The 57,414-nt window shown below is 42.0% G+C and carries 58 protein-coding genes and 3 pseudogenes (1 of these 61 cut by a window edge); 30 read left to right on the top strand and 31 right to left on the bottom strand.

Going from position 1 to position 57,414, the window contains the following annotated elements; genetic code table 11:
• The 3 genes from HWQ40_RS02570 to HWQ40_RS02560 all read right to left on the bottom strand — a co-directional run.
• Positions 1-318, bottom strand: partial view of a sugar transferase gene (locus HWQ40_RS02570; protein ID WP_292774932.1) — the start only. Its footprint begins 438 nt before the window's first position; only the first 318 of its 756 coding nucleotides appear in the window; it begins with the start codon at positions 316-318; the stop codon falls past the left edge of the window.
• Between the two features lie 111 nt (positions 319-429).
• Entirely contained in the window at positions 430-1,572 is a 1,143-nt protein-coding gene (locus tag HWQ40_RS02565; protein ID WP_292774930.1) for a glycosyltransferase, read from the bottom strand.
• Positions 1,573-1,654: 82 nt separating this feature from the next.
• A complete protein-coding gene (locus HWQ40_RS02560; RefSeq protein ID WP_292774790.1) occupies positions 1,655-1,777 on the bottom strand; it encodes a hypothetical protein in 123 nt (40 codons plus the stop codon).
• A gap of 83 nt (positions 1,778-1,860) precedes the next feature.
• On the opposite strand from HWQ40_RS02560, the gene HWQ40_RS02555 reads away from it, so the two are divergent.
• Positions 1,861-2,799, top strand: a complete 939-nt coding sequence (locus HWQ40_RS02555) for an NAD-dependent epimerase/dehydratase family protein (RefSeq protein WP_292774789.1) — start codon at positions 1,861-1,863, stop codon at positions 2,797-2,799.
• Positions 2,800-2,954: 155 nt separating this feature from the next.
• Here HWQ40_RS02555 and HWQ40_RS02550 read toward each other — a convergent pair whose 3' ends face one another.
• Positions 2,955-3,722, bottom strand: a complete 768-nt coding sequence (locus HWQ40_RS02550) for a Uma2 family endonuclease (RefSeq protein WP_292774788.1) — start codon at positions 3,720-3,722, stop codon at positions 2,955-2,957.
• Positions 3,723-4,154: 432 nt separating this feature from the next.
• Between HWQ40_RS02550 and HWQ40_RS02545 the strand changes: the two genes are divergently transcribed.
• Positions 4,155-5,033: an SMP-30/gluconolactonase/LRE family protein gene (locus HWQ40_RS02545; RefSeq protein ID WP_292774787.1), complete on the top strand. Its 879-nt coding sequence runs from the start codon at positions 4,155-4,157 to the stop codon at positions 5,031-5,033.
• Positions 5,034-5,117: 84 nt separating this feature from the next.
• Here the strand turns inward: HWQ40_RS02545 and HWQ40_RS02540 are convergent, their stop codons facing one another.
• The 3 genes from HWQ40_RS02540 to pgsA form a co-directional block, all read right to left on the bottom strand.
• Positions 5,118-5,375, bottom strand: a complete 258-nt coding sequence (locus HWQ40_RS02540; protein ID WP_292774786.1) for a hypothetical protein — start codon at positions 5,373-5,375, stop codon at positions 5,118-5,120.
• Positions 5,376-5,553: 178 nt separating this feature from the next.
• Positions 5,554-5,778 carry a type II toxin-antitoxin system HicB family antitoxin gene (locus HWQ40_RS02535; RefSeq protein WP_292774785.1) on the bottom strand — a complete coding sequence of 75 codons (225 nt, stop codon included), beginning with the start codon at positions 5,776-5,778 and terminating at the stop codon, positions 5,554-5,556.
• A complete protein-coding gene (pgsA, locus tag HWQ40_RS02530; protein WP_292774784.1) occupies positions 5,762-6,289 on the bottom strand; it encodes a CDP-diacylglycerol--glycerol-3-phosphate 3-phosphatidyltransferase in 528 nt (175 codons plus the stop codon). The genes HWQ40_RS02535 and pgsA overlap by 17 nt, the downstream gene beginning before the upstream one ends.
• A gap of 187 nt (positions 6,290-6,476) precedes the next feature.
• Between pgsA and HWQ40_RS02525 the strand changes: the two genes are divergently transcribed.
• From HWQ40_RS02525 to HWQ40_RS02500, 6 genes are all read left to right on the top strand, one after another.
• Positions 6,477-7,898 carry an aspartate ammonia-lyase gene (locus HWQ40_RS02525; RefSeq protein ID WP_292774782.1) on the top strand — a complete coding sequence of 474 codons (1,422 nt, stop codon included), beginning with the start codon at positions 6,477-6,479 and terminating at the stop codon, positions 7,896-7,898.
• A gap of 120 nt (positions 7,899-8,018) precedes the next feature.
• Positions 8,019-8,990 carry a DUF362 domain-containing protein gene (locus HWQ40_RS02520; RefSeq protein WP_292774929.1) on the top strand — a complete coding sequence of 324 codons (972 nt, stop codon included), beginning with the start codon at positions 8,019-8,021 and terminating at the stop codon, positions 8,988-8,990.
• Positions 8,991-9,991: 1,001 nt separating this feature from the next.
• Positions 9,992-10,177, top strand: a complete 186-nt coding sequence (locus HWQ40_RS02515) for a hypothetical protein (RefSeq protein WP_094349221.1) — start codon at positions 9,992-9,994, stop codon at positions 10,175-10,177.
• A gap of 430 nt (positions 10,178-10,607) precedes the next feature.
• A complete protein-coding gene (locus HWQ40_RS02510; protein ID WP_292774781.1) occupies positions 10,608-11,120 on the top strand; it encodes an inorganic diphosphatase in 513 nt (170 codons plus the stop codon).
• A 127-nt stretch (positions 11,121-11,247) separates the two neighbouring features.
• Complete coding sequence (gene panD / locus HWQ40_RS02505; protein ID WP_292723737.1) at positions 11,248-11,631, top strand: aspartate 1-decarboxylase; 384 nt, start codon at positions 11,248-11,250, stop codon at positions 11,629-11,631.
• A 12-nt stretch (positions 11,632-11,643) separates the two neighbouring features.
• Positions 11,644-12,546, top strand: coding sequence for an MBL fold metallo-hydrolase (locus HWQ40_RS02500; RefSeq protein ID WP_292774780.1), 903 nt, complete (start codon positions 11,644-11,646; stop codon positions 12,544-12,546).
• A 719-nt stretch (positions 12,547-13,265) separates the two neighbouring features.
• Here HWQ40_RS02500 and HWQ40_RS02495 read toward each other — a convergent pair.
• From HWQ40_RS02495 to HWQ40_RS02480, 4 genes are read right to left on the bottom strand one after another with little or no spacing between them, the layout of a single operon-like run.
• On the bottom strand, positions 13,266-14,177 hold the full coding sequence (locus HWQ40_RS02495; protein WP_292774779.1) for a metallophosphoesterase: 912 nt from the start codon (positions 14,175-14,177) through the stop codon (positions 13,266-13,268).
• Positions 14,178-14,191: 14 nt separating this feature from the next.
• Complete coding sequence (locus tag HWQ40_RS02490) at positions 14,192-14,599, bottom strand: cupredoxin family copper-binding protein (protein WP_292774778.1); 408 nt, start codon at positions 14,597-14,599, stop codon at positions 14,192-14,194.
• Positions 14,596-14,889 (bottom strand): peptidase, encoded by a 294-nt coding sequence (locus HWQ40_RS02485; protein WP_366933891.1) that lies wholly within the window; start codon positions 14,887-14,889, stop codon positions 14,596-14,598. The genes HWQ40_RS02490 and HWQ40_RS02485 overlap by 4 nt, the downstream gene beginning before the upstream one ends.
• 8 nt (positions 14,890-14,897) lie before the next feature.
• Positions 14,898-15,254 (bottom strand): hypothetical protein, encoded by a 357-nt coding sequence (locus HWQ40_RS02480; protein WP_292774777.1) that lies wholly within the window; start codon positions 15,252-15,254, stop codon positions 14,898-14,900.
• A gap of 479 nt (positions 15,255-15,733) precedes the next feature.
• On the opposite strand from HWQ40_RS02480, the gene HWQ40_RS02475 reads away from it, so the two are divergent.
• Both HWQ40_RS02475 and HWQ40_RS02470 read left to right on the top strand, forming a co-directional pair.
• The gene (locus HWQ40_RS02475) at positions 15,734-16,408 is read left to right on the top strand and encodes a sigma-70 family RNA polymerase sigma factor (RefSeq protein ID WP_292774776.1); all 675 of its coding nucleotides are present in this window, start codon (positions 15,734-15,736) and stop codon (positions 16,406-16,408) included.
• 4 nt (positions 16,409-16,412) lie between these two features.
• Entirely contained in the window at positions 16,413-17,147 is a 735-nt protein-coding gene (locus tag HWQ40_RS02470) for an anti-sigma factor (protein WP_292774775.1), read from the top strand.
• A gap of 714 nt (positions 17,148-17,861) precedes the next feature.
• Here HWQ40_RS02470 and HWQ40_RS02465 read toward each other — a convergent pair.
• The 3 genes from HWQ40_RS02465 to HWQ40_RS02455 all read right to left on the bottom strand — a co-directional run bounded on the left by HWQ40_RS02465 (position 17,862) and on the right by HWQ40_RS02455 (position 22,529).
• Positions 17,862-19,076, bottom strand: coding sequence for an HhoA/HhoB/HtrA family serine endopeptidase (locus HWQ40_RS02465; protein WP_292774774.1), 1,215 nt, complete (start codon positions 19,074-19,076; stop codon positions 17,862-17,864).
• A 267-nt stretch (positions 19,077-19,343) separates the two neighbouring features.
• Positions 19,344-20,666, bottom strand: coding sequence for a D-alanyl-D-alanine carboxypeptidase (locus tag HWQ40_RS02460; protein ID WP_292774773.1), 1,323 nt, complete (start codon positions 20,664-20,666; stop codon positions 19,344-19,346).
• 792 nt (positions 20,667-21,458) lie between these two features.
• Positions 21,459-22,529 (bottom strand): LOG family protein, encoded by a 1,071-nt coding sequence (locus HWQ40_RS02455; RefSeq protein WP_292774772.1) that lies wholly within the window; start codon positions 22,527-22,529, stop codon positions 21,459-21,461.
• A gap of 677 nt (positions 22,530-23,206) precedes the next feature.
• Here HWQ40_RS02455 and HWQ40_RS02450 point away from each other — a divergent pair.
• The 4 genes and pseudogenes from HWQ40_RS02450 to HWQ40_RS02435 all read left to right on the top strand — a co-directional run bounded on the left by HWQ40_RS02450 (position 23,207) and on the right by HWQ40_RS02435 (position 27,221).
• Complete coding sequence (locus HWQ40_RS02450) at positions 23,207-23,998, top strand: GNAT family N-acyltransferase (RefSeq protein WP_292774771.1); 792 nt, start codon at positions 23,207-23,209, stop codon at positions 23,996-23,998.
• 491 nt (positions 23,999-24,489) lie between these two features.
• Positions 24,490-26,169: a glycosyltransferase family 39 protein gene (locus HWQ40_RS02445; RefSeq protein ID WP_292774769.1), complete on the top strand. Its 1,680-nt coding sequence runs from the start codon at positions 24,490-24,492 to the stop codon at positions 26,167-26,169.
• A gap of 152 nt (positions 26,170-26,321) precedes the next feature.
• Positions 26,322-26,516, top strand: a pseudogene (locus HWQ40_RS02440) (hypothetical protein); the annotation flags it as partial.
• A 279-nt stretch (positions 26,517-26,795) separates the two neighbouring features.
• On the top strand, positions 26,796-27,221 hold the full coding sequence (locus HWQ40_RS02435) for a glycosyltransferase family 39 protein (protein WP_366933890.1): 426 nt from the start codon (positions 26,796-26,798) through the stop codon (positions 27,219-27,221).
• 650 nt (positions 27,222-27,871) lie between these two features.
• On the opposite strand, the gene HWQ40_RS02430 is transcribed toward HWQ40_RS02435, so the two are convergent.
• Positions 27,872-28,891: an aldo/keto reductase gene (locus tag HWQ40_RS02430; protein WP_292774768.1), complete on the bottom strand. Its 1,020-nt coding sequence runs from the start codon at positions 28,889-28,891 to the stop codon at positions 27,872-27,874.
• A gap of 405 nt (positions 28,892-29,296) precedes the next feature.
• On the opposite strand from HWQ40_RS02430, the gene HWQ40_RS02425 reads away from it, so the two are divergent.
• From HWQ40_RS02425 to HWQ40_RS02415, 3 genes are all read left to right on the top strand, one after another.
• Positions 29,297-30,286, top strand: a complete 990-nt coding sequence (locus tag HWQ40_RS02425) for an adenosine kinase (protein ID WP_292774767.1) — start codon at positions 29,297-29,299, stop codon at positions 30,284-30,286.
• Between the two features lie 7 nt (positions 30,287-30,293).
• Complete coding sequence (locus HWQ40_RS02420) at positions 30,294-30,491, top strand: hypothetical protein (RefSeq protein ID WP_292774766.1); 198 nt, start codon at positions 30,294-30,296, stop codon at positions 30,489-30,491.
• A 422-nt stretch (positions 30,492-30,913) separates the two neighbouring features.
• Positions 30,914-31,633 (top strand): DUF4079 domain-containing protein, encoded by a 720-nt coding sequence (locus HWQ40_RS02415; protein WP_292774765.1) that lies wholly within the window; start codon positions 30,914-30,916, stop codon positions 31,631-31,633.
• Positions 31,634-31,693: 60 nt separating this feature from the next.
• Here the strand turns inward: HWQ40_RS02415 and HWQ40_RS02410 are convergent, their stop codons facing one another.
• Complete coding sequence (locus tag HWQ40_RS02410) at positions 31,694-32,872, bottom strand: hybrid sensor histidine kinase/response regulator (RefSeq protein ID WP_292774764.1); 1,179 nt, start codon at positions 32,870-32,872, stop codon at positions 31,694-31,696.
• Between the two features lie 652 nt (positions 32,873-33,524).
• On the bottom strand, positions 33,525-33,725 hold the full coding sequence (locus HWQ40_RS02405) for a hypothetical protein (protein ID WP_292774763.1): 201 nt from the start codon (positions 33,723-33,725) through the stop codon (positions 33,525-33,527).
• Between the two features lie 332 nt (positions 33,726-34,057).
• Here HWQ40_RS02405 and HWQ40_RS02400 point away from each other — a divergent pair, with 332 nt between their 5' ends.
• The 3 genes from HWQ40_RS02400 to HWQ40_RS02390 all read left to right on the top strand — a co-directional run bounded on the left by HWQ40_RS02400 (position 34,058) and on the right by HWQ40_RS02390 (position 35,311).
• Positions 34,058-34,555, top strand: coding sequence for a GNAT family N-acetyltransferase (locus tag HWQ40_RS02400; protein ID WP_292774762.1), 498 nt, complete (start codon positions 34,058-34,060; stop codon positions 34,553-34,555).
• A gap of 139 nt (positions 34,556-34,694) precedes the next feature.
• Positions 34,695-34,934: a hypothetical protein gene (locus HWQ40_RS02395; RefSeq protein WP_292774761.1), complete on the top strand. Its 240-nt coding sequence runs from the start codon at positions 34,695-34,697 to the stop codon at positions 34,932-34,934.
• Positions 34,931-35,311 carry a PIN domain-containing protein gene (locus HWQ40_RS02390; RefSeq protein WP_292774759.1) on the top strand — a complete coding sequence of 127 codons (381 nt, stop codon included), beginning with the start codon at positions 34,931-34,933 and terminating at the stop codon, positions 35,309-35,311. Before HWQ40_RS02395 ends, HWQ40_RS02390 begins: the two co-directional genes overlap by 4 nt.
• A gap of 255 nt (positions 35,312-35,566) precedes the next feature.
• Here HWQ40_RS02390 and HWQ40_RS02385 read toward each other — a convergent pair whose 3' ends face one another.
• From HWQ40_RS02385 to HWQ40_RS02365, 5 genes are all read right to left on the bottom strand, one after another.
• Entirely contained in the window at positions 35,567-36,184 is a 618-nt protein-coding gene (locus HWQ40_RS02385; RefSeq protein ID WP_292774757.1) for a class I SAM-dependent methyltransferase, read from the bottom strand.
• 156 nt (positions 36,185-36,340) lie between these two features.
• Entirely contained in the window at positions 36,341-38,812 is a 2,472-nt protein-coding gene (locus HWQ40_RS02380) for an EAL domain-containing protein (RefSeq protein ID WP_292774756.1), read from the bottom strand.
• Between the two features lie 21 nt (positions 38,813-38,833).
• The gene (locus tag HWQ40_RS02375) at positions 38,834-39,871 is read right to left on the bottom strand and encodes a histidine kinase dimerization/phosphoacceptor domain -containing protein (protein WP_292774755.1); all 1,038 of its coding nucleotides are present in this window, start codon (positions 39,869-39,871) and stop codon (positions 38,834-38,836) included.
• 70 nt (positions 39,872-39,941) lie between these two features.
• Entirely contained in the window at positions 39,942-40,370 is a 429-nt protein-coding gene (locus tag HWQ40_RS02370; RefSeq protein WP_292774754.1) for a response regulator, read from the bottom strand.
• A 15-nt stretch (positions 40,371-40,385) separates the two neighbouring features.
• Positions 40,386-41,822 (bottom strand): sensor histidine kinase, encoded by a 1,437-nt coding sequence (locus HWQ40_RS02365; RefSeq protein ID WP_292774926.1) that lies wholly within the window; start codon positions 41,820-41,822, stop codon positions 40,386-40,388.
• A gap of 1,075 nt (positions 41,823-42,897) precedes the next feature.
• Between HWQ40_RS02365 and HWQ40_RS02360 the strand changes: the two genes are divergently transcribed.
• The 4 genes from HWQ40_RS02360 (at position 42,898) to HWQ40_RS02350 (ending at position 45,608) form a co-directional block, all read left to right on the top strand.
• Complete coding sequence (locus HWQ40_RS02360; RefSeq protein WP_292774753.1) at positions 42,898-43,185, top strand: Mo-dependent nitrogenase C-terminal domain-containing protein; 288 nt, start codon at positions 42,898-42,900, stop codon at positions 43,183-43,185.
• A 169-nt stretch (positions 43,186-43,354) separates the two neighbouring features.
• Entirely contained in the window at positions 43,355-44,029 is a 675-nt protein-coding gene (locus HWQ40_RS02355) for a response regulator transcription factor (protein ID WP_292774752.1), read from the top strand.
• A 764-nt stretch (positions 44,030-44,793) separates the two neighbouring features.
• Positions 44,794-44,985, top strand: coding sequence for a reverse transcriptase N-terminal domain-containing protein (locus HWQ40_RS35540; RefSeq protein WP_366933888.1), 192 nt, complete (start codon positions 44,794-44,796; stop codon positions 44,983-44,985).
• Positions 44,931-45,608 (top strand): group II intron maturase-specific domain-containing protein, encoded by a 678-nt coding sequence (locus HWQ40_RS02350; RefSeq protein ID WP_366933898.1) that lies wholly within the window; start codon positions 44,931-44,933, stop codon positions 45,606-45,608. The genes HWQ40_RS35540 and HWQ40_RS02350 overlap by 55 nt, the downstream gene beginning before the upstream one ends.
• A gap of 78 nt (positions 45,609-45,686) precedes the next feature.
• Here HWQ40_RS02350 and HWQ40_RS02345 read toward each other — a convergent pair.
• From HWQ40_RS02345 to HWQ40_RS02305, 9 genes and pseudogenes are all read right to left on the bottom strand, one after another.
• Positions 45,687-45,869 (bottom strand): annotated as a pseudogene (locus HWQ40_RS02345) (reverse transcriptase N-terminal domain-containing protein); the annotation flags it as partial.
• Positions 45,870-46,872: 1,003 nt separating this feature from the next.
• Positions 46,873-47,265 (bottom strand): alpha-ketoglutarate-dependent dioxygenase AlkB, encoded by a 393-nt coding sequence (locus HWQ40_RS02340; RefSeq protein ID WP_292774751.1) that lies wholly within the window; start codon positions 47,263-47,265, stop codon positions 46,873-46,875.
• A 104-nt stretch (positions 47,266-47,369) separates the two neighbouring features.
• A complete protein-coding gene (locus tag HWQ40_RS02335) occupies positions 47,370-48,107 on the bottom strand; it encodes an SDR family oxidoreductase (RefSeq protein ID WP_292774750.1) in 738 nt (245 codons plus the stop codon).
• Positions 48,108-48,201: 94 nt separating this feature from the next.
• Positions 48,202-49,113, bottom strand: coding sequence for a helix-turn-helix transcriptional regulator (locus HWQ40_RS02330; RefSeq protein ID WP_292774749.1), 912 nt, complete (start codon positions 49,111-49,113; stop codon positions 48,202-48,204).
• 25 nt (positions 49,114-49,138) lie between these two features.
• Complete coding sequence (locus tag HWQ40_RS02325) at positions 49,139-49,375, bottom strand: FAD-dependent monooxygenase (RefSeq protein WP_292774747.1); 237 nt, start codon at positions 49,373-49,375, stop codon at positions 49,139-49,141.
• 26 nt (positions 49,376-49,401) lie between these two features.
• The gene (locus HWQ40_RS02320; RefSeq protein WP_292774746.1) at positions 49,402-50,331 is read right to left on the bottom strand and encodes an NADP-dependent oxidoreductase; all 930 of its coding nucleotides are present in this window, start codon (positions 50,329-50,331) and stop codon (positions 49,402-49,404) included.
• A gap of 104 nt (positions 50,332-50,435) precedes the next feature.
• Complete coding sequence (locus HWQ40_RS02315; RefSeq protein WP_292774924.1) at positions 50,436-51,203, bottom strand: SDR family oxidoreductase; 768 nt, start codon at positions 51,201-51,203, stop codon at positions 50,436-50,438.
• Between the two features lie 13 nt (positions 51,204-51,216).
• Positions 51,217-51,540 carry a hypothetical protein gene (locus tag HWQ40_RS02310; RefSeq protein WP_292774745.1) on the bottom strand — a complete coding sequence of 108 codons (324 nt, stop codon included), beginning with the start codon at positions 51,538-51,540 and terminating at the stop codon, positions 51,217-51,219.
• 37 nt (positions 51,541-51,577) lie between these two features.
• Positions 51,578-51,961 (bottom strand): annotated as a pseudogene (locus tag HWQ40_RS02305) (transposase); the annotation flags it as partial.
• 406 nt (positions 51,962-52,367) lie between these two features.
• On the opposite strand from HWQ40_RS02305, the gene arsM reads away from it, so the two are divergent.
• From arsM to HWQ40_RS02275, 6 genes are all read left to right on the top strand, one after another.
• Positions 52,368-53,336, top strand: coding sequence for an arsenosugar biosynthesis arsenite methyltransferase ArsM (arsM, locus tag HWQ40_RS02300; protein ID WP_292774744.1), 969 nt, complete (start codon positions 52,368-52,370; stop codon positions 53,334-53,336).
• A gap of 149 nt (positions 53,337-53,485) precedes the next feature.
• Positions 53,486-54,451, top strand: a complete 966-nt coding sequence (locus HWQ40_RS02295; RefSeq protein WP_292774743.1) for an inorganic phosphate transporter — start codon at positions 53,486-53,488, stop codon at positions 54,449-54,451.
• Positions 54,452-54,494: 43 nt separating this feature from the next.
• Positions 54,495-55,502 (top strand): arsenosugar biosynthesis radical SAM (seleno)protein ArsS, encoded by a 1,008-nt coding sequence (arsS, locus tag HWQ40_RS02290; protein WP_292774742.1) that lies wholly within the window; start codon positions 54,495-54,497, stop codon positions 55,500-55,502.
• A gap of 271 nt (positions 55,503-55,773) precedes the next feature.
• On the top strand, positions 55,774-56,544 hold the full coding sequence (locus HWQ40_RS02285; protein ID WP_292774741.1) for an SDR family NAD(P)-dependent oxidoreductase: 771 nt from the start codon (positions 55,774-55,776) through the stop codon (positions 56,542-56,544).
• Positions 56,545-56,606: 62 nt separating this feature from the next.
• Positions 56,607-56,924 (top strand): hypothetical protein, encoded by a 318-nt coding sequence (locus HWQ40_RS02280; protein ID WP_292774740.1) that lies wholly within the window; start codon positions 56,607-56,609, stop codon positions 56,922-56,924.
• Between the two features lie 97 nt (positions 56,925-57,021).
• The gene (locus HWQ40_RS02275) at positions 57,022-57,354 is read left to right on the top strand and encodes a hypothetical protein (RefSeq protein WP_292774739.1); all 333 of its coding nucleotides are present in this window, start codon (positions 57,022-57,024) and stop codon (positions 57,352-57,354) included.
• Positions 57,355-57,414 lie beyond the last annotated feature (60 nt).

Here is a 57,414-nt window from a genome sequence, read left to right as displayed (position 1 = left end):
TCGGAATTTAATACAATTAAACGGTTTGTAATTTTTCCCTACCCGTTCCTGGACATAAAAAATTGGGCCTTCTGAGCTAAAGGCAATCAGCAAGGTCAAAATTAAGTAGACGGGGAAGAACAAAATTAATACCGACAGCGAAAACACTATATCGAACAGTCGTTTGGCAAACTCTCCGTTTAAACCCTGAAAAGATAAACCTTTGGGCTTAACTTTTGGCGTCTTTGTTTTTTGACCGCGTTTTAAGAAACGCGTAGACGCTCTAGTGTCTTGCCGTACGCCTCGCTTGCCGGAGAGGAGTGAGCTCTGGGCAGTCATCATACTCCTTAATAATCCACACCACACATAGTCCCAATATTAAAGCCAAAATGAGGTGCTTCTGGGGGAAATTGCCAAAAGCCTAAAAAAATAAGACGTTAATCAAGACCATCATTGCAAAAACGGTCTTTTTTCGTTGCACTTGTTTACAAAATCTAGATAACGATCTGCAAAAATTTGCGGTGAGAACTGCGCAGCGTGCGATCGCATATACTCGGAATTGAACGAACCCTCATACATTTCAAACTTTTCTACTGCCTCCACCAAAGCCGCCTCTGTTTGAGTCCTGAAAAATATACCTGTCCCTGTATCCGCACCAGAACGGATATCTCGCACTGTTTCTAGAGCACCCCCTGCACCATAAGCAATCACTGGCGTGCCGCAAGCTTGTGCTTCCACTAGGGCAATACCAAAATCTTCACAAGCTGCATACACAAACGCCTTAGCCCTAGACATATATTTTTTTACCACATTATCGGGTTGCCAACCGAGTATTTGGATATTTGAGTTTGCCATCTCGCGAATCTTGTTCATTTCATCTCCTGTACCAATGACCACTAATGGTCGTTTTAGTTGATTAAAAGCCTTGACAATCAACGATATTTGCTTGTAACTCACTAACCGGGAAACTGTCAGGTAAAAGTCCTCTTTCTCAGACAGAAATGGAAATTCCGCAATATTCACTGGTGGATAAATGACTGTTGCTTCACGCCGATAGCAACGCCAAATCCGCCGAGCTGTATGCTGTGAGTTGGCAATGAAATAATCAACGCGATTGGCACTCAATACATCCCACTGGCGCAAACGATGTAATAAATATCGCGTCACCCATCCAGGTAAACCACTACCCAGTTTGCTGTGGTGCAGATAATCAAAGGTCAAGTCCCAGGCATACCGCATAGGGCTGTGACAATAGCAAATATGCATCTGTTCGGGAGTGGTAAGGATTCCTTTAGCAACAGCATGGGATGAAGACAGAATGACATCATAATGCCGCAAATCAAGTTGTTCAATTGCCAAGGGCCACAAAGGCAAGTATTTTTGTATACCGTTGCGGGCATAGGGAAAGTTCTGGAGAAACGTCTTGCCAATTTGACGCTTGTATAAATAACTTTCTCTATTGCTGGATTCAAAATCTATGAGAGCATACAAATCAGCATCAATGTGATTCAAAATTTCTCGGACAACGAGTTCTGAACCACCGGTAGCTTTGGGTGTCAGCCACTCATGAACCAGAGCATATTTCAAGGGCACAGCTAAACAATTCAAAATTCAAAATTCAAAATTCAAAATAGTTTTCTTAGACTCCGACTGAAAAGTTTCCCTTTGTGATTAATTAACGGGAAGCGCCCCAGATTAGCAAATGGGACGGAATCTTTTGCTCAGAGGTTCCAGATGGATGCTGCAACCTGATAATCTCAGATTGGGCATTGGGGATTGGGCATGGGGCATTGGGCATGGGTTGTTCTCCTTGTCCTTTTTGTTTCCCTAGTCCCCAGTCCCTACTCCCTTGATGACAACTGATATAGAAAGGGTGAATTTATGCGAATTCTGATTATGGGTGGTACTCGGTTCATTGGTGTCTATTTGACTCAACTACTAGTGGAACAAGGACACGAGGTGGTGCTGTTCAATCGTGGGAATCGGCCAGCACCTTCTTTACAGGGAGTAGGACAAATTATAGGCGATCGCACAGATGCTACTCAATTAAAAGCAAAGTTATCACAAGAAAACTTTGATGTCATTTTTGACAATAACGGGCGGGAACTTACTGATACTCAACCACTAGCAGAAATTTTTCAAGACCGAGTGCAACATTTTGTGTATATGAGTTCTGCGGGGGTTTATCTCAAATCCGATCAATTACCCCACATAGAAGGCGATGCAGTAGATCCCAAAAGTCGCCATAAGGGTAAACATGAAACAGAAGCTTACCTGACTCAATTGGGATTACCCTTTACTTCTATTCGTCCTACTTATATTTACGGGCCTCGTAATTATAATGAGTTGGAAGGCTGGTTTTTTGACAGAATTGTGCACGATCGCCCCATTCCTATCCCCGGAAATGGCTTGCATATCACACAGTTAGGTCATGTAAAAGATTTGGCACTAGCAATGACTCAAGTTTTGGGCAATAAACAAGCCATAGGACAGATTTATAATATCTCTGGCGATCGCTTTGTCACTTTTGATGGTTTAGCCCGTGCTAGCGCTGTAGCAGCTGGCAAATCACCCGATGCTGTTAAAATCGTCCATTACGACCCGAAGAAGTTTGATTTTGGCAAACGCAAAGCTTTTCCGATGCGGGTGCAGCATTTCTTTGCTTCGGTGAATAAAGCGCAAACAGAATTAAACTGGCATCCTGAATATGATTTGATTTCTGGTTTACAAGATTCTCTGGAAAATGATTATCTCGCTTCTGGCCGGGATAAAGCCGATGTTGATTTCTCTGTAGATGAGGAGATTTTACAAGCTGTTTAAAAAGCAAGGTTATCTTAGAAATCACTGATGATCGAGACGTTTGTTGGTTGTTGACAGTTGAGAGTCAACAGTCAACAACCAACACGATCATAAAGGTAGGCAAACTCCACCACAGCTTACTCAGTCATGGGTAATGGGAATAAACCAATTATCTACTACTCCTCATCAGGGTTAATGCCTAATTGTCGCAACTTCGCCGCTAATTTATCAGCACGTTGTTTTTCTCGTTCGGCTCGTCGCGTTTCTCGTTCGGCTCGTCGCCTTTCTTGTTCTAGCTGCGTAGAAATCCAATTTCCTGTTTCATCGTACCAACGTAACCACAAACGTTCGATACCTTCGTAAACGCCTTGCCAAAGTCCCAAACCTAATTGTATTCCTGGCATCCAGACTCTAGAAGTAGTTACATCTATTTCGTGGTAACTATCTGCAACTAATTGGAATGCTTGGAGTTTGTCAATGTACCGATCAAACACGATGTAGTAAGGAACTCGCAAAATCCGCTCATAAACTTCCCATTTGGTTGGCGGTTGGTTAATTTCCCGCAGAGTTTGTCCCAAGTCTTCTTTTTCAGTGCCAGGAGAAAGCAATTCTACCACTACAAAAGGAGCAACCCCTTCTTGCCAGATGACATAACTCATACGCAAGTTTTGCTGTTCGTAGAGACGCGAAACTGCTACAGCAGCAAACCAATCCGGGCGTTTGTACCACAGTGTATGCCGGAGGTCATAGTAAAGGTTTAAATCAGTGCCAACAAATACCTCATCTACTGGATAGTTGGGTGGAAAGAATGTTTCGCGCAGAAGTTGGGGTTGAAAAATGTGAAATTCGTCAGGCAAACCAGAGTCCTCAGGGTATTCACTGGGAAGATCATACATGGTAGGTAGGACTTCTTTGGGGGAGAGAGGCGGGTCTGTTTGGTACATAAGGGAAATCTTGACCGACTAACTTTAAGTTAACGGATCAGGGCAAAGGTTTGGCGAAAGTCAAAAGAAAGAATCTTTTCTTTTACCTGGGAAAGACGCGATTAATTATGTCTTTAGTTTTTACTGGAATAGGAATGAAAATTTTCTCTATTAGTAATACCAATTCTGTATGAAGATGCGCTAAACCATATTTAAGTACAAGAAAGAAAAACGAACCGCATTCGCGTTAGCGTCTCCCCTTGGGAGAAGGACACATTCGCGCAGCGTCTCGTAAGAGTTGGACACAAAGAAAGAAAGAAAGAAAGAAAGAAAGAAAGAAGTTAAAAGGGTTTGGCGCAGCCTCACAAAGAAATGGTATAAGGCAAACCTTTTTTAGAATTACCTCAAGGTTACTGAAATTACTTTCTGTAAATACTATTGTTGGTTGATAAAATGAGCCAAGTTTTGCAATATCCACTCCACAATGTTCTAGAAGCCCGTGCCCGCTTGGGTGAAGCCCCCATCTGGGATTCTACCCAAAACCTAATTTACTGGGTCGATATTTACAACCATCGGGTACATCAGTTCAATCCTGCTACGGGGAAAGACTTTTTTTTTGATGTGGGAGATGTAGTAGGCGCGATCGCAACCGCAGGTAAAGATAAATTAATTATGGCACTGCGTCATCACCTAGCATTCCTCAACACCCAGACAGGTGAAGTTACTCCCATTTTGGAAATTGAAGGAAATCTGCCAGATAACCGTCTCAATGATGGCAAATGTGACTCTCAAGGTCGTTTTTGGATCGGCTCAATGTGTTCTTTAGAAAAACCCCAGGCTAGCCTCTATCGTTATGATCCTGATGGTTCATTGCATGTGATGGAAACGGGATTGACTCTCTCTAATGGTCTGGGGTGGAGTCCCGATCAAAAGACGTTTTACTTGACTGATTCTCCTCAGCAAAAGATATATGCTTACGACTTTGATTCAGTAACAGGTAGCATTACTAATCGCCGGATTTTTGTTGATTTAACTCATGAATCTTTCTACCCAGATGGGTTGACGATAGATAGTCAAGGAAATATTTGGTCAGCTATGTGGGATGGATGGTGTGTGATTCGTTTCAACCCCAAGGGTGAAGAAATATTGCGGATTAATCTACCCGTTCCACTCGTAACGAGTTGCACCTTTGGCAGCGAAGATTTGCAAACACTCTACATCACCACTGCTTCAGTTGGACTCAGCCAAGCCGAGATTGATAAAAGTTTCTACTCAGGTGATTTGTTTGCTCTCCAAACTGATGTTACCGGATTACCTGGGAATGATTTTTAGAAATCAAGTAGTAGCTGTGTCAAGGTGAGGCGCTAAATTGCCTCTCACATTCCTTCAACTCGACTCTTTACTTGTTTGCGAATTCTAAAAATTCCGAGTTTTGAACTTTTGATCTCGAAATTCCGAGTTCAAAGGTGCAACTTCCGAGTTCAAAGGTGCAACTTCCAGGCTCAAAGGTGCAACTTCCAGGCTCAGAGGTGCAAGTGTCGAGTTCAGAGGCTCAACTTTCGAGTTCAGAGGCTCAATTTTCGAGTTCAGAGGCTCAATTTTCGAGTTCAGAGGCTCAACTTTCGAGTTCAGAGGCTCAACTTTCGAGTTCAGAGGCTCAACTTTCGAGTTCAAAGGCTCAACTTCCGATTTCTAAGGGACTTTCAAACCAAAAAACATCAGTCCCATGTAGCTTTTTTGATTTCACTTTGTACTTAAAGGTGTATTTTCCCTAGTTAGATTTTGTGGTGTGGGGTAAATTGCTCCAGATATTAACGTCAAGGCAACAGACTGCTAATGATTAGGGTGAGGATTACACAAACCGAAAGTAAGCGTTTGCAGTCAAAGGCTCTGGTAGTGGTTTTCCTTGTGCTTGGTAATCTTCAATCAAAAGTTCCAGCACTTCCTCACCATTATTGAGAGCATCCGCGTAGGTATTTCCATGAGTGTGTGCATAGGGGCCAAACTCAGGTAGGCTGACAATGTACTTTTTATCTTCATCAGACCACTGAGTTACAATACTATATTGTCGTTTCATTAGTGCTAGCTTTTTGCGGCAAAAGATAAATACCCCCAGAGATTAAAGTCAGGGCGACAGAAACCCAAAAAGCGATCAGAGATGGGGTTTGCCAGACTTCAGGTAGGGGTGCAATCAGAAGTGCGATCGCAACTATTTGACCGACAGTTTTGAGTTTACCCCAAATATTCGCCCCGGTAATCGTCGTTTGATTCACTCGCCAACCAGCGATCGCTAATTCCCGCGCTAAAATCAAAAACACTCCCCAAGTTGGCACTTTTCCTAGTTCAATAAAAACCATCAACGGCGCAAGTACCAGAAACTTATCCACTAAAGGATCAAGAAATTTACCTAAGTCACTAATTTGGTTGAGTTTTCGCGCCAAATAGCCATCTAGCCAATCAGTTAATGCCGCAATGATAAAAATCGCCAAACATATCCATCTAGCTTGTGGTGTGGGATTGTACAAGCCATAAAGCAGAAATGGTACACCCAGAAGGCGAGAGAAGGTAATCCAGTTGGGTAGAGTCACGTCGCTTCGCTCCGAATTCAAAATTCAAAATTCAAAATTAATTTAATAATCCCCATAAATACATTTAGTTGCCCTGTTATCAGGAAGAGGGCGGAGGGGACAAACTTACTACAACTTCTCTTTGTCTCCCCACTTTCTCCCTAAGCGTGGGAAAATCTGTTTTCTGTAGCTCTCCTAAAACAATACTATGACTGAACACCCAGACTCCCAATTCCGCATCGAACGCGATTCGATGGGCGATCGCCAAATTGCTAGTAGCGTTTATTACGGCATTCAAACACTACGGGCAATCGAAAATTTCCCTATTAGCGGCATCAAGCCTTTAGGTACTTACGTAGATGCTGGATTGATAATTAAAAAAGCTACAGCAATAGTGAATGGAGAACTAAATTGCATTCCCCAAGATATTAGTCAGGCGATTGTGCAAGCAACTGATGAAATCTTAGCTGGGAAGTTCCGCGAGCAATTTGTTGTGGATGTTTATCAGGCGGGTGCTGGAACATCCCACCACATGAATCTCAACGAAGTTCTCGCAAATCGCGCCTTAGAAATTCTTGGTGAAGAAAAGGGCAATTACAAACGTGTTAGTCCTAATGACCATGTTAATTATGGGCAGTCTACCAATGATGTGATTCCTACAGCAATTCGCATTGGTGGTTTATTGGCATTATCTAAGACATTACACCCAGCAATAGATGGTGCGATCGCATCCTTAGAAAACAAAGCTGTAGAATTTCAAGATATCGTCAAATCTGGCAGAACCCACTTACAAGACGCAGTACCTGTGCGTTTGGGTGAAAATTTTCGGGCTTGGGCGCAAATTCTTACAGAACATCAAAACCGGATTTATACCGCTTCTGGAGATTTGATGGTGCTGGGTTTGGGAGGTAGTGCAGCCGGAACCGGGTTAAATACTCATCCTCTTTATCGCGCCCGTGTGGTAGAAGTTCTCTCAGAATTGATTGATACTCCTTTAGAACCTGCACCCCATCTCATGGCAGCCATGCAAAGTATGGCGCCATTTGTGAATGTTTCTGGTGCTTTACGGAACTTAGCCCAAGATTTAGTCAAAATATCTCACGATTTACGGTTGATGGATTCAGGGCCAAAAACAGGCTTGAAAGAAATTCAACTGCCTCCAGTGCAACCCGGTTCCTCAATTATGCCAGGGAAATATAACCCAGTCATGGCAGAGATGACATCAATGGTGTGTTTTCAGGTGATGGGTTACGATAGTGCGATCGCTTTAGCCGCACAAGCCGGACAATTAGAACTAAATGTGATGATGCCGCTAATTGCCTATAACCTAATTCACAGTATCGAAATTCTCGGCAATACCATCGCCGCACTCACCGAACGCTGCATTGGGGGAATTACTGCTAATCAGGAACGTTGTTTAGCCTATGCCGAAGGCAGTTTAGCTTTAGTAACCGCACTAAATACCCACATCGGTTATTTAAATGCCGCAGCTGTCGCTAAAGAATCTTTAGAAACTGGTAAATCCCTGCGGCAAATTGTTTTAGAACGCGGATTGATGAATGAAACAGATTTAGCCACAGTGTTAAATCTAGAACAAATGAGTGGTATCTTACCGCTCAAAACAGAATAATAGGTTATGGGGAATTGGGCATTGGGCATTGGGCATTGGGCATTGGTTATTCTCCCCTTGTCTCCCTCATCTCCCTCATTTCCCTCATTTCCCTCATCTCCCTCTATCCCCCATCTATCCATGCAGACTCAAAAACCAGCTGTTAGTCTCATTCGGGCTACATCCTACGAACGAGAGGCTTTACGGGAATCTTTAGTGATTCTCCTGCAACCTTTTGGAGGAATAGCAGCGTTTGTAAAAAAAGGCGATCGCGTTTTACTCAAACCGAATCTACTTACAGGATCGCGTCCTGGTAAAGAGTGTATCACCCGTGCCGAACTAGTTTATGAAGTTGCCCAAATGGTAATTGAGGTTGGCGGTAAGCCATTTTTGGGCGATAGTCCTGCTTTTGGTAGTGCCAAGGGCGTAGCAGTAGCAAATGGCTATCTGCCTATTTTAGAAGAACTCAATCTTCCTATCATCGATTTTCACGGTCAGCATTACCAAACCGTCAGTGACAATTTTAACCATCTGCGACTGTCTAAAGAAGCAATGGAAGCAGACGTAGTGATTAACTTACCCAAAGTGAAATCACATGCCCAGTTGACATTAACACTGGGCGTAAAAAACCTGTTTGGTTGTGTCCCCGGCAAAATGAAAGCTTGGTGGCACATGGAAGCGGGAAAAGACGCAAATAGATTTGGTGAAATGTTAGTAGAAACTGCCAGAGCGATTAACCCTGACTTAACCATATTAGATGGTATCATCGGTCATGAAGGTAATGGCCCCAGCAACGGGGAACCTCGCCAACTGGGCATTTTAGCAGCCGCATCAGATATATTTGCCTTAGATCGGGCAATGGTAGAAATCCTCAATGTTTCTCCTGAACAAGTGCCCACAGTTGCAGCTTCTCAAAGGCTAGGAGTTTGTCCAGAACTTGCTGCCATAGAGTTTCCGCATTTTAATCCTGACTTATTAAAAATAGAAGATTGGCGGCTACCAGACAAGTTAATGCCTATTGATTTTGGTATGCCCCGCGTAATTAAGTCTACGTTTAAGCATCTTTACACCCGATTTATCAAGGAACCAATCAGTGTTTATGGAAGGGAGTAGGGAGATGAAGAAGCAGGGGAGCAGGGGAGGCAGGGGAGAATAATTAATCTCCAATGCCCAATGCCCAATGCCCAATTTAGTGCAAACGTCGTTACAGCAATTTCATTTATTAGCAGAGTAATCTGTAATTACCCTCCGATTGCTTAACCAAACCGCCCTATTATATTTAGTGGCGGTTTTTTTAGCTGATTAATTTGTTATACAATTTTTCGTCTTAGATTTTAATTTATCCAAAAGTTATACGGATTTAGATCTGGAAATTGGGATTAGGTTTTTTGTTCAGATATGAGGAAAGTTTGGTAATAACCCACTAAATGTCTACGCCAGCTTCTAAAACTTTTTTACTCTACCTTTATATAGATTGACAAAATTGCTGTGATATTACACAGATTGCAAAATTAAAATTCTTGAATATTTGTTTAGTGATATCACTGAATCCATTCTGCCTTATACAGTTGATGTATCTGTATTTATTCGGTAGTTATCATTAGTTACAAAAATCATTCCTACCTATTTCTTCTCTGGTGTCAAATATTTTTGTGTATAACTACCATATAACAATCAAAAGCACTGAGAGATATTCAGTGCAATTGCGGTTTTGTGTCCTGTATCACAAATTGGCAATTCCAGTAAAATGACCTTATCAAAGGCGTTTTAAGATGTTATAATCATGAAGTATCGGACAAATATGTTTTGCTAATTAATCTTTAATCAGCGAAAAAATGTAACTTATGATGCTGTCAAAGTTGGCTTTGCGTATGCAACCCGTTACACCATACAGGGAAACATCTGAAAATATTAATTACAAAATAAAAGATGATTTGTTTAGTTGTAACTTTGTATTAAGAAGCCCATGTATAAAAAGGCTACTATGACAGTTGTAGAACTGGTTTAAATTGTAGAATGCTACACATTTTACAGTTTAAAAATAGCTAAAATAGCATTAATACTCTCACTCAGAGAGTAAACCTACACAGTGTTACGAAGAACTTCAATTTTGTATGAATTCAAATAGCCAGTCTGCCAATGCCGATACATATTCCCAACGTTTGGCAGACATTGTGGGAACTGCGATCGCTCTGTTGACTCTTACCCTACCCGTATTTGTCATCGCCCACTATTCTTCAACTAATGTTCAAAATAACCAGCAACCTCTGATCCAAAACATACAAGGAAATCAAGATTGATCGAGCTTCCCAGTCGCATTTCCTCATGAGGATATCTACAAAAAAGCAGAACGCTGATTTTGAGGCAATCTCTGTAGATATCGGTGTAGTTCGTCAAGCATAAGCTAAGTCTGGATTGTGTGACTCCAGATTTCAGTTGTCTTAACAAAGTTAGGATAAAAATTCCTCTAACAGCAATTAAGGGCAGAGGATATCCATAATACCCTCTTGGAAAAAGCGTTACGAAGTTTGCTCGTAACGCTTTTTCTATTTTTTGGCTAATTCAAGGGAATAGGTTAGAGGTTATAGGTTACAGCTGAAAGTTTCTTCGCAGTCCCCTATGCCATAGAACAAATACCTTGGGAAGAGATCCATATTGCCCTAAAATTCTACACGGGGAGCGAAGCTGACTGAGTGTCCCCATAATTTACCGTTATCAGAGGAGTTTTTTGTGGACTTATCTCGTATTCCTGCCCAACCGAAACCGGGTCTAATCAACGTTCTGATTGAAATTACTGGCGGAAGTAAAAATAAATATGAATACGACAAGGAACTAGAAGCTTTTGCTCTAGACCGAGTACTTTATTCCTCGGTACAATATCCTTATGACTACGGCTTTGTACCCAATACTTTGGCTGATGATGGCGATCCCCTAGATGGTATGGTCATAATTGACGAGCCGACCTTTCCAGGTTGTGTTATTGCTGCGCGACCAATTGGCTTTTTGGAGATGATTGACGGTGGCGATCGCGATGAAAAAATCCTTTGTGTTCCTGACAAAGATCCGCGCTACACTCAAGTAAAATCCCTGAAAGACTTAGCACCACACCGCTTAGATGAAATTGCTGAATTTTTCCGTAGTTATAAAAATTTGGAAAAAAAGGTGACTGAAATTCTCGGTTGGCAAGATGTAGACAAGGTTGCAGCTTTAGTAGAAAAATCCGTCAAAGCTTATAGAGGATAATAGAGGAGTTAAGAGTTAGGAGTTAGGAGTTAGGAGTTAAGAGTTATGAATTTTTATTCCTAACTCTTCACTTTGATAACTTTCGCTTGTTACGGATCGCAAAAACTGCCACCAAACCCAAACCAGAATGCAGCGTACTCTCCTTTTGGCAAAAATTCATAACTGCACCCTTACAGGGGCGAATATCAACTACGTAGGTAGTATCAGCATTGATGAAATCCTTTTGGAAAAAGCTGGTATCTTACCTTATGAGCAGGTGCAAGTAGTTAATAGTGCCAACGGTCAGCGCTTTATTACTTATGCGATCCCCGCTCCAGCTCATTCAGGAATAATTGAGCTAAATGGAGGTGCGGCACGTCTAGGCATTATTGGCGATCGCTTGATTATAATGACTTACGGGCAGTTCACTCCAGAAGAGTTAAAAAGTTACTCTCCTACGGTAGTCATTGTGGACGAAAAAAACAGGCTGTTGGAAGTGCGGCGCTACGATGACCTGCTCAGTAAGGTCTAAATTTCAAGGAAAATGTCAAATTTTGAGTTGTCGGATTCCCAGAGCTACATAAGAGAAAAGTCATCTACCCTGCCAAGTAGCCCAGCAGGTGAATTTATCGTGCAATTCTGGGGTGTAAGAGGTTTGATTCCCACTCCCAGTAGCAATACTAGTCGTTATGGTGGTAATACCGCTTGTGTAGAAATACATGTAGCTGGAAAACGCTTGATTTTTGATGGCGGTACTGGCTTACGCATACTGGGTAAAACTTGGCAAGAACTGCAACAGCCACTAGAAGCCCATTTATTTTTTACCAACTGCCAATCGAACCGAATTCAAGGGTTTCCCTTTTTTGCTCCCGCATTTATTGGGGAAAATTGCTTCCATATTTACGGCACAGCTGCCTCAAATGGAGCCTCAATCAAACAATGTCTGTACGATCAGATGCTCCAGCCACACTTTCCTTACCCTTTACAGGTAATGCAGTCGGAATTGCAGTTTTACAATCTGACTCCAGAAAGTGACGTGAAGTTAGATGATGTCACCATTACAACTGCATTAATTAATCAAACTCAGCGGTCAGTTGGCTACCGAGTTACTTGGCAAGAGTATAGTGTTGCTTACATCACAGATTTGCACCAGAATGCCGATCAAGTGGAGCGAGAGCGGATTTTACAGTTCATTCAAGGCGTTGACTTGCTGATTGCCAATGCCACTTATACTCCGCCTACATCTCACAACCATGATTCTGCTGATTTACTCTGGCAAGCTGCGGTGAATGCAGCTCTGAGTGCTGGCGTTCAACGGCTAGCTATTTCTCATCATCACCCAGATGACCATGATGATTTTCTTGACCAGGTTCAAGTCGATATTAAATCTGCTTTTCCTCAAGCCATACTAGCCCATGAAGGTCTAGTATTAGCTGTTGGTAAGTGATTTAGAGTCGTTATAGCGATCGCCTAAGTTATGTTTAGGGTCATAGCCCTGACTGGGGAAGGAAGTTTCGCAGCACTGGTAGCCCTAAACCTTTACTACAAGTGATTGGCAGCCTTTATAAAAGAGCCGTTTTACCTGTTTTTCTGAGATCAGGCAGGCTTTTTTTTCAGAATATATGCTCTACTCTGTATCATCTAAACCCAAATTACACGATTGTCGGCTCAACGCCACATCAATATATATAGCCACTAATTACACGTATTGGCTCATTCGTGTAATCCTGGGAAAATATTCTCTTTAGGTAGAGAGTAAAAGTTGGTGAAACAGTATAGCCTTATAGGCATCATCGTGCCAATTTGGGAAAATTGGCACGATGATGCTGTAATCTTTGTACAGCAATAGTTTCCGCCAGTTTTTATTATGTGATATTTCATCAGATAGAGGCGTGACTTGAAGTTAGTTTTAAGAAACGTTGATAACTACGTTTCTTACTTTTAGACTGAAAACTAGTTTTAGAGAGTATTTCCAGAGCCTCAACGGCGCAACAACTCTGCGACGAAGTGGCTCAAGAGATTCCTTAACGTACAGTTTTCCCAAATTGGCACGGTGATGTCAAAGCTTGCTCCTAGAAAGTTCTTGCACTCGCTTCCTTGAGTTCTTCGGTTATATCCAAAAGCACCCTTGATGCGATCGCACCAGACAGTAGTTGAACTATATTTCTACAAGAGAGCATGTTGGTCAACTCTAGTATCTTTAAGGGAAATTACCTCAACTGTACGGAATCCGAGCACTGCCAAGAGATTATTTTCGCTTAGCTTGACTGGAGCAGGTTGATCACCGTGACCTGGAGCGGGAAGGGGATAGGCAGTCGCCGCAGCGGTGTGGAAGCGAATATTGCCTTCGCTGTGCTCAATCACTTGATGGATATGCCCCGTTAACACTGTGACCGATGCAAAACGAGATAGCAGTGAGAGCAACTTTGCCGAATCGGCAGTTGCCCATCCCCATTTGGGATAAAGGTCATATAGGGGAATATGGCTGAAAACAACTAGAGGTGTATCCTTTTTCTGCGCTGCCAAATCTTTGGAGAGCAAATCCAATTGCGCCTGACCTAGTTTGCCCGTACCAGTTGCCCCAAAATCCAGCACATTGGTCAAGGAGACAAAGTGGATTCCCGCCTGATCCCAAACCTGTAAGCCTTCTTTGACATCCTTGCGGTTAAAGGCTTCCTCGTAGGCTTTGCCGCGATCGCCAATCGTATCGTGTTCCCCTGGTAGGGTAAACAGTGGGACTTTCAATTGAGAAAGTAGTTGTTTGGCCCGATCAAATTCTTCTGGTTTAGACAAATGGGAGATATCTCCGGTGTGAATGACAAAGGCGGGTGGAGTGGGTAAGGCATTGATCGCATTGATCGTTTTCTGAAGTGTATCGGTCACGTGTTCATTTGCAGGTTTTTTGAAACCGATGTGCGTATCGCTAATTTGAACGAAGGAAAACGGTGAAGCCGTGGATGATTTTTGAGCATTTGGTTCTCCCACCTGACAGGCAGTTAATAAGCCATTTCCACCAACAGCCCATACAATGCCGAGTCCTGTCCAGCCTACGTGTTCAAGAAATTTTCTGCGTTCCATTGGTATTCCTCTGGTTAGTTTTTCTTATTTGTTACTGTCAACGTCCCTTTCATAAAGGGATGAACTGAGCAAATATAGGGATAAGTACCCGGTTTAGTGGCGGTGTAGTTCCAGGTTTGATTGGTATCCAGTGCTTTAGAGTTGAAAGTACCATCCGTAGCCGTAGCCGTGTGGGGTTCTTCATCGACATTGATAAATTGAACAGTTTTACCAACAGCGATCGCCAAATTCGCTGGCTCAAATTTGAAATTACGGATTTTGACTGTAGCATCGGCAGCTTGGTGGCTAGTTTGGGGTTGCTCTTTCATCACCATTGGTTGGCTAGTCGTTGTCTTAGGGTTCGGACTACAGGATGACAACGACAACAGGATGACCACAAAGGCGCTGGCGATCGCTATGAAAAAATAAGAAATGTATTTCATGGGCGTTCTTCCATCCGCTTTGGTTGACGGCGTTTAGCAAACAGTCCAGTCATGCTCACTCCGGTAGCCACTAAGCCAATTAGACCTAGCCCATTTAAAACTGGCACAATGGCATCGAGTTTGAAGATTTGCAAGGTGTGAACAGTGATTAAAAATCCAGCCAGCTCTTCTTGATGCAACCATCTGTCGGCGATGGCAATGCTAATACCAGTCAGAGCAGTAAAGAGTAATGGCAAACAAAAGAGTGTGGCAATTAGCCGATGGTACTTGCGAAATGTGTTTTTCATCATCTTAATTTTTAGTCTTGTGTAAATCCTTGCAGTTGATCTTCAAGGTTATGGCGATAGCCTCGATCGCTTAGTGTTTGCTCAGGTAGTCGATTCGCTTTAACAGCAGCTTGAATAATGTCTTGAGCCGTGATTGTTCCAGAAGCGATCGCTGACATCAATGCACCATTGCTGGGAATGCCTTGGTCTTTTAAGTAACCTTGATACGCTAGAGAAGCCAGATTAAACGAATTAAGCTGGTTTTTAGAAGGTTGCTTTGCCACGTAGGGATTGAAGCTGGTTGGTGCGGTTTGGGTCTGCGCCCCAGCAGGCAAAATGGCGGCAAACAGCAGCAGTGTTGTTAACAGCGCAGAAATAGAGCGTCGCATAGAATTACCTCTGAGATTAGTTGTTTGGCTACAGCGGTTTTACTGACCTTCAATGCTGAGATGCAGCACAAACTTTCAGACAATTTGGTCGAATCCAAACTGCCAAAGAAGGGCGTTGCAAATTGACGATATAAATTTCGTCGGGACATTGCAGTGCAATGGCCAGTGTTAAAAGCTGTAGGAGTGGGTAGGTAAGCAATTAGCCTGATTTCAGGAATTTAGTTGCAACTGATGCCTGGAAAGAATGCTAACTGGGTTACTTACTTGTCTCTACCTTTAAGACGACTGAGAAGCAATTTTGGATTTAAACTTTTCAAATGCTTTGCTAGACTGCTGTTCGCGGTTCGTTCGGTTTGGGGTGCGAGTTAATCACAACGAAATAACCGACTTCTAAAAAATTTCGACGCTAGACTCATCCAATTAGCTTCACCAATCGTTTTAGAGATGAAAGTAAGTTTGCTCTATGCTTAAAAAAAGTTGTGAAATTAGGATTGGCACTCACGTTGCAAGATGCATTGGGCATTTTTGCAGAAAAATTAGCCCCGGTCTGTTCACCTGAATCTATGGATTTAAGTTCTCCCGATCGCCATTCATCAGAACCGTCATCGAAGAGCGATGCCGTACTCTTGGACGATCTAGAGGCAAAGCAGCCAGCAGCGTTAGGGTGTCTTTACGATCGCTATGGCAGTGTGGTGTATGGAGTGGCGCTGAAAGTTTTGCAAAGCCAGCCAGAAGCCGAAGACCTGACCCAAGAAATTTTTCTGTCGCTATGGCAGCGTCCGGTTGACTCTGCTAAACACGGTCATTTGATGCGCTACCTGATTGCCATGACTCGATCGCGGGCGATCGACAAATTGCGATCGCGCAGTCGCACCCTTAATTTGGTGCAACGTTGGGGGCAGAACGTCACTACTGCACCCCCCGCGCCTACTCCGGTTGAGCAAGCTGTTTTAAATGAGCGATCGCAGCAAGTACGGCAGGCATTGACCCAGCTTAACGATCAGCAACGACAGGTGATTGAACTGGCGTATGATGCCGGACTGAGCCAATCAGAAATTGCCCAACAACTGCATAAACCCCTGGGAAGCGTGAAAAGCTGGACTCGCCAGGGACTTCTGAAACTGAAGCAAATTTTACAACACTCCATTGACTAAGGTTATGACTGAACCCCTTACTCCTCAAGCAATCGAAACCTTGGCAGCAGGCTATGTCGTGGGCGACCTCGATCGCGCCGAAGCAGAAGTTTTCGAGCAACTGCTGGCAGAAAATCCAGCATTAGTAGCAGAAGTGAAGCGGCTTCAGGCAACCTTAGACCAGGTTGTTTACAGCTTAAACAGCGTGGAACCGCCTCATAATCTCCAAGGAGCTATCCTGGCTGCCGCTACCACTACTTTCCAACCCTCCCAGCACAAACCGTCTCGGCTCCTCTGGCCCATCGTCATGGGTAGTGTCGCGGCACTCCTGATTCTGTATTTAGGAGTAGATAACTATCGCTTGCGACAGGATTTGGGCATGGCTCAAGACATCAATACCCTACTGCAACAGTCCCAGACGCAACTTTTCTCTCTCAAGGCTGTGAAGGTATCGGATACTGCTGCGGGTAGCTTTGTTGTGAATCTAGGACAACGGCAAGGAATTCTAGCCGTGCAAAATCTGGTGGCTCCACCCACAGGTAAGGTCTATCGACTTTGGGCGATCGCTGATGGCGAAAAAATTCCCTGTGGCACTGTGAAAATTAATCCCCAGGGAAAGGTGTTAGATAAATTCTGGATGCCTGCCGACTTTTATGACACAGGTATCTCTGGATTATTCGTGACGTTGGAATCCTCTGAAACTAGCCGTTATCCCACTGGAACTATCGTGATGCAGAGTAAATCATCTACCCAGATATAACCTCAGCAACTCATGAGCTATCCCGGATGCGGTCTTGGCAGCGCGCCGTGGTATGCAATGGGGAATTCTAATCGCTGGGTTCTGGTTAATTGAAGTCGTTGCGGAAATTTGGCTGATCTGCATCGTATCGTGGTTCGGTTTTGCACATTAGGCTCCAAAATACAAAGCTTTTCTCAAGCACAGTTAGCTGCAACAGAGCTATAGCGTTGCGTGGCATTGGTTGTGACCGCACGCAGCTGACTACAACTAACTCTGTGTGCCTAGCAACTGAGCGTACTCATTTTTTGAGCATCTCCTTTTAATCAGGCTACCTTGTTTAGTAGAGAGACTCAATGCCCAACGTCACATTAATATATATAGTTATTAGTTACACGTATGGGCTATTACGTGTAATAAGTGACCGAAAGTATTCTAACTCCGTTAGCTCCCCCAATGCTTAGGTGTAGCCCGCCGTAGGCATCGCAACCCATCAATTCCAACTTATCAAAAGAGGAAACCAGTAGCACCGGAAACTGCGATGTGCGATCGCAGTTTCTATTCAAAGAGGATGTTTGAAAAGTCTAAATTGTTACTCGCCTTGGCTACTGGAAGTCGCGGCTACACGAGACTTTACCCACCTCCGTGGGTTAAAAACCTTTATAGACTACACGCGCTTTGGGCACAGCATTGCTGTGCCCTTACTATTCCACACAATTAAAATAGGCTATATTGCCCCTACGAAGCATTTTGCAACTCGGCTGTACGTACTGAAAGCTGCTCTGTCTTATTACCTCGTTGCACCTTCACCTGTAATACTTGACCAAGGCGACTATCTTCCACAACATTCTGCAATTGTTCAGCACTGGTAATTGCTTTACCATCAACTTGCAGAATTACATCCCCGCGTCGGATACCCGCAGATGCCGCTGGAGAATTGGGGACAACTCGCATGACAAAAACACCATTAATTTCTGGTATCTGAATAGGAGAGTTGGGATCGGTGTTATTTAGCTTGGCAAGATCGGGTGTCAAAGTTAGCATTTGCACACCTAGATAGGGGTGAGCAACTTTGCCATCACGTTGCAGTTGCTCGGCGATCGCTTTGGCTTTATCAATAGGAATGGCAAACCCAATACCCATTGCATCAGGGCGAATGGCTGTGTTAATACCAATTACTTCACCTTGACCATTCAATAGTGGCCCGCCAGAGTTACCAGGGTTAATGGCGGCATCTGTCTGAATGAAGTCTAAGCGTTTGTCACTAATGCCGACTTGGGCGCTGGAACGTTTGAGGGTACTGATAATTCCCAAGGTAACAGTATTATCGAATCCCAAAGGATTACCGACTGCGATCGCCCAGTCTCCTACTTGGACATTGGTGGAAGAACCCAAGGGCGCGACTGGTAAATCGTTACCAGCGTTAATCTTGACTACTGCCAAATCTGTGACTTCATCAATACCCTGAACTTTTCCTTCAAAAGTGCGGCCATCTTTGAGTCGGACTGTTACTTTATCAGCCTTATCGACCACATGAGCATTAGTCAAAACTAACCCGCTCTTGTCAATAATGAAACCTGAGCCTAAACCACGTAACTGCTCAGAAGGCATCTGTTGGGAGAAACCGTCACCAAAAAACCGACGGAAAAAGGGATCTTCCATAAATGGATCGACGCGACGAGTAATTGTTCGCTCAGTATCAATACGGACAACTGCTGAACCAACACGATTCACTGCTGCTGTGACAAAGCTAGTGCTACCGATCGCAGCACTAGCTGGTGATTGCCGTTGAGCAATTAGATTTGAAGTATCTCCAGCAGTTATTGTGGGTGCTGGTTCGGCTTGGGAGGGTAACACCTGCAATGTGCTAACCGCTAGCACAACTCCTAGCGCGATCGCTAAAACATGAGTAGTGAGTTGACGTAAAGACCGAGATATTTTGGGAAATCGCATAATCACAACCTAATTTATAAGCCTAATTGTTGCTCAGTCGTGACAAATCTATTTACAGTTATTTTTATTTCAGGTTTCGCCTGCTCTTTCCACTACTGGGGTTAGGGCATTTTGCGAACTACCTGTAATCAACTTAATAGAAAATTTCACCCAAAAGCTATTATGGACATTTACCCTTTACAAGTTCGGTTTTTACCCATCAATAAAACTTTTAGATTGCTAATAAGATTAGTCTGCTCTCTGTTCTAACTCTAGACTATGGATCAACTAACTTTTGTATAAGATTTCATTCCGACTAGCTGCGCCTAGCTGAGGTAAAGAGTTGATGGCTGAGTGGGGAGTCAGGGCAATAGGAACGGTTGGAGGTAGTTGTAATTGTTTAACAACACTTTGCAAAAGTTGGTCTTGTCCAGTCCGCAAACCCCAGACATTTGTCCCACGGTTGATAATAGCAAACCAAACCAAACCGCGATCGCGTGTGGGCATCACTCCCGCTAAAGCGCTCACATCTCGGAGAGTACCAGTTTTGATCACAGTCGCCAGGGGAATGTGCCTAGTGTGTAGTGTCCCCCGATGATCGAATCCAGACATGGGGAACAAGTCAGCCAGATTCAGTTGATGGGCAGATGCCTCAGCTTGAATAGCCATAAACATGGCACAAACAGCCCTGGGGGAAATGCGATTTTCCGGCCCCAATCCAGAACCATTGATTAACTGAATTTCTACTTGTGGTACCCTCGCCAGGTTAGCAGCAGTTGATTGAACTACAGTTGCTCCCCCCACTGAGTCTGCCAGCATCTCTGCCATATCGTTGTTACTATAAACGTTCATTTCCTTGAGCAGTTGCTTCAAGGGCAATGAGCGATGACGCAGTAACAAAGTTTGTTGAGGGTTTGGTTGCGCCTCAACTTTCACCGCACCCGCAATTACAACTTGAGGCTTGGGCGTTCCCTTGGGCATGATTGAGTGTGTATAAATAGCGGGGCGTCCCCAAGTCGCACGATTTAGTGTTTGCTTGAGCATTAGACCGGCTAGCATTGGCTGACGTTGGAAATTCATCGCAAAACTGCCAGTAATAATCAAATTCCCCTTTACTTGCTTGATGCCCATTTGATTGAGAGTATTACCAAGAGCGATCGCTTCTTCCCAAACAAACAAAGGATCGCCACGGCCTGTAATCACCAAATCGCCCTGCACAACTCCATTTACCACTGGCCCAGTGACACTCACCAAAGTATCAAATTGGTAATCTGGCCCCCAAGTTTTCAAAGCAACTAGTGAAGTGGCTATTTTAGTTAAAGAAGCAGCCGGAAGAGGTGTCGTACCTTGGTGATTTGCCATCAGCATTGGTCCCGACTGCATCCAAATCCCCTGACTCTCAGCCAGATTTTGCGCTACCACTTTTGATGTGATCAGCTTTTTCAAATATTCCTGCACCGTAGTCGCCCCAGTTGGATTTGGATCGGGGGCAAGAACAAAGCCAGGGCTACTTTGCCAAGTTAGTGCATCTAAGGCATCTAGAGGTTTGATTTGTACCCCAGCCATTTCCAGCCAAAGCGACACCAAACCTGAACCCAATAATTCCAGCATTTTTTATTCCTCTGTTAGGATCTCAAGCGTTGTTTACTGTGCTAATATACAAGCTTTTTTAGAATAATCAGTATTGAGTCATAATAACTGCTGTTTTTCTCATCTGTAAGTAGGGTGAATCATATTGTTTTTGTGGCTTGCTTGGACAATGCCAAAATGCCTATTGCTCATGAAGACAGACACATGAAAATAAAAAATATTTTTGATCTGTGCAGATACTACGCCGTTAGCCTGATTCAGCAACTGGCGATGTCGACGACGGGCTGTGATGCTTGTACCCGTTACGGAGAAGCTAGCGTCTTCGTCAGGAGAAGACTCGCTCTAAGCGTACTCCTACGGAGAAGCAAGCTACGCGTAGCGTCTCTGAAAGAGAAAAGAAGGCTTTACGCTGCGCGATCGGTGACGCAATTCCATAAGCTTGAAACAAGGAAAGGGAAAGTAATTCAAAATTCTCCCCCTTTTTTTGCTTTAGGACTTACGCAAAAAGGCAGTGAAAGCCTTGATTTCCTGTAGGGGCAATTCATGAATCATTAGTGTCAACTTAGTATGAAAACCTGCCTAGAACCAGCTTTTAGATTGTCTCGTTCCCAGTCTCCGATTGGCAATGCCTGTCAAAAGAGGCTCCGCCTCAAGACTTGCGGCAGAGCCGCAATTGAAGAGCATTTCCAGTCGGAGACTGGAAACGAGATTTGAAAAGGGTTTTAGCTTAAGTTGACACCAATGGCTTTTCGGCCCACCCCACAAGATATTGAGAAAATTTTAATATGCAAATTTAGATGTGTTTTTGCTTACCTACTTTCTTTCTGGATGCGCTACATCCTCTGGTGAAGGAGTACCCATCCGGTTAATTGTGGCAATCATCTGATACAAGCGCCCCAAGTCGCGTTGATTGAAGTACAAAATGAGGCGAGGTAGTCCAACAGTTTCATCTTGTGCTTCTTGAGGTAATGCCTGACTTTTTTCAATCTTTCCTTGAATAATAATGTCACTAAAATCAGCATTAAGTTGTTCTAAAAGAGCGTCTGATATATCTGTCTTCAGGCGGATGACTAATTTATTGCCTACGTAGCGGCTGGAATGATAAACCTGGTAAAAACGGGTGATAGCATCACAAGCCACATCCAGGTTATCTGTCACCGTGTAAAGACTGGGGTCTTCAGGATTGACAAGACCATTTTGCACTAATTGCTTATCAATATATTCGCTCCAAGAGCGCCAGTAATCACCACCAGGGCGATCGATTAAAACTAAAGGTACTGGCCCAAATTTACCAGTTTGGCTTAATGTCATACATTCAAAAGCTTCATCTTGAGTACCAAAACCTCCTGGAAACAAGGCTACAGCATCACTTTCTTTGAGGAGAAACAGCTTGCGGGTAAAGAAATATTTGAAGTTAATTAGCTTGGGATCGCCCTGTATAAAAGGGTTTGCTTGCTGTTCAAAGGGTAACTGAATGTTTAATCCAAAGGAATTTTCTCGCCCAGCACCTTCATGACCAGCCTGCATGATTCCACCACCACCACCAGTCATCACCATAAATCCTAATTGAGAAATAGCGCGAGCAAACTCAAGAGCCATTTGGTATTCTGGTCTATCTGGCGCTAGACGAGCAGAACCAAAGATGGTAACTTTGCGAACGTGTCGGTAATCATAAAAAAGCTGGAAACCGCGCTCCATATCTGCTAATGCAGCCGATAATATTTTCCAATCGAGACGCTCAATTTCGGTATCAGCTAGACGAACAATAGTAGTAAGTGCTTGCAGAATAAATTGCCGATTTTTTAATGTCGGTAAACGAACGATCAATTCAGCGATATCCGCCTGTAAAGACTCTAATGTGTCAAACGACGCAGATGAGGTCATGAGAACTGCCGCAACAATGGCATTATATTTTACGTGAACTACTCACACTCTAGCAAGCGGGAATAGCCCTCTGATGTGCAGTTAGCAAATTCAGAACTGGTTTTGAAGCTGGAAATTCTAAAAATCTTTTTGATCAGGCTTGTTGCGATACTTCAACTATTGAACACCATAGCAAGTTCTCTCGGTCGAGCAATTGACATAACTTCCTCACTGAGGGTAATTGCTACCACAATATATATCAAGGTTTGTGTAAAATGGTATGACTTACATGCATAGCGTATATCAAAAGAAAATTTTGTATCTTATTGCCAGATTTTTTGGGAATTAATGTCCATAATAAAAGCACTCTAATCCTAATCGAAGAAAGTAAAAAAGCTCTCTAGACCACAATACCTTCAGTTAAACCTAAAATCCTTGGTAGAAACGCGAAATTGGACTGGGCAACTCTTGGAGACGCTATCGCGAACGCCCCGCTATCCTAACGTCCCGCTGCGCTAACGCGTCTTTACAGATCAAAAATCAGTACCAAAAATCCTGAACCCAAGCGTATTGCTCTAAAGGATCTTTTATCGAAAACCGTCTCAATTACACTTCGACACATTAATGCATAATGTGAACTATTTGTATAGTGCCTAAATCCTAGTAGAATATTTTCGCAAATCTAAGTAGGAAGATAGATGGAAGTTTCTGGACGCATCAATTACCCACTGAATCCTCCTCCCCCTCTTGAAGATTTTCCCGTCCTTCAAACTGAAAAATATACCCTACGGCTGGCTTCAACTGAAGAAGAATTAGAATCAATTTTTCGGTTGCGCTTTGAAGTTTTTAATCTTGAACTAGGTTTGGGATTTTCTGCTTCTAACTTTACCCAGATGGATATAGATAAGTTTGATGCGGTTTGCCATCATTTAATCCTAATCTCCAAACATACGGGTAAAACGATTGGAACTTATCGAATGCAAACCTATACGATGGCTTCTCAAAGACTAGGCTTTGATGCTGCCGATATATTTAATCTTAATGGAATTCCCAATTCTGTACTTCAGGCATCGGTTGAAGTTGGCCGTGCATGTATAGCTAAAGAATATCGCAATAGTCAGACACTTTTACTACTCTGGGAAGGGCTGGCAAATTATCTTATCTGGAGTAAAAACCAATATTTATTTGGCTGTGCATCATTACTAACACAATCTTCTGGGCAAGCTACTTGGGCTTATGATTATTTTCGGCAGAATAACTTGATGCATCCAAGTATTTTGGTTTATCCAAATTCACAATCTTGTCTAGAACTGACTCAAAATTGTCCAGATTCATCTAATGTTGAGATTCCGAAAATTTTGCAGGCATACTTGAATATTGGAGCTAAAATATGCAGTGTTCCAGCTATTGATCGACAGTTTAAGACCATTGATTTTTTAACTATATCTAATAGCAAAGACTTTGCTAGATGGTGTTACCAAGTATTGTAAAAATTCTCTTTTGTTCTAAGCTCGACTTTATCCATTTTTTGGCAACGCGATGCCTGCGGCAAGCCGCTAAAAAGCGTCTACGCTGCTAGCCATTTTCGGACTCCATTGAAAAATAATAGAGAAATTACGAATCCCGTCAAAAGTCAGTAACTACTGAAAGTTGCAGCTATAAAAACTAAGTCCGCCGACGCGGACTGGAAGAATAGGAATATTTATGATATTTTACTCCACATCTTCATCTCGGCTGTAAAACCAAGGTCAGTTTTGCCGTATTTGATACAACCTTGTGCAATTGTTTTCAGAGTTAATAGAAGAGAGATATTTATTTTCAATATTTCAAATCAGATGACTCTCACTCAAAGTACGGTTGGCGATGTCTGATGAACAGGTTCAGATATAATTACTAGCGATGTCTACGACAGGCGTAGCTGCGGCACTCATCCAGTGCGCCTGACTGGATTATTTTAGACAACTTCTTGGAAAAACTACTTATGCGCCATCTCAAATTTGCTCCGAGTTGGTTGCGATTTTTAATTATTTTCTTATTGGCGATGGGTATATTGTTTCGCTTTTCTAATCTTGATGGTAAAGTTTTCTGGCATGATGAAACTTATACCTTATTGCGAATTTCTGGTTATACAATTAATGAAGCTAAACAGCAACTTTTTAATAATCGTGTCATTGGCAAAGAAAGTTTTGCCCATTTTCAAGGTGCAAATCCAGAAAAAAGCTTAAATGACACAATTATGTCTTTGGCAAAACAAGATTCTCAGCATCCACCGTTATATTACATAATAGCCAGATTGTGGATGGAAGTCTTTGGGAATTCGGTGACGGCGATTAGAAGTTTATCTGCCTGCATTAGTTTGCTGGTTTTCCCTTGTGTTTATTGGCTATGTCGAGAATTATTTAATGTGCCATTATCGGTTCCTGGTGTTGCGATCGCACTCATGGCTATCTCTCCAATTCACCTAGTATACGCCCAAGAAGCACAAGAATATATTCTTTGGTTAGTCACCATTTTACTATCCAGTGCGTCTCTGCTACGAGCCATACGGCTAGAAGATGAGCTAGCACAAGAACGACAAAAACCAGATTTGTTCGCTATATGGAGCATTTATACAGTAACTTTAGCCATTAGTCTTTATACATTTCTTTGGAGTGCATTTGTAGCAGTTGCTCATGGAATTTATGTGATGATAAATGCCAAACTTCAGTTTACTGAAACCGTGAGAACATATCTGCTAGCATCACTGGTAGGTTTTTTAGCTTTCATGCCTTGGATAACAATTGTAATTGGTGACTTTTTTCAATTTTTAATTTCAGCAGATAAAACAACAACACAGTCATATTTAACACCTATATTTCCATTTTTGTTAATGCAGTTAAGCCGAATTTTTTTTGATATAAACCTTAAAGTAGAAAATCCTCTAGGCTATTTAATTGCACTAAGCTTTTCAATTTTGGTAGTATATTCAATTTATTTTCTTTGCCGAGCAACTAACTATAAAGTATGGTCTTTTATCATCACGTTAATTGTAGTACCAGCATTACCCCTAATACTGCCAGATTTAATTACTGGGAGTATACAATCGTCTACCGAAGCATATTTAATCCCATCTTATTTAGGAATCCAAGTAGCTGTTGCTTATTTACTAACTACGCAACTATATAATGGAAGCGTGTCACGCCGTAGCTTTTGGCACATAATCATGGCATTAGTGATTATTTGTGGTTTGATTTCTTCTAAGGTGAGTTCTCAGGCAGAAACTTGGTGGAATAAGGGTATGAATTCTGGCAATCCACAAGTTGCCCAAATCATTAATCAGAGTAATCGTCCACTTTTGATTAGTGATGCTTTCGGCAATAATTATGGTGATGTCTTTTCTTTAAGCTATCTTTTAGAACCAAAAGTGCGATTTCTGTTGGTGAACAATCAAAAAATTCCTAAAATTCCTGATGGATTTACTGATGTATTTTTACTTAATCCTTCAGAGACTTGGGGCAAAACAATAGAAAAAAAGTATAAATTCAAGACAGATATTGTTGATAGTGATAACTATTATTCAATCTGGAAATTAGCTAAAACTCGTAATTTGCGCCGACGTAATCTTTCACCTAATAATAAATTATCTGCCAAGCTATCAACTGGGCAAACAATTCTTCCATAACTGCCAACTTTTGAAAAGTTCCTTGTTGTACAGATCAGCCTCCTTGAAGAGTTCTTACAAAACATTCTACTAAACCCACTTTTCCCAGTTGATCAAACAAGTTATTTCGTTAAAGTAGATAATTGTTGTACAAGTTATTGTGAAATTTAGTTATGCGGCATCTCCAACTTGCTCCAAATAGGTTGCGGTTTATTATTGTCATGTTGTTAATGGTGGGTATATTTTTTCGTTTTTTTAACCTTGACCGTAAAGTTTACTGGCACGATGAGACTTTCACTTCATTGCGGATTTCTGGTTATACGGTAAATGAAGTCAAGCAGCAAATATTTAATGGTCGGATAATTAATAACTCCCGGTTCGCCCACTTTTTTTGGAGTTCGAGAAATTGTCAAAAATCAGAAAAATCTAGGTATCGTAATGGTTTTAGCGATTTCCCGAAATTCCCCTGAAATTATCACTCCGCTCTCAAAACTCTATTTTTATGCGATCGCATAACGTCGGGACGAGAGTACATTTGAATTACAGCTTAGAACCCTGATTGAATCGTTCAGCTTTTTCCTAACTCAATTTAAAATGGGCGAACCGGGAGTAATAAGGAAAGTTTTGCCAAATTCCAAAATTCCAATATGGAGAAAGGCTTAAGTGACACAATTATATCTTTGCAAGTAGACGATCCACAGTATCCACCACTGTATTATATACTCGCTTGGTTTTGGGTGGAAATCTTTGGCAATTCTGTGACGATAATCAGAAGTTTATCTGCCTTTATCAGCTTGTTAATTTTTCCCAGTATTTATTGGCTGTGTCGAGAATTATTTAAAGCATCGGCATGGGTATCTGAGGTTGCGATCGCACTTATGGCAATCTCCCCTATTCACTTAGTATACGCCCAAGAAGCACGAGAATATATTCTTTGGATAGTGACTGTATTACTATGCAGCGCTTCATTGCTACGAGCATTACGGTTGGAATCAAAAGATCAAGTACTACGTATATTAAATTGGGAAATGTATGCAGTCACTTTGGTGCTTAGTCTCTATAGATTTTGGTAAACGCTATTGGCAAAATAATCAACTTTTTATTCCTTTTGCTGCTAAATTGCATCATGCTTGTAACGATCCTTTTGTTTTTGATTTACTGATTCAAGATTTTCAGCAAAGATTTATCAATAACACTGATACATAGCCGGCGCACGGGAACTTCTAAAAGGAGAAGCTGGTTACGGATACAGAACTAACGGGAGCATATTCTCGATCAAATTTCAGAAGCGAGTAAATAATGAACCATGCCAAAATTCCAATTCCTACCAGCTACTGTTATCTGATTCACCATTGCTTGCAGTTGTGAATCTGGCTTCTACCGTGCAATATAAAACTGCCCTAGACGGAAGCTAGAGCAGTTTTTGATAGAAGTAAATTATATAAGGGACTTTTACTGTTGTCCCCAGTTTATCCATAGTAAATACCGTTATATAATACTATTCACCTCAAGTTTCGTACTTTACGCAAAAAACGAATAATCTTGAAGTTGGCATTACAAAGTTTAGAAGTCACCATCAGCCAGCGTATCATAGACGGCATCCGCTTCTCTACTGTCTACCTCTGATTTAGTTATAAAACTTCCTCAACCGGATCTAGGACAAGCAGATAGGGAGCGATCGCACCAAGCTCACTGCCTTCATGCGATCGCAACTCGGATATTTTTATTGTGGAATGCGTTCAACCCCAAACTTGCGCTGATGCCAGTAAGGATAGATTGGCGCGATCGCGCTAACCTGATTGAGGCGATTTACTTCCTCTAATGTTAGCTCCCACTGAGCAGCACCAAGGTTGTCTCGAAGTTGTTGTTCATTCCGCGCTCCGATAATAACAGATGTAATACCAGACTGACGTAACAGCCAGTTGAGCGCGACTTGAGCAACACTGACACCACGGTTATTAGCCACTTCGTGCAGAACTTCCACAATGTCGTATCCCTTTTCCAGGTCACTGACAGTGCCAATATCACCGATTTTTGCTCGTCGCGTCCCCTCCGGTTGGGACTGACCACGACGATACTTACCTGAGAGGAAACCAAAAGCAAGCGGACTCCACACCAAGATACCCACACCTTGATCTAAACTTAAAGGAATTAGTTCAAATTCCAACTCTCGCGCCACAAGCGAGTAATAAACCTGTTGTGACACATAGCGCTCCAAGTTCAAACGCTCTGATACAGACAGCGCCTTCATTAAATGCCAAGCTGAATAATTAGAGCAGCCAATGTAGCGAACTTTGCCACTACGTACAAGATCATCTAAAGCGCGAAGCGTTTCTTCTAGTGGAGTCAAAGCATCGAAACCATGAACTTGATAGAGGTCGATGTAATCTGTGTCTAATCGTCGTAGGCTGTCCTCACAGGCTCGAATCAGATGATAACGTGACAGTCCAGTATCATTTGCTCCTTTTCCCATACGACCATAAGCCTTAGTTGCAATAATTACATCAGAACGACGCTTTCCGAGAGCTTTACCAAGAATCTCCTCAGAAAGTCCATTCGAGTAAACATCTGCTGTGTCAAAAATGTTGACACCTGCATCAAGGCAAATATCAATCAGATGCTGCGCCTCGTCTACCTGAGTCGCCCCAATTTCTTGGAAGAAGTCGCTACCACCGAATGTCATTGTACCGAAACTGAGAACCGAAATCTTAAGACCAGACTTTCCTAAAAATCGCGTTTCCATCGCTGTTACTCCTTATTAAAATCACTCTTTCTCAATTTTTCACATATCTTTTTATTTTTATATAAAAAATTAAACACTTGCATTAATCAACAATTTTATTTGTTGGAGATCAAGCTCGCTACATTGGATTACGTAAAAACCTTTTTGACCTTCGACGTATGGCTGTTGTTCACAATCTTCATGTTCTTGCTCGGATATTTGATACTACTACTCAAGAAATGGTTAACTTTAACAACCCACAGTCTGCTTAGTTTGTCAACACCCTCTACTGGACTGGCGCTCTAGACAAAAGACCTTGAAAAAATCCGAGTCCACGAAATTATGACCAAGCAACTCTTATCTGTTGCCTATCTGTTATTATCAGTTGTGTTCAAGTCAGACAGAAATTATTTTCGGAGATAAACAATGGGCAAGAAATATGATGTTTATGGTGTAGGTAATGCCTTAGTAGATATAGAATACGAAGTATCTCCAGAGTTACTACAAGAGCTAAAGATTGACAAAGGTGTAATGACACTGCTAGATGAAGACAGTCAAAATCATATTTTGGAAAATCTTAAAAATCTTCATTGCCATAAGAGTTGTGGAGGTTCAGCAGCAAACACAATAGTGGCAATTAGTCAACTAGGAGGAAAAGCTTTTTATTCCTGTAAAGTGGCTAATGATGAATTTGGAGACTTTTACATAGAAGATTTACTTAACTCTCAGGTAGATACCAACTTAAAAAATGGCGACCGCCAATCAGGAATTACAGGTAAATGTTTGGTGCTAGTAACTCCCGATGCAGATCGCACCATGAATACATTTTTGGGAATTACTGGAGAATTTTCTACACAAGAATTAGTATCATCAGCGATCGCTGATTCAGAATATGTATATATCGAAGGATATTTAGTGACTTCTCCTACAGCAAAAGAAGCAGCTATAAAGGCTAGAGAAATAGCTGAAAAAGCGGGAGTAAAAACCACTATGTCCCTATCTGATTACAACATGGTGAAATTTTTTAAAGATGGTTTATTAGACATCATTGGATCTGGTTTAGACTTGATTTTTGCTAATGAAAGTGAAGCATTAGAACTAGCAGATACAGAAGATTTTCAAGTAGCTGTAGACAAACTAAAAACCCTGAGTAAGAAATTTGCCATTACTCGCGGTGCCAAGGGTTCAGTAGTATTTGATGGTCAGAAATTAATCGAAATCGCTGCACCTCAAGTAAAAGCTGTAGATACAGTGGGAGCAGGAGATATGTATGCAGGAGCTTTCCTCTATGGAATTACCCAAGGTATGAGCTATGAAGAAGCCGGAAAATTAGCATCAGCCGCAGCTTCTAAGATTGTTACATCCTATGGGCCAAGATTAAAAACTGAGGAATTAAAGGCATTAGTTATTGCTTAGAGGGTGTTTGAAAAGTTTTGAGGGGTCAAATTTTCTGCCAGCAGTATATGGGCTGCGATCGCTACGGCTTGCTCTAACTTATCGGGAGTTTCGGGCGATCGCTTCTAGTTGTTGTGCTATTTATCTAAAGATAATTTTAATAGTTGCTCCGTTTATTGCTTGCAAAAAATACAGTTACTACATTTGTATACTAATGAAGCAATAACGTTTGCTTTATACTAACCGCATCATTAGTAACTCAAGTTGCAGGTTATAGGAATCTAAGTGCTATGCACCTATCGCTCATTTGTCTTTGACAGTCTTCTTTGTCAGCGTAGGCGAGCATTTACCGCAGGCATCGCCTTGAGCAGGTCGTCGATGATAGCATAGATAGCAATAGTTTCATTTAACATTAAACCCCTCCGGTTTTGACTCTGGAGGGGATTTTATTACTTTAGTGTCATGCCTGCGAACCTTCTAAAGCATAACTAACAACTTGGGTTATTTAAATAGTTTCTTGATTAAAATCAGCTAAAAACAACAAAAATAAATATTAAACAAATTCTCATCTGAAATTAATTTAAGTAATGGTATGATGCCTTAAATTATCCTTTGTAATGAATTCAATGATTCATTGAAAGGTGTTGTATGCAAATAACAGATTTTCTTGGTCTTTTACATCCAGCGATCGCAATTATAATCGTGTTTCCGCTCATTGGTACAGTAGTTAATTTTGCTTGGCAAACACGCCAACGCAGAATGCAAATTTTAGCGGGAAGTAAGAGTAAAATTCCTCCAGTGGTTGGTGCAGAACATAAGCAGTTAGGTGAAAGGCTCACAAGTGCAGTTGTTGGATTAACTTTAATCGGATTAAGCTACCCTATTGGCAAAAATATTCTCAAAAATCAATTGTGGAATCAAACACCTTTTCAAGTTATTTTTATACTGCTGATATTTGCTGCCACCATCGCCTCGTTAGTATTTCTTTATCGGGCAAAGCAGCGGGTGTGGCGGGCAGTTTTTGCAACTTTAACTGGTGCAGGTTTAGTAATTATAGGCTGTCAGGATGGAGTCTATCGCCGCACCAATGAGTGGTATTGGTCACATTATTATATTGGCATTACCGCAGCACTGCTGATGATTTTTTCATTAGCAATTGTTCAAGATATTTATCAAGATAAATCCAATCGCTGGCGTATTGTCCATACAATTTTAAACTGCATTGCTTTGTTGCTATTTATTGGACAAGGTATGACAGGAACTCGAGACTTGTTAGAAATTCCCCTGAGTTGGCAAGAACCCTATATTTATCAGTGTGATTTTGCTAATAAAACTTGTCCAACGCCAAATCCCCAAGCACCAAAATAAGCAAACGAAAATAACCCATACCAATCCCCAATGCCCAACTATGATAATTTACTTGCCTAATCATTGTAGTGGCAGAGTGACAATTACTGTTGTGCCAACCCCCTGCTCACTTTCTAATTGAATATGACCACCATGTAACTCCACACATTTTTTAACTATAGTGAGTCCTAGTCCTGTTCCTTGAATTACACCTACATTACTGGCGCGATAGAAGGTTTGAAATAAATGAGTTTGGTCTTTGAGGGGAATGCCCATTCCTCGATCTCTGATCTGGAAAATTGCAAGGTGATCTTTGCAAATCAAATCAAACCAAATAGTGTCATTTTCAGGGGAATATTTGATGGCATTAGAAATCAAATTGGTTAAGATACAATTTAGTAGGTCTTCATCCATTTGGGCTTGGGCTGATTCACCTTGAAAAGTAAAGATAATGCTGTGCTTACTACCTGCATTTAGTTGAAGAATATCTGTGAGTTCGCTACAAAAATTTTCTAAATTTAAAAGTGTAGGTTTGTATTCGAGTTTAGCTGCTTCCGTTTTACTCAAGAACAATATTTCATCTAAGAGATTAAGCATCTGATTGATAGCATTTTGTATTCGATCGAAATATTTAGTTCTTCGGACATCAGTTAGTTTATTGCTGCTGTATTCAAGGATATCTACAGCCGTGCGAATCGTAGTCATAGGAGTGCGGAACTCGTGAGAGACCATTGCTACAAAGTTTGACTTTAACTCGTTGAGTTCCTGTTCCTTTGCCAGTGCTTGACGGGTGCGTTCTTCACTCTCGCGTAGTTGGTTGAGAATTTCGCTTCTTTCAATGGCATAGCGAATGGCACGCACTAACCGTTGTATAGTTATTTTATCTTTAACTAGATAGTCTTGCGCTCCTTCTGCTAATGCTTGCAGTGCTAAATCTTCATTATCAACACCTGTTAATACCACAACTGGGATATCAGGTACTGCTGCCTTAAATTCTTTTAACGTGTCCAGTCCAATAGAGTCTGGAAGGCTAAGGTCTAACAAAACTAGGTCGAATCTGCGTTGCTTTCGACTCCCTATCTGAGAATTATCAAGGGTGGACGCAGAGTTTTCCCTGCTAGCTTCTATTGCCTCAGATAACCGTTCAACATGTAACATCTGCCATTGTTCTTGATCTGCATTTATAAATATCCGGTGTAGCAAATGAGCATCACTTGCACTATCTTCTACTAATAGAATGTGAATTGTGAGCTTTTCCATAGTACAGGGTTATATCAATTTGTTAGATAATCACCTGATTTCCTATTTTTTAGATAGGGATAAAAATCATGCGCTTATTATGAGGTTATTAGGCAGTTATTAGATATATATTTAAAGATACCTTAATTTGGGTTAAGGGTAAGATAAAATACTGTTCCTGCGCCCGGCCCGATTCCGACTCAGCCCAGATGCGACCACCATACTGTTCTCGACGAGTATGAAGACGGCGGAAAACCTTAAAAATTCGCTCAAGATATTGAAACCATTATCCTGAGCGATCGCTATATGTAAATTACTTCGAGCTAGACTCAGTGCTATATTACAGTCAACGAGCACAAATTCCTGACCGCCAGTCCCCATACGAGAATGATACTAGCAAGTCTTGAATCAACTGCTGCATCCACTTTGCCCCATCAATCATATATTCATCGCACTGTTCTGCAACGCTTTATGCTGCTGGATGCATCGGGGTTTTGGACTGTGATACCTGCGTAAGCAACCCTAACGCACGTAGAGATAATGTAGCTCATAACACAAAAAAATAAGTGGATAATTGTAGCTGTTACACCACATATCCACTCGATACTTACTGTATTAGGGTGATTACAAAAAACCTGACAAGATAATTAAAACTTGGGAAAGTTCAAACCAATTAACGTGACTCAGTTCCTTGATTAGGGCTACCTGCTACAGCATCTTCTCCTGGTGCTTCTGGAGTAGCAGTAGGTTTCGCATCACTCTTTTCAGCATCGCCAGTTTTGCGGATACCTTCTTCGATGGGGGTTTGGTAGCCACCAGAAGCGGTAGGTGTAGCTTCTTGATTATTAGATTTTTCTTTTTGTTCTTCAGCCATGATTACATTCCTAATCATTTATTCTTGGGACTATCTTAAAAAATTAGGGGTGTGAGTGTATCTATCCAGAATATAGTTATGGCTGATTTGTTCCTCTATCGTAAGTATTGTTTATTACTACTCATGTATGGTGATAAAAATCCATAAATATAGAATTTGTTAACCTTAGAACCCTTGCTGTCGTTAAAGGAGAACTTGGAATGGGTTTTATGTCCAAGATGCTTTTAAAATTCCTTTTATTGATAGTTGACAGAAAATGCCAAATAATCTATTTGAATCTGAATGAATAGTATGGTGTGATGATGGTGATACAAACTATCAAAGTGTAATTAATGAACCAGAGCAATCTAGCGTTACCATCTGGATGTGTCCTTCGCAAGGCAACCTCTGGGGATAAGTGGTCGATTCGATTGCTGGTATTTTCAGCGAAACTTGACCCAACCCAATTAAATTGGCAACAATTTTGGGTAATTGAATACAATGAGAATCTTATAGCTTGTGGACAGCGACGTAATTTCTCAGGGGCACAAGAACTTGGTAGCTTGGTCGTTGCATCAGCTTGGAGAGGTCGTGGTTTGGGTAGTTTGCTAACGCAGCATTTGATTAATACAGCAACGCAACCACTTTATCTGGAATGCTTAGGTCAACGGCTGGTGCGGTTTTACAGTCGCTTTGACTTTGTGCCAATATCTTTTGAAGACTTGCCACAATTTCCTAAGACAATAGGCTTATCTACGCTCAAGGAAAAATTTAGATTCTCGCAGTTAGCTAAAAGGCTGCTCAAAGTTCCTGTGGTGTTTATGGAATATCAAGGTCAGACTAATTTGTAATTTTGGCAGCGTGAGCAGAAATTAGCTATGTCGTTTGCTGTATGGCGGGAGCAATAGTCAGTATTATAGTAAAGCAACATAAGGGCAGGGCGAAAGCCCGTCGCTCCCGACTGAAGAAGAGTGAATCCTATACACAACCATGAATGTACAACTTGTTAATTCCCTCGTAGAAGTGGTACTAAACCTCTCCCCTGAAGAGCAAAAACTCTTTCAAGAAAAGCTTAGTAACAAGCATTTAACCTTACTAACTAGTAAACCTCAAACATCATCAGAGAGATTATTACTTTGGCAGGAGTGGATAGATACAGCACCAAAAAGCTATGCCAACCTTGATGATGAAGCTCTGGGTCGAGAAAATATCTACGATGATGAAGTATGACCCATTATTTATTAGATACCAATATCCTGTTACGCTCCAGGGATATAGCTTCACCCGATTATAATCTTGTCGATCGCACAATAAGGTATCTAATATCTAATAACCATCGATGTTTCATTACATCTCAAGTTTTAATTGAATTTTGGGTTATAGCCACCCGTCAATTAGCTGTAAATGGATTGGAATGGACACCAGAAGAAACCGAACGAACGGTGCAAATGCTAATAAATCAGTTTGAGTGGCTAGAAGAAACACCAGATATATTTCGCCTTTGGTTTAGCCTCGCTACAACTCATAAGATTTCAGGTAAACGCACCCACGATTTACGCATACAAGCAGTAGTGCTTGCCCATAACATCAGCCATATTCTGACTTGAAACCCAAAAGATTTTGTAGAAGTTGAAGGAATTACTATTGTTCACCCCAATAGCATAAAGAGCTAGAGGCTGGGATAAGCGTGCGATCATAATTTTGATTTCCGACCCATTTTTACGGTGAGGTGTACTAATCATCGCTTTTTTGATGTGAAAGTGATGGCGGCAGCAACTCCTTCGTAATTCGTAATTTAAGATATGCAGAACAAGGCTTGATACAAGATGTTTCCAGCCCTTTACTCTTCCCCATTCCCTATTTCAACTTGGAGGTTTAGCAAAAATCGTTAGTAAGACAGGCCCTAGTAAATAGTGGTGATTTAAACACAATAGCCCAGCAGAGGAGCCAAGAAGTTGACGTTGATGAGGGCTGTAAAGTCTAATTCCACGGGGAGAGATAGGCAATAATTGAGGTTCTGTCTCTTTTTTGGAAGTAATGTCAACCAAATAAAAGCGTCCACCAGGAGAAAGTACCCGTGCTATCTCACTAACCACCTGTTTAGGTTCCAAATAGTGCAAGAAACTGATAGTACTGAAAACGGCATCAAATTGACCATCAGCAAAGGGAAGAGACTCAGCTTTGCCCTCAATATAAATTAAGCGTGGACGGTGGCGGTTACTCTGTCTTGCTACCCGCAACATATTAGCAGATAAATCCAATCCGGTAGCTCGTAGATCGGGAAACTGAGTAGCAAGGCGCTCAAGCAAGCGTCCAGTACCACAGCCTATATCAAGTACATTTGCTGGCTCTAGTAAATCGACGTACTCCAGCAACCGTTGGTGAACGGCTCGATAAAACACAGAAGGAAAGAACCAGTCGTAACTTGATGCCCATAGGTCAAAAAGTAATTTTTTGTTATTGAAAAAGTTATCAGCCATTAGTTTTCGCAGCTTTCTTAAAGCTTGATGCTTTTTGAGGGTAAGTTTAGCTGCGCCTCCAGGAATTTGGTTAACAACACAAATTAACTATAGCGGTTCTGAATTGGTTGTAATATCGGGCTTTTATTGGGTTAGTTACACTAAGCTAAAAACTGACTAATATCTAGGTTCAATCCCAGATAAAATTAATGTTTCTACCGACTTGTTATCGAGGGGTTGGGAAAAAAAATATCCCTGTGCATATTTGCATTTCATAACTCTAAGTTGCGCCAGTTGCTCTAGTGTTTCTACGCCCTCTGCTATTACATCTATGTTTAGACTCTTTGCTAGAGCGACGATCGCTTGAACAATTTCTAAGTTTTCTCCATTAGCACCAATCTTAGCAATAAAGGAACGATCAATCTTCAAAGCATTACTGGGAAAGCGATGCAGGTAACTCAAGGATGAATAGCCGATGCCAAAATCATCTAAGTGTAATTGGATATTCATCTGTTGCAGTTGCAAGAGCATAAAAGTTGCTAATTGAATATTCTCCATAAGTACGCTTTCGGTAATCTCCAGCTTTAAACTGCCACCTTCCAAACCAGTCTCTTGCATAATTTGGTTAATTTGCTCAATCAGATCGGGTTGTGAAAACTGCTTAGTGGAAAGATTTACACTGATTGTCAAGGGTGGGTCAGTAGGAAATTGTACTTGCCAAGCACGCATCTGCCGACAAGCCTCGCCTAGTACCCAATAACCAATAGGGATAATCAGCCCAGTTTCTTCTGCCAGGGGAATAAAGCTGTCTGGAGATACTAATCCGTGTTGCGGGTGCTGCCAGCGAACGAGAGCCTCGAAGCCAATAATTTTGTAAGTTTCTAATAAAACAATTGGCTGGTAGTAAACCTGAAACTCCTGGCGTTCAACTGCCCGTCGTAGATCCATCTCTAACTCTAATAGCTGCGTTACTTGGGTGTACATAGTTGAGTCAAATATCTCATGGCGTGCCTTACCCAATGCTTTTGCGCGATACATTGCAATGTCAGCGTCGCGCAAGAGTTCCTCCGGTCGGTTATAACTACCCCTGCTCAGGGCGACGCCAATGCTGACGGTGGTAAATACCTCGTACCCACTGAGTTGGAACACAGATGTCAGAGCTTCGTGTATCCGCTCGACTACACTTGTTACGTCATTGATGTTGTTGAGATCGTCAAGCAAAATTGTAAACTCATCTCCCCCTAGACGAGCAACTGTGTCTCCAGCACGCAGGCAATTCTCCAATCTGCGAGCAAGGGCAGTTAGTAGTTGATCCCCAATCATATGACCGAGACTGTCGTTGATAACTTTGAAGCGATCTAGGTCTAGAAAGAGAACAGCGAATGTATAGTCTGTACGTCGTTTTGTCAGCAAGAGCGCCCGTTCTAGCCGTTCCATAAATAAGGCACGGTTTGGCAGACCAGTTAGTACATCGTGAAAGGCATCATGAATTAATTGCGCCTCCGCAAGTTTTAGAGCAGTAATGTTGCGAGAAATACTTAAAACAAAATATACTGAACCATCGCTAGCCAATTCAGGCACAAGACGCGTATGGTAATGTCTTGTTTGCTGGGCGATCGCTAAACTGCATTCAAACTCCGTTTCTTCCTTAGTTTGGAAAACTTGTTGAAGCTTGCGATCGCATATCCGGCAAAATTCTTCTGGCAGATTTAACTCTGCGTTTGTTTTGCCAATAAATGTTTCGGCTGATATTCCTGTAACCTTTTCAATAGCTGGATTAACGTAAACGTAGCGCAATTGAGGGTTAAATCTGGAAATAATATCAGGTGCATTTTCAACTAGTGCTTTGAATTCTTGCTGGCGACGCGCTAGTGCCTCCAATATCTGCTTACGCTCGGTGATATCCTGAAAGACCAAAACTGCACCTGTGACGTTACCGTTGTCATCTTTAATCGGTGCAGTACTATCATCAATCGGTATTTCTGTACCGTTTTTAGCAATAAGTATCGTCTGTTCTGGTAGACCGACAGTAACGCCAGACTGAAGGACTTGCTTTACAGGACTTTCAATTATTGTACGAGTTTCTTCATGAGCAATATTGAATACTTCTGTTGCTTCTTTACCAAACGCATCTGAATAATTCCAACCCGTCAGTACCTCCGCAATTGGATTCATAAAATTAACAGTTCCAGATTCGTCGCTAGTAATCACAGCATCTCCAATACTTTTAAGTACAGTAGTCAGCCATTGTTCATTCTGTTTTAATTTTTTTTCCGTTTGATGTTTAGAAAGGGTAATTTCAATCGTGAATTTTAATTCTTTTTCTTTGAAAGGCTTGAGAATGTAGCCAAACGGCTCTGTCATCTTGGCTCGATTCAACGTTGATTCATCTGCATTAGCAGTCAGATATATGATTGGAATCTTAAAAAGATTATGAATTATCTGAGCAGCCTCCACACCGTCCATGTTTCCTTTAAGGTGAATATCCATTAGAACTAAATCTAAAGAATCATCTGCTGCTTTCTTAATTGCTTCTTCTCCAGAATCAGCAAGTCCCATAACAGTATATCCAAATTTTCTGAGCCGATTTTGTATATCCATTGCCACGATGAACTCATCTTCAACAACTAATATATTTACTGGTTTCATGATTTTATGTAAATTCTAAATTTAGAAAATTTTATTTGGGAATATAATTTTATACTCTACTCCCTGATTGCTGATAAAATCGATATTGCCTTGTAGCTGATGTATTAAACCTTTGACTAATCGTAAACCTAATGATTCTGTAGCTTGAAAGTCAAAATCTTGGGCAAAACCGACACCATTATCACTGATAGTAAGTTTAAATAAATTTCTTTCTATGGAGCAAAAGTCAATACAAATTTTTCCTGGTTCGCTTTGGGGAAAGGCATATTTTAGGGAATTTGAAATAAGTTCATTGATAATCAACCCGCAAGGAATAGCTGCATCAATAGCTAGAAAAACCTCCTCAACGTTCATTTTCAAGGTAATATCGCTGGAATTAACGTTGTATGAATAAAATAAATTAGTTACTAAATCTTGGATATAGTCAGCAAAATTAATCTTTGCCAAGTCTTGAGATTGATATAGTTTCTCGTGGATCAGAGCCATTGATTCAATCCGGTTCTGGCTATCTTTGAATACCTCAAGGGCTTGATTGTCCTTGAGATACTCTGCTTGCAGGTTGAGCAGACTAGAAATAATCTGCAAATTATTTTTTACCCGGTGATGAATTTCTTTCAATAGCACCTCTTTTTCTTGAAGGGATGCTTTAATCTGCTCCTCTGCTTGTTTACGCTCCCGCCTCACTAGTGCCTCGCGCAACTCGCGGGCAACAGCAGGGGTTAGTCGCGCTAAATTGCCTTTGATAATGTAGTCATGGGCACCAGCTTTCATGGCGGCGACTGCGGTATCTTCACCAATAGTTCCTGAGACGATAATGAATGGCAAGTCAAGTCCACTTTCCTTAACCTGCTTCAATGCATCTGGGGCGCTAAAGGTGGGCATAGAATAATCGCAGATAACGATATCCCATATTTGCTCTGCGATCGCAGCTTTCATGGCTGTGGGTGTATCAATTCGTTCAAAGGTTATTTCGTAGCCACCACGTTGCAGTTCACGCAGCAGCAACAAAGCGTCATCTTCTGAATCCTCAACAAGTAATACGCGCAGTGGTATACCCATGTAATTCGTAATTCGTAATTAAGAAAGTCAGCCTTGCGTCTATAACCTGATTTTGGAGGATTGGTATAAGCTATATTCTCGGCGGTGATTCGTTTAAGACAAACCAGTACAATCCTAGTTGTCGCACTGCTTCACTGAATTGGGAAAAGTCTACTGGTTTCCGAACATAGCTGTTGGCTCCCAAGCTGTAACCATTGATTAAGTCTTGCTCCTCTTTGGAGGATGTGAGAATGACGACGGGAAGGATTTTTGTCTTGTCGTCGGTTCGTAGGTGTCGCAAAACTTCCAGACCATCCATTTTAGGCAACTTCAAATCTAGAAGGATGAGATGGGGCATAACGCTCATGTCGCGATCAGCGTACACACCTTTACCAAAGAGATAATCTAGGGCTTCCACCCCATCGCGTGCCACTACTACCTCGTTCATAATATTGTTTTTCTTAAGTGCGCGTAGGGTTAGCGCTTCATCGTCAGGATTGTCTTCTACAAGTAAAATCATGTTATATTCCTATAGTTAAAGGGTGAAGTAAAATGTTGCGCCTTGCTCCACTACGCTCTCGGCCCAGACACGGCCACCATGACGGTGAACAATCCTTTGCACAGTAGCTAGTCCGATACCAGTACCTTCAAACTCAGTCATGGCGTGTAGGCGCTGAAAAGCACCGAAGAGTTTGTCAATATAGGCCATATCGAAGCCTGTACCATCATCACGGACAAAATACACATGGGTGTCATCTTGCAGCAAAAGCCCAAATTCTATCCGTGCTTTTGGATGTTTTCCTGTAAACTTCCAGGCATTACCCAATAAGTTTTCTAGCACTATCCGTAACAGATGAGCATCACCATTAGCAACCAATCCCGGCGTAATGATAAACTCTACTTGGCGTTCTGGTTGGGTTTTGTGCAACTCTGTAGCGATCGCCTCCACTAATACGCTCAGATCGACCTTTTCGTAACGCATCTCACTACGCGTTAATCGTGACAGATTCAGTAAATCGTCGATTAGTTGTGCCATCCGCTGGGTGGCTGCACGCACTCGTTGGAGGTAGTTTTGACCTAGTGCGTCCAGCTTGTCAGCATAATCTTCTAGGAGTGCTTGACTAAAGCCATCGATGCTACGCAAGGGGGCGCGCAGGTCGTGAGACACAGAATAACTAAATGCTTCCATCTCTTTGTTAGTGGCTTCGAGTTGTGCTGTGCGTTCTGCAACTCGCCCCTCAAGCTGGACGTTCAGACGCAGAATCTCTGACTCCGCCTTTTTGCGCTCATTAATTTCAGTTTGCAATTCTTCGTTAGTGTTTCTTAGTTCAGCAGTCCGTTTGCTAACCTCTATTTCTAATTCATCACGAGCCTTTTGCAAAGAATTTTCCATCCGTTTGCGTTTAATGAGTTCCTGATTGGTGATCGTGGCTGCGAAACCGACGATCACAGAAGCAATAATGCTGCCAAAAATAGTCAGCAAAGTTGTTTGATGAGCGCTGGCGTTCGCCTTCATTGATCGCTGTTTCAACAACTCATTCTCTTCTTTCTCCATAGCTGTAGTCAGCATTCGGATATCCTCCATAATCTGCTGACCCTGATCTGTCTGAACTATTTGCAGTGCGGACTCTAAATTTTTGCTCCTAGCGTTAATCGTCTGTTCAATCAAAACCAGTTTTTTAGCAATTAGGGGTTCAAGGCGATCAAGCCGTTGTTGTTGATTTGGGTTATCCGCAGTCAATTGGCGCAGAACCTGAAGTTTCTGAGCAATCTCGCCAGTTGCAGTCCGATACGGTTCCAGATACCGTTCTTTGCCTGTGAGAAGATAGCCCCGTTGTCCAGTCTCTGCATCTTTGATCTGTGACATTACTTCTTTTGTCTTTTCAAGCACCTCACGTGTATGTGTTACCCATTGAGCGTTTTCTCTATACTGAAGCAAACTAAGATATGAGATTATGCCAACACCAGTCATAATTGCGACTGCTATTACAAAACTGCCTGTATTCTTTTTGTAAATAGCCCATTCCATTTTTTACCTTCCTAGTTGAAAAAGTAGCTGCTGGCTAAATTGGTAAAAACGGTGAGCCAGCGCTGTAAAACGGTAACAGTCGCTCTCTACTGGCTATCTTCTTTTCTCTACGAACGCGAATAGCGTGTCGGAGACAGAGACTGCGCCAATGAGACGCTTTGCGATCGCTGCGTTAGCACCGTTAGCATCGTCACACGTTCCCGTCTCTGAAAGACAAGGGTGACTAGTACAGCATGGCGTAAATAAACATACCATTTGAAATGGCGCAAGACCTTGGAATATAATTCTTTTGACTTTTGACTTTTGACTTTTGACTTTTGACTTCCGCCTTGCGGTACTAGCAGCCCCACTACTCGTCATAATTTTAGTAACTGATACCAAGTTTCTTAACTTTGAGAGCGAATTAGCTCTAATAAAGGATATCTATATTAGTTAATGATTGTGAGCGTATATTTTCTGAGACATGAAAAGGCAAATAAGAAATTTTGTTAAATTATTCAGTATATTTCCGTAGCCATCTTCACGAGATTTTCGCTTGCATAAATTATATGAATGTGCTAGGCAACATCAGTAATTGCACTTAAAAATCTTTACTTATATTAGCTTGATATTAAATTGATCAATAAATACGTAGACTAGATATAAACATAAAGTACTGTCAGTAACCCGAAAAATTTTGCATCGTTCAGGGATTGAGCCGAAATGTTTGTCAAATAGTGCCAATTTACCCAAAAGCGTTGTCCTGTCTACATTTTTGCCCTGAAAATCGAGTTTCCCTACTAGGGAAAGGCTAGGAGGTTAAGTTTTGGATGGGTTTTTCAATATGAAGTGAAAAGTCAGGACAAATTATCGGGAACTGTAGGACTTGAATGTGTAATTAACACTACTCTTTCTACCTCTGTAGAGAACCAAAGAAAAAGTAATAAGTGCATAAAACTACAAAACCTAACTGTATTTATTTATAGAGGTTCAAATACAAAAAACTCAATCTAGTTTGAAATTATCAAGGTGAAAAATTATGACAAGCTTTATTCAAGTTCACTTACACAACGATCTACTGCACCCAGTCCGCGAGTGGTTGGAAACGATAGAAATTCATAACTCCAAATTGGCTCATTTCCTATGCAAAGCTATTCCTGCTCAGTGTCCCTTTGAGCGAGACATCACGCTGTTTGGTCGGAAGCTATTTCATATTCCACCTATGTGTAAATTAAATCCTCTATACGAGGAAGTGGTTGGTTTGCGTTTTAGAGCGCTCTGTTATCTTGTCGATGAATGTGGTGAAGATATCACAGCTTATTGCTGATAGGCAGTTGGATTGTTCTTTGATCGAGCAGCGATCAGTAATTGCAGACTTACGGTTGTTACTTACTCAGGTTTATACTAAGCTAACGTACACCTAATTAGATGTTTGGCTATTAAGTAGCTGGCACTATTGTTGCTTACCGTATCCTGCTGAAATCATTAACATCATCATGACGCACATCTTACTGATTGAAGATGAGGTCAAACTGGCACGATTTGTCGAATTGGAATTGAATTATGAAGGCTATCAAGTCAGTATTGCCTACGATGCATTGACTGCACTCACCGCAGCGCGTGAGTTGCATCTGGATTTAGTAATTTTAGACTGGATGTTGCCTGGTTTGTCGGGGTTGGAAATTTGCAGCCGCCTGCGGAGTATAGCTGAGAAAGTGCCGATAATCTTACTAACCGTCAAAGATGAAGTGAGCGATCGCATTGCAGGTTTAGACGCTGGTGCTGATGATTACCTGGTTAAACCCTTCAGCGTTGATGAATTATTGGCCAGAGTCGGCGCTCACCTACGAAGAAGCAAGCAAGCAGAGTACACAGATGTTTTAGAATTTGAAGACCTAAGTTTAAATCGTCGCACGCGCGAAGTGTATCGAGATCGGCGGTTAATTGAGTTAACTGCTAAGGAATTTGATTTACTAGAATATTTGCTGATCCATCCGCGACAGATAATTAGCTGCGATCGCATTTTAGAGGAAGTCTGGGGTTATGACTTCATAGGCGATGCCAATATCATTGAACCTTACATTAACTACCTGCGCCTGAAACTTGAAGCCAATAACGAAAAATGCCTCATTCAAACTGTGATCGGTGTTGGCTACACATTGCATGATTGAATTGGGCATTAGGGATTGGGCATTGGGCAGAAGAGACAGAGGTGCATAGGGGGTACAGCCGGGATACGTGCAAGTGCGATTCGTTCTGGAGAAACCCAATATCTGGGAGGATTCCAGGCTTCAGTAGAGTAACTCCACCAGGAGTTGAGTCCGCACTTTAATCCTCTGCTGATGACAACTTGATACCCATATAGGTGAGGTGAAATTTTCAACCAAGTCCTATCACCCTGGTGCGGGGTTGAAAGCACGTAAACTACCAGAAAATGGTAGCCCTTACCGAGGAGACTGACTATCTCGCTCTGTAAAGCGGGGACGAAAGCAGTTAATGGTGATAATTGCTGAAAACACCAACCGCAAGCAAGAGTTCACGGGGAGAACAAACAAAATGTCGTTGAGCCATCGTCATATCTCACCAAGGGATATAAGCTTGTGTTTCGGACACACCTTGGGTCGGAAATAACCGAAAGGGTAAGGACTGTTAGGTTCTTGCGACCGAAACAGCGCACTTCCTAGACCCCCGGTGGATAGGCATCCCCTAAAGACTCAAAACAATGGATATCAGGAACGAAGTAACCCAAATTATAGCTCCTATGGCGGTCGATACATAGGTAGGCGGTCAGGTCAAAAGCTTTATTTGGGAGGGATGGGTTAAAAAGCAAATGCCCAAACCGAAGTAACGGTTAAAGCCCCAAAAGGGATGGAGTAACGTCCGGGATAAGCAGACGTAACCCGCAATGTGCATAGAGCTAGGGGTGTAAGTAGTAATGAATACGCCTAAGTCAGATTCCATTGAGAATACTGAGGGATGGAGAAGTATCGATTGGCGCAAAGTCGAAAAATACGTCTTTAAGTTGCAAAAACGCATCTACGCCGCTTTAGTTTCGGTACTCGTCTTGTTTTCATTACCCTCATTACCCCTTCAAAAAAGGCGATTGATGCTCACAAAAATAAGATGAAAAGCATCATCATAAAATGTAAGTCACGTTCCCAAGCGGAACTAATTAAAGAACTTAACCCTATTATTAGGGGATGGGCTACATTTTATAGAGTTTCAGACGCTGGAACTGTTGGGGATTTCGCCCGGTTAGATAGAATAACTTATCTTCGTCTAAGAAGATGGGCTAAAAGACAAACCGGAAGTATTTATCACGGTCATCAAAAGTATTGGCATACCATAGGCGACAACCATTGGGTATTCACAACTAGACCAGATAGTAACGGATTAAAGTTACTATCACATATTGAATTTCACTCCAGTGTTAACGATTATGTAAAGGTTAGAGGTGATAAAAGTCCTTATGATGGTGACACTATCTACTGGAGTTTAAGGTTAAGAAATCATCCCGATTTACCTACTACTAAAAGACACCTTCTTAAGCAACAGAAAGGTAAATGTATGGGATGTGGCTTAAATTTTCTTGAAGGTGATTTATTGGAAATTGACCACATCAAACCCCTGAGTTGTGGAGGTAAAAAGGAATGGAACAATCTTCAATTACTGCACCGTCATTGCCACGATGTTAAAACTGCCACTGATGGTAGTCAGAAGTCCCTCCGTGACAATAGGGAAACACATTGAGTAGCCGTGTGAAGGGATAACTTTCATGCACGGTTTCGGATGGGAGGGGTGGAACAGTAATGTTCCCCTCGACCCTATCATTGCAAGAAATCGAGCCGAGGTTGATTTTAGAATAAGCTTTTGGAGTAACCGAGCTTTCCGCTTGTCTCCAACTTGAACAGCTTTGTACACGCGCTTTTGAAGGCGGAAAAGATTTCGGCGGAATTTCTTCCACGGTAGGGCTTTCCAAGATTCACTAGTTTTGTAACTGTGTCTAATCATTTTCTCTTCTCTGGTTAGTGTATTCTGAACACCTCAGACCAATTACGGTCTGTCCTACCCGAACTGTGGGGATTCCTCCGCTCGTCTGGGCTACTTGGGGTTCGACTGCCCCTAGACCCACAATTCGTTTTTATTCGTTCCCTCGGAAAGATTGCTTGTTCCTTTAGATGTAGCCATTTCAACTACTGGATTCCCTTGACTCAGACCGTTTTTCGACTCTTTACGGCGGGAATGAACTCCAGTAAGGTCAGGGTTTTTTGTTACGCCCTTGCCTCGGTTTAAGTTGCTTTTCTAGGCTCTGTTTCATCATGGGAACCCCCTATTAGCGCCAGTGTTGACCCGTAACAGTCATCTGATTGCGCCCTGTTCCCAGCTTCACTCTACAAGAACCGAGCTTGTTCGGTGTGGGCAGGTAAGGAGTCATTTTGAGTCTAAATGGCAGGACTTGCACCTGCATCTGACCGGGAGTTCAGCCTTAGTAGCATTAACCTGCTGTTGGGCTGGATTAGTTATTTGCGGGCTGGCTACCGGGATTCACTAATCAACGAATCGCACTAACCGTAACCGTATGACCTTTGTCCACTAACTCCGTTGTCAGTGGCTTGCCAATGTTTCCTAACGAACCTGTTACTATGACTTTCATAAATATTTCGTTTCGCGTGGTTTGATTGGGTGGAAGTGAGAAGGTAAGCCTCAAGCGGCATAACGTTGCCTATGACCTGCCACACATGCCTTTTGCCCTAAAGAGAGTGGGGAAGATCGTCAGGTTTTTGCTCACCATTACCGTTGGCGGAGCCTCTCCCTTGGAGAATCGCCTCCACATGTGACCTAAACGTCCAGTTGATTCGTTCGCCAACTGACGAGCGGTTTTTGGAACCGCGTGAACCCAGTCTTCTTGACAGCCAGGGAGCATGATCAACAAAGACCCGCTTCTCTAGATGGTAGTCAACAGTTTCACCGCTGTCCTTGTGCCGCAGCTTAAATTTGGGAGTGCTACCTAAGCTTAAAGAGGCGAAGAGGCGATCGCAGGTCTTTTACCTATCTGAGGGAAATTATCGGAGTGCCAGCCAATCGAGTCTTTGCCTGTTCGGTAGCGATTACCGACTACAAAATTGAACTTATATCCGCTCAATGCTTGAATGCGCGAGCGGGCTTCTAGCAAGAAGTTGGACCAGGGAGTAGCTTCAATCTGGGTGCCACGATATTTGTAGTGCAGGTGATCACCAAATAGAGACTCATCACGCGGTACGAGAATTGATTTTCCATACAGATTGATTTCGCTCCGAGTCCATTCGAGGTTCTGGGACTTTTGAAACCAATCGCAGTAATCTACCGAGTTGAGAAATTTTGGGTAAAACTGAACAGGCGGCTTTATATTGGTTAGCAAACTACTCATGCTGCATCTCCCTTTATTAATTCCTCATGGTGAGGGGGTGCCAATGGTTCGTTCCTCTCTACGAGACGCTACGCGAACGCAATGAGGTTGTTAACTAACTGAAACTACCAGGGGCTTTCTCCCGTTTCCGGGCTGTTGTCATCACTAAAAAACTTTCCTGTCGGACCGTCAGCGTCAATGGTGGCGTATTTCACTAAACGCGCAGCGGCGTGCTCCACAGTACCAGGTCCGCTGTGCTGGTTGAAATCTGTGGCAGTAAATCCGGGGTCAACAACATTAACTTTAAACGGTGTATCCCGCAATTCGTAAGCCAAAACAATAGTGTACATATTAAGTGCCGCTTTTGATGGGTTGTAAGCAGCCGCTTTAACATTGTAATACTTCCAGGTAGGGTCGTTGTGCAGGGTAAGCGAAGCCAAGCCTGACGTTAGATTCACGATGCGGGGTTGGGCGGACTTTTGCAGCAAATCCATAAAAGCCTGGGTAACTCTAACTACGCCAAACACATTGGTATCAAACACCTGCTTGAAAACATCTACATCTGTACCGATTGCTGTTTGCGGAATGCCACCGCTGATGCCGGCGTTGTTGATCAGCACATCCAACACTTCGGTTTTTTTGCCTATTTCAGCACGGGCGGCTTTTACTGATTCCTGATTGCTTACATCTATTTGTATGGCTTCCACTTCGTTCAACCCTTCGGCTTTAAGCTTTTCTACTGCTTCCAAACCATTCTTTAAATTACGGCTGCCTAAATAAATGTAACATCCCTTTTGCAGCAGTTGGCGGGCTGTTTCAAAACCAATACTTTTATTGGCACCGGTGATTAATACTTTTTTCATGATTTTTCTATTTAAATTCTCAATGAATTTACTGATACATTAGCCGAGAAACAAGCAGATGGGATTACGTTAAGCAAATAATATCTTATGCAAATCAAACAATATCGGCTTTTCTAAAATTTGTCGGTGTTATGTTCAGATATTTTTTAAAGAGATTATTAAAATGTGTCACTTCCGCATATCCCAAGGCATACGCAATTTCTGAAACCGTCCAGGAAGTTTGTCTTAAAAGAACTTTGGCTTCCTGTAATATTCGATCAATGATTAACTGAGATGTAGTTTTATTAGAAGTTTCTTTTAACGCCCTGTTTAAATGATTGACATGAATATTCAAATTTTTGGCGTAGTCAGATGCAGATCGAAGAGTGAGCGGTCTATATATATCATCAATTGGAAACTGGCATTCTAAAAGTTCTTTGAAAAGTGTAGAAATTCTAACCGAGGCATTAATGGGTTGCTTACTCAATTTGGAAGCAGGCTTCATTTTCATCGTATAAAGCACTAATTCATAAACAAGTGTTCTGAGCAAGTCATATTTATGAATAAAGTCACACTCGATTTCTTCAAACATTCGTCTAAAAATGCCTTCTAGTTGGACAAATTGCTCCTCATCTAATTGGTAGATATTATTGCCGGGCTGAAAAACTGAATAATTAGTTATATTTCCGTATTGATGAAAAAATGCCTGATCAAAGACGCAAGCGAAACCATCTGAAAAGTTTTCTCTTTGTGACCATCCATAAGGTATTTGCGGATTAGAAAAGATAATTGAATAGTTTTCTATTTCAATCTCTCTATCCGCATAGAGAAAAATACCACTGCCACTGCCTTTAATAATTGTTATTTTGTAATAATCTTTTTTGCTATATGGCAATTGTGGAGGGTTCCCGTTCTTACCAGGATTAAAATTAAAAACATTGAATAACCCAAATTCCTTTTTAATATCGTCAGGTAGCCAGGGAGCCCCTTGCTTATAAGAACTCTCTCTTTCTTGTATAGATTGCATCGTTCAATTCTTTACCTCTATTTTTCTATTTTAGTAATACCCTCCAAAAAGATTCGTCCGCACCGAAAATTTCTTTGATGCGCGGCGCGATCGCAAAGTTTTGGCAGTCAATCCATTCGCTGTATTTTTCGATAAATCGGAGATGCTTTTTTTTATCGAAAATAACGAAATCAACGCCGTAGCGAATCAGCTGACACGCCAGTGCAAAGCCGGTCGGACCCGCTCCGACGATGATGACATCCGTTTCCATTTTTTCGTTCATAGATTAGATTAATTCACGCTTTAAAGCTATGTCCCGACTTGCAAAACGATTTTACCGCGTGTGCGCCCGCTTTGGGAAAGTTGATGCGCCTTTTTTACTTCTGTGAGCGGCAGAACCGTTTCGATGTATATTTTTAATTTGCCTTCTTCAATCAGCCGATTGATTTCGGTTAATTGCCCCGCGTTCGGCTTACAAAAGACAAACGCGGCTTCTGTGCCGAATTCTTTTGCTTTTTCTTCGGATGGAGTCTGCGCCGATGTTACCAGAAAGCCGCCCTTTTTCAGAGTTTGGAAGGCTCGCTCCAATGTATCGCCGCCGACTGTATCGAAAACAACATCAACGTCTTTGACGATTTCTTCAAACGGTTGCCGCGTGTAATCAACGAACTCATCCGCGCCCAAATTGCGGACGAACTGTTCGTTTTTGCCCGAAGCCGTGCCGATCACGAACGCGCCTTTCGCTTTGGCAAACTGAACAGCCATCGAGCCGACTCCGCCCGACGCGCCGGTTATCAAGATTCTTTGCCCGCTGCTCAGATTCGCCAAATCGAACATCGCTTGCCACGCAGTCAACGCGCCGATTGGAATCGCCGCCGCCTCTTCAAAATCGATGCTTTCCGGTTTGGGCGCGATCGCGATCGCTTTTGCAACCGCGTATTCGGCGTAACCACCGGAGAGGCTGGAAAGGGTCATCCCATAAACCGCATCGCCCTTCTTGAAAATTTCAACGTCATCCCCCACCTCTTCAACGGTTCCGGCGATGTCGCCGCCAAGAATGAGCGGAAGTTTGAACCCGAACCTTTCGCCCATCCCATCGCGGATTTTCCAGTCAGCCGGATTGACCGCCGCAACGTGAACTTTCACCAGAACTTCGCCCGCTTTCGGCTCTGGACGTTCGACATCGACGTAATCCAAAACGTCCTCATTGCCGTATGCGTTAATTACTATTGCTTTCATTTTTTCCCTATATTCGATTCAATCAATATGACAGAATTACTCGATCATTGATCAAAACCTGCCGCACACAGCCAAGCCATGCGCCGCCGCCCAACGATTTGCATTTAGATCGACTGAGCGCCAGAGACTTCAATTTTTTGAGCATTCACCCATTTATTGTCTTCAGAGAGTAGTGAGGCGTAGGCATAGCCCGTCGTAGACATCGCCCCCCCAATGTCATCAGGAAGACCCACGCGACCCAGTGCGGTTTGTGAAGCGATTAATTTATTCATCTCAGGATTATCACGTACCGCACCCCCACGGAAATCAGTTTCGATCGCGCCTGGAGCGATGATATTCACCGCAATCTGCCGCGATCCCAGCTCTTTAGCCATGTATTTGGTTAAGGTCTCCGCGGCCCCTTTCATGCTGGCATAGGCAGAATAACCGGGAAAGATAATCCGAGTCAGTCCAGACGAAAGATTCACGATTCGTCCGCCGTCATTGATCAGTGGCAGTAGTTTCTGGGTGAAGAAGAAAACGCCCTTGACGTGAATATTCATCAAGTGGTCAAAATCTTCCTCGGTCGTCTCGGCAAAAGATGAGTGAACGCCTGTTCCAGCGTTATTCACCAAAAAGTCAAAATGCTCGGTTTTCCAGTTATCCTTGAGTACCTGCTGGAGTTGCGCGGCGAAACTATCAAAGGTTTTAGTGGTGGCGGTGTCTAGTTGCAGTGCCACCACTTTTGCGCCAAGCTGTTCAATTTCAGTGACAACTTTAGCGGCTTCCTCGGCATTGCGATGGTAAGTGACGATTACATCAACCCCTTTTTTAGCCAGATTCAAAGCGGTACTTTTGCCCAGTCCTCGACTCGCTCCGGATACCGTTGGCAAATTCCCCAAACAGCTAAACTGAACCGATTAGTTCAGCGATCAAACGATTGAGAGCCTTCTGAGCAGTTTTATACCCAGAAGCTTGCGTACCCAACTTCAGTTTAGACAAAACACGCTCACGTAAAATTTCAAGTTCTCTTACCGTTGGCAATCCAACAGACTGTTTTGCGCTGGCGGTATCAGTAGAGTCTGCCAGTCTTGCAAAGTGTGAGGAGCGAGTTCTAGCTCTTGGTATCTCCTCCAACCATGCGAAAACTCGACCTAAATTGATAGCGGCAGCAGTCAGAATATGCTGTAGATGAGTTTTAGCTAGCCCAATATAACGGCAATCGCGCAATTCAAAAGCACAACAGCTTGAGTTCCTGAAATCTCAACAGCATCAAGTCTAGTATTTGCCGCTCGACACCACCTGTTATTAATCGGTCGCGGAATTCGCTTAAAACACTAAAGTCAAAACCAGGGTCTGTCAACTCCAACGACAAAGTGTATTTCCAATCAATCCGCCCTTGCACTGAAGAGGCTGCTTGTCTATCAGAGAGATTCTCTAAATATTGCATTACCAGGATGATCGCCAACCTCCAAGGTGCTTGCGCTGGCTGACCCCGTTGTGGATACAGTGATGCGAAATCTTCATCCTGATAAAAGACTCCAAGTTCATCACGCAGTCGCATATATAAATTACCTTTTGGAAATGCGGCAGAAGCTACGCGTACCGTTTCATCGGGAATAGGAGGAATTTCTTCAGGATGTAAGCACATATACTGCCTCCACAGGTATTTCTTCTAGTTTATTGATTATTGAGGCAGCTGACTTAATTTTTTTCTTTCCGTGTAATACACGGAAAGGTGGGTTATCCTCTCCATGTATTACGCAGTCAAATCGGCCCTTTTATGTTAACTAATGTTTCGCCAACGGTATCCGTATCCCGGCTGTACCCCCACAGGAGCAGAGGGGAAAAACTTACTGCAACTTCTCCCCTGCTCCCTCATCTCCTCTTACTTCTTGTTTGTCTTCCAGTGTCAAATAACGGTAAAATCCCAAATCATTCTATCTTAGGAAGATTTGGGGTCTTTGGCAATCTCACCAAAAACTCATCCAACTCAGAGTTAATTATATTAGGATGCACAAAGCTGTAATCATCCAAAATCCAAAACTCAAAGTGGCATGACCTATCTAGAAACAGCAGCGCAGTTCTACCACGAAGTTGCCCAAACCCCGCAAGTTGGACTTTGTTGTGTACAAAGTACGCCCCTGCAACTACCAGGATTAAAAATTCCTTTGCCAATGCAGGAAATGAATTATGGTTGTGGCACCACTGTTCACCCCACCGAACTAGGAAACCAACCTACTGTGCTGTACGTCGGCGTTGGTGGCGGCTTAGAAGCGTTGCAATTCGCTTATTTTTCCCGTTATGCAAGTGCTGTAATTGCCGTTGAACCGGTTGGAGCCATGCGGGAAGCAGCTGCACGTAATCTGGAAATTGCTGCTCAAGAAAACCCCTGGTTTAACACCAGCTTTGTAGAAATCCGCGAAGGTGATGCTTTTAACTTACCTGTTGCTGATGCTAGTGTCGATATCGTGGCACAAAATTGCCTTTTCAACATCTTTGAACCAGAAGATTTAACTCGTGCTTTAAAAGAAGCATATCGGGTTTTAAAACCAGGTGGACGCTTACAGATGAGCGATCCAATTGCTACTCGTCCCATTCCAGCACATCTTCAACAAGATGAGCGACTGAGAGCCATGTGTTTATCAGGTGCACTCACATATCAAGAGTATACTGAAAGGATTATAAATGCTGGTTTTGGTCAAGTTGAAATTCGTGGCCGTCGTCCTTATCGCTTACTAGATTCCCAGACTTATAATTTAGAAGAAAACCTACTTTTAGAAAGTCTGGATTCTGTCTCATTTAAAGTTGTAATTCCAGAAGATGGTGCTTGCATTTTCACTGGAAAAACGGCAATTTATGCTGGTTCTGAACCCTTCTTTGACGATTTGGCAGGTCATTTACTTCAGCTAGGTATTCCGGCTGCGGTGTGTGATAAAACTGCTGCTAAACTTGCTGCTAGTAAGCCAGCAGAAATAATTGTTACCAATTCAACCTGGCACTATAGCGGTGGTGGCTGCTGTTAATTTCTTAACAAAGAATTCAGGAGTCAGAATGGGCTAAACGCCCCGCTACCACTAACAGAATAATTCTGTGCAACTGGGAAATGAATGTACAATTTTAATATTTCACTAATTATATTCTGAATTCTGACTTCTTGTTTATAAACTCCAAAATGTTGTTAATTAGTCTTTTTTTAGCTACGCTTTTTTTAGCATATTCAAATGGAGCAAATGATAATTTTAAAGGTGTAGCGACGCTGTTTGGTAGCCGAACTAGCAGCTATCAAACAGCAATTTTGTGGGCAACTTTCACAACTTTTGCTGGTGCAATAACTGCGACTTTTTTGGCAGGAGTATTAATTAAAAACTTTTCTGGAAAAGGACTATTACCTGATGCGATCGCTAATGCTCCAGAGTTTCATCTCGCAGTAGCGATCGCTACTGGATTGACTGTAATCATTGCTACCCTCATGGGGTTTCCCATTTCCACAACTCACAGTTTAACAGGTGCGCTGGTTGGCGCTGGATTAGTTGCGATCGGACTACAAGTTAATTTTGCAGCTTTAGGAACTTCCTTTATTTTGCCTTTATTACTTAGTCCAATCATTGCTATTCCTTTGGGAGCAGGAATTTACAGCTTATCTGGCTATATTAATTCAAAATGGCATCTACCAGTCAACCAAAAAATGATTGATGCTTGTCATTTTCTCAGTGCTGGAATTGTCAGTTTTGCTAGAGGATTAAATGATACTCCTAAGATTGTTTCACTCATCCTAATTATTGAGTATTTCTCGATTCAGGGAGGAATGATCACAATAGCGATCGCAATGGCACTTGGCGGTTTACTCAACTCTCAAAAAGTTGCAATAACCATGAGTGAAAAGATTACCTCAATGAATCCTACTCAAGGCTTATCAGCAAATATAGTAACTGGGGTTCTGGTGATTGCAGCTACTCGGTTTGGGCTTCCAGTTTCTACCACTCACGTTTCAGTCGGTTCTATTTTTGGTGTAGGATTAATTAGCAAAAAATCTAAATCTAATACTCGTGTTTTTTATCAGATTCTACTATCGTGGATTTTAACTTTACCAACTGCTGCAATTATTAGTGCAATAAGCTACAGATTATTGCAAGGTTAGAAAAACTGAATATAGTTGTGTAATTTTTCAGGAGTAGTAACTAATGCAAATTCAAACAAAAATTTTACCAGATACAGCAGTCACAGCCTTTAAAAACAAACTCAGTTCACCTTTGACAAAAAAAGGAATCACTGTTTTACAAATTAATCTAGGTAAGCGTTGTAATCTTGCTTGTACACACTGTCATGTCGAAGCCGGGCCAAAACGTACAGAAGAACTTTCTGCTGAAATTTGCGAACAACTAATTTCACTAATCCATAAATTTCCCGAAATTAAAATTGTGGATTTGACTGGTGGCGCACCCGAAATTAATTATGGATTTAAGCCACTGGTAGAAGCAGCAAAAGCAACTGGTAAACAAGTGATTGTCCGGTCTAATTTGACCATTTATTTTGAAGATGGATTTGGTGATTTACCAGAATACTTTGCCCAGCACCAAGTAAGAATTGTGGCTTCTCTACCCTGTTACCTAGCAGATAATGTTGATAAAATGCGCGGTACTGGTGTTTTTGATAGTTCAGTCAAAGCTTTGCAGTGGCTTAACCAACTTGGCTATGGTAAAGACCAGAATCTAATTTTGGACTTGGTTTTTAATCCTCAGTTGCCCACCGATGAAAAATTTTCTTTAGCTCCCGAACAGAGTAACCTAGAACGAGATTACAAAATGTTCTTGCAAGAACATTTTAATATTGTGTTTAACAACCTCTTCACCTTTACTAACTTACCAGTTGGTAGAACCAAAATGCATTTAGAACGGAGAAAACTGTACGCTAGCTATTTGCAGTTTTTAGAGTCGCATTTTAATCCCAGCACAGTTGAACATTTAATGTGTCGTGATGAACTTTCAATTGACTATCTGGGCAATGTATATGATTGTGACTTTAACCAAATGATGAATTTGCCTGCAAAAACTCGCAATGGTGAAACTTTGACAGTTGGCAAATTATTAAAAGCTGGCAGTTTAGACCTGATTAGTGAGGTACAAACTGCTGCTTATTGCTATGGTTGTACTGCTGGGTGTGGTTCTAGTTGTGGTGGCGCTTTACTCTAAGAACTAGAGCATTTACTTTTCTGGCCCGACACTTTTTGGAAGAGTCAGCATTTGTACATCGCTTTGCAGTTCGACACTGCTGGCTTGGGCTGTTGAACACGCACAAACACTTAGTAAACGTTATTTACGTCTAGATTGTGATGATTCGCGTCCGCGCCTGAGAGCAGTATATGAAGGCTTTGGTTTCCGTTATCACAGCCAGAGACAAATTGGTGCTTATTTCGTCTCTCGCTATGAATATCAAATACCTCCACAAGTTATCTAAATTGATATGTCTTTTATCGATGAAATTAATCCTGTCAATGCTTTGATTGTGGGAGCCAGCCAAGGTATTGGTTTGGGTTTTGTGAAAAAATTGCTACAAGATCACACAATAGCTAAAATTTATGCAACTTCTCGTCAACCGGAATCGGCCTCAGAGTTAATAGCTCTTGTAGACAAATATCCTGAGCGATTAATTTGTTTGGAGATAGATATTACTGACGAGTTGCAGATTATTGAAGCCGTTCAAAAAATATCTACTCAAGCCGACAAACTGCATTTAGTAGTCAACTGTGTAGGACTGTTGCATGAAGATACTTTGCAACCTGAAAAAAGCTTAAGACAGATCAATTCAGAAAATTTACTGCGCTACTTTCAGATAAATAGTATTGGTGCTGTCTTACTGGCTAAACATTTATTGCCTCTGTTTCGTCATGGAGAACGCAGCGTGTTCGCCACTATTTCTGCTAAATTGGGCAGTATTGGCGATAACCAACTTGGTGGATGGTACGGCTATCGGGCTTCTAAAGCAGCACTCAATATGTTGATGCGAACTGCGGCAATTGAGTATAAAAGAAGTTGTCCGAAAGCATTAATAGTGACATTACATCCTGGTACAACTGATACGCGTCTTTCCCGTCCTTTCCAGGGAAATATACCTGCGGAAAAATTATTTTCAGTGGAACGTACTGTTACTTTATTATTGGCTGTCATCGAACAGCTTCAAGAAGGCGATAGTGGACACTTTTTCTCATGGAATGGGAGCAGATTGCCTTGGTAACTGCGTTACGCTGGTGCTAATGAAACCTACGTTATTTGTAACCTCAGCCTATGAAGTTTTTTGTGCCAGCAGCCAAGGATGATATCAAAGCAGAGCAGGTATATAGTGCTCTTGCTCAGTCTCTTAAAGCACGAATAACCGAAAAGCGTATTTGGAAGTTACAGTGGCATGATAACGAAATTGATATGGAATGCGAGGTAGGTAAACCTTTACCATCGTCTTATCAAACTGGGAAAGAGCTAGTTCTAGCAATCTTTGAGTGTGAAAACCTTTATAAGATTTGTACTCTTACCCGTGGAGGAGTAAAGGGAGAACCTATCTTAGCTGGAAAAAACTCTCAATCCTCAGCAACCTATTTTTCAGATAACGTAAATAACTGACTCTGCATTTTAGATATGCGATCGCTTGTTTGATAGAAGTAGATGCGATCGCAGTGCTAACGTAGTAGATAAAATCGCCGACTAGATATCTCAAGGTATGACTAACATTCAGATTTCCTTACCTGAGTCAATGAAAGTCTTTGTCGAAGAACAAGTAGCTAAAGGCGGTTATAGTTCAGCTAATGAATATCTTCAAGAGCTAATCTTTCAAGACCAACAGCGCAAGAGTCAAGAAGGAAAACGCGCTCAGTTGATGTCAAAGCTTCAGACACAGGCTCAACTGAACGATGAGGAGTTTGAAGTAATTGCAGATAAATTAGCTGACGAGTTTGCAGCATACTTTGGGTCAAATATACCTGTGCTGTCAGATTATGCTGTGACTCGTGAGAGTATTTACGAGGATTATCCTTCGCAGTGGTATACCTCATAGATACTAACATCCTGCTGCGTTTTGTAGATCGCACTTTCGTAATAAATTTTATAGTACAAA

It is taken from the genome of Nostoc sp. NMS9, assembly GCF_017114995.1.
Lineage (GTDB): Bacteria > Cyanobacteriota > Cyanobacteriia > Cyanobacteriales > Nostocaceae > Nostoc.
This window is presented reverse-complemented; position numbering and strand designations above follow the sequence as displayed.

Coding starts and splice junctions, on each gene's coding strand:
- HWQ40_RS02370 (WP_292774754.1), bottom strand. CDS start 40,370: ATGATTTTACTTGTAGAAGACAATCCTGACGATGAAGCGCTAACCCTA.
- HWQ40_RS02415 (WP_292774765.1), top strand. CDS start 30,914: ATGCAAATAACAGATTTTCTTGGTCTTTTACATCCAGCGATCGCAATT.
- HWQ40_RS02485 (WP_366933891.1), bottom strand. CDS start 14,889: ATGATGAAAAACACATTTCGCAAGTACCATCGGCTAATTGCCACACTC.
- HWQ40_RS02500 (WP_292774780.1), top strand. CDS start 11,644: ATGTCAAATTTTGAGTTGTCGGATTCCCAGAGCTACATAAGAGAAAAG.
- HWQ40_RS02365 (WP_292774926.1), bottom strand. CDS start 41,822: ATGACTGGTGTTGGCATAATCTCATATCTTAGTTTGCTTCAGTATAGA.
- HWQ40_RS02400 (WP_292774762.1), top strand. CDS start 34,058: ATGAACCAGAGCAATCTAGCGTTACCATCTGGATGTGTCCTTCGCAAG.
- HWQ40_RS02285 (WP_292774741.1), top strand. CDS start 55,774: ATGTCTTTTATCGATGAAATTAATCCTGTCAATGCTTTGATTGTGGGA.
- HWQ40_RS02380 (WP_292774756.1), bottom strand. CDS start 38,812: ATGAAACCAGTAAATATATTAGTTGTTGAAGATGAGTTCATCGTGGCA.
- HWQ40_RS02545 (WP_292774787.1), top strand. CDS start 4,155: ATGAGCCAAGTTTTGCAATATCCACTCCACAATGTTCTAGAAGCCCGT.
- HWQ40_RS02410 (WP_292774764.1), bottom strand. CDS start 32,872: ATGGAAAAGCTCACAATTCACATTCTATTAGTAGAAGATAGTGCAAGT.
- HWQ40_RS02320 (WP_292774746.1), bottom strand. CDS start 50,331: ATGAAAGCAATAGTAATTAACGCATACGGCAATGAGGACGTTTTGGAT.
- HWQ40_RS02450 (WP_292774771.1), top strand. CDS start 23,207: ATGGAAGTTTCTGGACGCATCAATTACCCACTGAATCCTCCTCCCCCT.
- HWQ40_RS02495 (WP_292774779.1), bottom strand. CDS start 14,177: ATGGAACGCAGAAAATTTCTTGAACACGTAGGCTGGACAGGACTCGGC.
- arsS (WP_292774742.1), top strand. CDS start 54,495: ATGCAAATTCAAACAAAAATTTTACCAGATACAGCAGTCACAGCCTTT.
- HWQ40_RS02560 (WP_292774790.1), bottom strand. CDS start 1,777: ATGCCCAATGCCCCATGCCCAATCCCCAATGCCCAATCTGAGATTATC.
- HWQ40_RS02330 (WP_292774749.1), bottom strand. CDS start 49,113: ATGCAATCTATACAAGAAAGAGAGAGTTCTTATAAGCAAGGGGCTCCC.
- HWQ40_RS02340 (WP_292774751.1), bottom strand. CDS start 47,265: ATGAGTAGTTTGCTAACCAATATAAAGCCGCCTGTTCAGTTTTACCCA.
- HWQ40_RS02535 (WP_292774785.1), bottom strand. CDS start 5,778: ATGAAACGACAATATAGTATTGTAACTCAGTGGTCTGATGAAGATAAA.
- HWQ40_RS02515 (WP_094349221.1), top strand. CDS start 9,992: ATGAATTCAAATAGCCAGTCTGCCAATGCCGATACATATTCCCAACGT.
- arsM (WP_292774744.1), top strand. CDS start 52,368: ATGACCTATCTAGAAACAGCAGCGCAGTTCTACCACGAAGTTGCCCAA.
- HWQ40_RS02325 (WP_292774747.1), bottom strand. CDS start 49,375: ATGAACGAAAAAATGGAAACGGATGTCATCATCGTCGGAGCGGGTCCG.
- HWQ40_RS02465 (WP_292774774.1), bottom strand. CDS start 19,076: ATGCGATTTCCCAAAATATCTCGGTCTTTACGTCAACTCACTACTCAT.
- HWQ40_RS35540 (WP_366933888.1), top strand. CDS start 44,794: ATGAATACGCCTAAGTCAGATTCCATTGAGAATACTGAGGGATGGAGA.
- HWQ40_RS02360 (WP_292774753.1), top strand. CDS start 42,898: ATGACAAGCTTTATTCAAGTTCACTTACACAACGATCTACTGCACCCA.
- HWQ40_RS02395 (WP_292774761.1), top strand. CDS start 34,695: ATGAATGTACAACTTGTTAATTCCCTCGTAGAAGTGGTACTAAACCTC.
- HWQ40_RS02390 (WP_292774759.1), top strand. CDS start 34,931: ATGACCCATTATTTATTAGATACCAATATCCTGTTACGCTCCAGGGAT.
- HWQ40_RS02435 (WP_366933890.1), top strand. CDS start 26,796: ATGGAGAAAGGCTTAAGTGACACAATTATATCTTTGCAAGTAGACGAT.
- HWQ40_RS02455 (WP_292774772.1), bottom strand. CDS start 22,529: ATGACCTCATCTGCGTCGTTTGACACATTAGAGTCTTTACAGGCGGAT.
- HWQ40_RS02425 (WP_292774767.1), top strand. CDS start 29,297: ATGGGCAAGAAATATGATGTTTATGGTGTAGGTAATGCCTTAGTAGAT.
- HWQ40_RS02555 (WP_292774789.1), top strand. CDS start 1,861: ATGCGAATTCTGATTATGGGTGGTACTCGGTTCATTGGTGTCTATTTG.
- HWQ40_RS02430 (WP_292774768.1), bottom strand. CDS start 28,891: ATGGAAACGCGATTTTTAGGAAAGTCTGGTCTTAAGATTTCGGTTCTC.
- HWQ40_RS02275 (WP_292774739.1), top strand. CDS start 57,022: ATGACTAACATTCAGATTTCCTTACCTGAGTCAATGAAAGTCTTTGTC.
- HWQ40_RS02375 (WP_292774755.1), bottom strand. CDS start 39,871: ATGGGTATACCACTGCGCGTATTACTTGTTGAGGATTCAGAAGATGAC.
- HWQ40_RS02385 (WP_292774757.1), bottom strand. CDS start 36,184: ATGGCTGATAACTTTTTCAATAACAAAAAATTACTTTTTGACCTATGG.
- panD (WP_292723737.1), top strand. CDS start 11,248: ATGCAGCGTACTCTCCTTTTGGCAAAAATTCATAACTGCACCCTTACA.
- HWQ40_RS02520 (WP_292774929.1), top strand. CDS start 8,019: ATGCAGACTCAAAAACCAGCTGTTAGTCTCATTCGGGCTACATCCTAC.
- HWQ40_RS02550 (WP_292774788.1), bottom strand. CDS start 3,722: ATGTACCAAACAGACCCGCCTCTCTCCCCCAAAGAAGTCCTACCTACC.
- HWQ40_RS02295 (WP_292774743.1), top strand. CDS start 53,486: ATGTTGTTAATTAGTCTTTTTTTAGCTACGCTTTTTTTAGCATATTCA.
- HWQ40_RS02470 (WP_292774775.1), top strand. CDS start 16,413: ATGACTGAACCCCTTACTCCTCAAGCAATCGAAACCTTGGCAGCAGGC.
- HWQ40_RS02445 (WP_292774769.1), top strand. CDS start 24,490: ATGCGCCATCTCAAATTTGCTCCGAGTTGGTTGCGATTTTTAATTATT.
- HWQ40_RS02460 (WP_292774773.1), bottom strand. CDS start 20,666: ATGCTGGAATTATTGGGTTCAGGTTTGGTGTCGCTTTGGCTGGAAATG.
- HWQ40_RS02490 (WP_292774778.1), bottom strand. CDS start 14,599: ATGAAATACATTTCTTATTTTTTCATAGCGATCGCCAGCGCCTTTGTG.
- HWQ40_RS02480 (WP_292774777.1), bottom strand. CDS start 15,254: ATGCGACGCTCTATTTCTGCGCTGTTAACAACACTGCTGCTGTTTGCC.
- HWQ40_RS02335 (WP_292774750.1), bottom strand. CDS start 48,107: ATGAAAAAAGTATTAATCACCGGTGCCAATAAAAGTATTGGTTTTGAA.
- HWQ40_RS02355 (WP_292774752.1), top strand. CDS start 43,355: ATGACGCACATCTTACTGATTGAAGATGAGGTCAAACTGGCACGATTT.
- HWQ40_RS02525 (WP_292774782.1), top strand. CDS start 6,477: ATGACTGAACACCCAGACTCCCAATTCCGCATCGAACGCGATTCGATG.
- HWQ40_RS02405 (WP_292774763.1), bottom strand. CDS start 33,725: ATGGCTGAAGAACAAAAAGAAAAATCTAATAATCAAGAAGCTACACCT.